This is a genomic window from Streptomyces sp. NPDC056169, assembly GCF_042268445.1.
GTDB lineage: Bacteria > Actinomycetota > Actinomycetes > Streptomycetales > Streptomycetaceae > Streptomyces.
The window spans coordinates 1-57,671 of sequence record NZ_JBHJUO010000002.1; the positions used below are offsets into that span (position 1 = coordinate 1).

The window sequence follows — 57,671 nt, forward strand, 5'->3', positions numbered from 1 at the left end:
CCCGCACACTCCGCGAACCACACCGGCACCACACCCACCGGCACCACAGCACCCGTCGCATTCCACCCGCTCACCAACCGATCACGCTCGGCGGCTTCCAGCACGTCTACCGCGCCCACGGGCCGGTCCGCGTCCATGACCGCGGCACGCAGCACGCGCTCCAGTCGTCGCAGGATCCGTTCGGCCGCCGCACGGTCGAAGAGGTCGGGCCGGTAGTCGACGCGCACCTGCACGCCGGCGGCCGTCCGGGAGACGACGAGGGTCAGCGGGTAGTGGGTGGCGTCGCGGCCCTTCGCGCCGACGAGGCGCAGCCCGGACTCCAGCCGGGCGCCCTCGGCGGCGGGGTCCACGGGGTAGTTCTCCACGAGGACGGTGGTGTCGAAGAGTTCGCCGATGCCGGCCAGTGCCTGGATCTCGGCGAGGCCGAGGTGCTGGTGCGGGCCGAGGTCGGCCTGTTCGTTCTGCACGCGGGCGAGGGCCTTGGACCACGGTTCGTCATGGTCGAGGGCGACGCGGACCGGGACGGTGTTGATGAAGAGGCCGACCATGGACTCGACGCCGGGCACCTCGGCCGGGCGGCCCGCCACAGTGGTGCCGAACACGATGTCGTCGCGGCCGGTGAGGCGGCCCAGGACGACGGCCCAGGCGAGCTGGACGACGGTGTTGAGGGTGACCGCGCCGGAGGCGGCGAGGTCCGCGATGCCGTCGCCGAGGTCGGCGGGGAGCAGGGTCTCGACGCGCTCCGGCATGCGGGCCTCGCGGCCGACGGCGGCCGGGGCGAGGCGGGTGGCCTCCTCGACGCCGGCGAGGGTGCGCCGCCAGACCTGCTCGGTCTCCGTGCGGTCCTGGGCGGCCAGCCACTGGAGGTAATTCTTGTACGGGGTGACCGGCGGCAGGGCCTGCTCGCCCTGCTCGTACACGGTGAAGAGTTCGCGCAGCACGACCGGCATCGACCAGCCGTCGAGCAGGATGTGGTGGTTGGTCACGACCAGCCGGTGCAGCGCGTCCTCGCGGCGGATCAGGAGGCAGCGGATCAGCGGCGGCGCGGCCAGGTCGAAGCGCTCGGCGCGGTCCTCGTCGGCGAGCCGGGCGAGTTCGGCCTCCTGCTCCTCCGCGGGCAGGTGGGTGAGGTCGGCCTCGCGCCAGGGCAGTTCGACCTCGCGGAGGATGAACTGCACCGGCTTTCCGGAGCGTACGGAGCGGAATCCGGCCCGCAGGTTGGCGTGGCGCCGCAGCAGGGCGGCCATCGCGTCCTTGAGCCGGGCCGCGTCGAGCGGTCCCTCCAGGTCGACGGCGAGCTGGACGGCGTAGACGTCGGGGCCCTCGCCGTCGTCGAGCAGGGAGTGGAACAGGAGGCCTTCCTGCAGGGGGGACAGGGGCAGGACGCCCTCGAGTCCGGACGGCTTGCGGGCCGGTCGGCTGGTGTGCGTCACGTCAGATCCTCCAGGTCGGCCAGGTCGGCCTCGAGCTCGTCGATCTCGCCCTGGTCCAGGTCTGCCAGGGAGAGGTCGGATGTCGTCAGACTGCGGGGGGCGCCGCCGGCGGGGGCGGCGTGTGCGGTGCTGTACCGCGTGAGGGCGTCGAGGGCCTCGAACCAGAGGCCGGTGAGGGCGTCGACGTCGGTCTCGTCGAAGAGGCCGCCGGGCCAGGTCCAGGTCACGGTCAGTTCGGGTCCGGAGGACCGGTCGTGGGTGACCGCGTTGACCTCCAGGCTGTGGGCGAACGGCAGGTCCGGGTCGGTCGGGGCGATGCGTACGTCCTCGGGCGCGGCGCCCCAGTCGGCGGGGCCGGCGGAGTGGTCGGTGCGGACGCGGCCCAGGTAGTTGAAGCCGATCTGCGGTGTGGCGCCGCCCGCGAGGAGGTCCGCGGTGCGCGGGTTGAGGTGGCGGAGCAGGCCGTATCCGGCACCCTTGGCGGGGATCGCGCGGATCTGGCCGCTCACCCGGCGCAGGGCCTCGCCGGCGGCCGGGGCTCCGCCGCGGACCTCGTGCCACTTGACGCCGGGGTCGAGGCGCAGCGGGTGCATGGCCGTGAACCAGCCGACGGTGCGGGAGAGTTCGGCGCCGTCGTCGTCGTTGCGGCCGTGGCCCTCCACGTCGAGGAGCACGGGCCCGGCGCCCGGCGCGCCGCGCCTGCGACCTCGTCGCCATTCGGCGAGGGCGAGGGCGAGGGCGGTGAGCAGGATCTCGTCGGGGCCGGCGCCGGTCGCCGCGGGTACCGCGGTGAGCAGGGGCTCGGTGCGGTCGGCGGGGAGGGTGCGGGCGCGACGGCGGGTGGTGGCGTGGGTGTCGGCGGAGGGTTCGAGGGGGCGGTCGGAGAGGAGCGGGTCGGCTTCCGCGGTCATCCTTTCCCACAGCGGGAGTTCGGCCTCGACGTCGCCGCTGAGGGCACGGTCGGCGAGGCGGCGGGCCCAGGTGCGGAAGGAGGTGCGGGCGGGTGCGATCCCGGTCTCGCGACCTGCTTCGGTGTCGGTCCAGCAGGTCATGAGCTCGGGGACGAGGATGCGCCAGGAGACGCCGTCGACGACGAGGTGGTGGGCGATGAGCAGGAGTCGTCCGGCGCGGTCGGGTCCGGCGTCGAACCAGACGGCGCGGAGCATGTCGCCCCGGTCGGGGTCGAGGGACCGGCGGGCGGTCTCTGCGTGGTCGGTGAGGAGCGGGGCGAGGGCGTCGTCGGGGACGGCGGTGATCTCGACCCGGGTGACGCGGTCGGCGGCGTCGGTCTTGCCGGCGGGCGGAACGTCCAGGGTCCAGGGGCCGTCCCCGGTCCGGTCGAGGCGGGCGCGGAGCAGGTCGTGTCCGTCGAGGACGGCTTGGACGGCGGCGACCAGGGCCGGTTCGCCGAGGCCCGCGGGGGTGCGGAGCAGGACGGACTGGTTGAAGCCCGCGACGGGGCCGCCGAGGCCGCGCAGCCATTCCATGATGGGGGTGGCGGGCACGGTCCCGGTGCCGTCGTCGGGGGCGCTCGCGGCGTCGGCGCCCGGAGCGGTGGCGGCGAGGGCGAGGGCCTCGACGGTCTGGTGCTGGAAGATGTCGCGCGGGGTGAGGACGAGTCCGGCCTCACGGGCCCGGCTGACGAGCTGGATGGAGACGATGCTGTCGCCGCCCATGGCGAAGAAGTTGTCGTCGACGGCGACCTCGGCGACGCCGAGCAGGTCGGCGAAGAGCGTGCACAGCAGTTGCTCGCGCTCGTTGCGCGGGGCGCGGCCGCCGCCGCCCTCGTACCGGGGTGCGGGCAGGGCCCTGCGGTCCAGCTTTCCGGTGCGGGTCAGGGGCAGTTCGGCGAGTTCGACGAACGCGGCGGGCGTCATGTAGTCGGGCAGCAGGGCCGCGACGTGGGCACGCAGCGCGTCGGCGTCGAGCGGCCGGCCGGCGGTCGGGACGGCGTAGGCGACCAGGCGCTTGTCGCCGGGCCGGTCCTCGCGGACCACGACGACGGTCTGGGCGACGGCCGGGTGGGCGGCGACGGCGGCCTCGACCTCTCCGAGCTCGATGCGGAAGCCGCGGACCTTGACCTGGGCGTCGGCGCGGCCGGCGAACTCCAGGGCGCCGTCGGCCCGCCAGCGGACCCGGTCGCCGGTGCGGTACATGCGCGATCCGGGCGGGCCGTACGGGTCGGCGACGAAGCGTTCGGCGGTGAGGCCGGGGCGGCCGGTGTAGCCGCGGGCCAGGCCCTCGCCTGCGACGTACAGTTCGCCGGTGACGCCGTCGGGGACGGGCCGCAGGGCCGTGTCGAGGACGTAGACCCGGGTGTTGTCGAGCGGGCGGCCGATGGGGAAGGCGTTGCGGGCGACGTCCTCGTCGGTGAGGGCGTGGTGGACGACGCACAGGGTGGTCTCGGTGGGGCCGTAGCTGTTGGTGAGGCGGGCTCCGGCGGTCTGCTCCAGAACCTTGCGGACGGCGGTCGCCGAGGCGGTGTCGCCGCCGACGTAGATGTCGCGCAGGTCGCGGAAGGCGTCGGCGTGGTTCTCGGCGAGGAGCCGGAACACGCCCTCGCTGAACAGGCCGACGGTGACGCGGTGCCGGGTCATGGTGGCGGCCAGGGAGGCGATGTCGGTGGCGTCTCCGTCGGAGGCGACGATCAGGGCGCCGCTGAGGAGGGGGCCCCACAGTTCGTACGTGGAGGCGTCGAAGGACGGCGGGGAGTGCATGAGCACCCGGTCGTCGGCGCCGTGGCCCCAGTAGCGGTCGCGGGCGAGCCCGGCGACGTTGCGGTGGGTGACGGCGACGCCCTTCGGCTCACCGGTGGAGCCGGAGGTGTACATGACGTAGGCGAGCCGGTCCGGGTGGATCGCGGGCAGTTCGGCGTCGGGCGCGCCGGCCGGCGGGAGCCCGTCGTCGAGCAGCAGGACGGGCGCGGAGCCGTCCGGGACGCGGGCGGCGGTGACCGTCTCGGCGAGGACGAGGACGGTCGCGGTGCCGTCGAGGATCCGCCGGGTGCGGGCCTCGGGGCTGCGCACGTCCAGCGGTACGTACACGCCGCCGGCCTTGGCGACGGCGAGGGTCGCCACGACGTGGGCGGCCCGGTCGGCGAGGAGCAGCGCGATCCGGTCCTCGGGGCGGACGCCCCGGCCGAGCAGGGTGCGGGCGAGCCGGTCGGAGCGCGCGTCGAGTTCGGCGTAGGTGAGGGTGAGGTCGCCGCGGACGAGGGCGGTCGCCTCGGGGGTGAGGGCGGCCTGGCGGCGGAACAGCTGGGGCAGCGACGCCTCGGGGCGCGGGTGGCCGGTGGCGTTGCGGACGACGAGGAGGTCGTGGAGTTCCGCGTCGTCGAGGACCGCGAGGCCGCTGATCGGCAGCTCGGGGGTGTGCGCGGCGGCGGTGAGGAGCCGCTGGAGCCGGGCGGCGACCGTTTCCGCGGTGGAGCGGTCGAACAGGTCGAGGGCGTACTCGATCCGGCCGAGGACGCCGTCGGCGGCGCCGTCGTCGGTGTGCCGCTCCCAGAGGCTGACGGACAGGTCGAACTTGGCGACCGGGGCGTCGGCGCCCTCGACCTCGATCCGCAGTCCGGGCAGGTCGATCTCGGGCCGGCCGGTGTTGTGCAGGATCAGCATGACCTGGAAGAGCGGGTGGCGAGCCAGGGACCGTACCGGGTTCAGCTCCTCCACCAGACGCTCGAACGGCAGGTCCTGATGGGTGTACGCGGCGAGGTCGGTCTCGCGGACCCGGGCGAGAAGTTCGCGGAAGGTCGGGTCGCCGGAGGTGTCGGTGCGCAGGACCAGGGTGTTGACGAAGAAGCCGACCAGCTCGTCGAGGGCGTCGTCGGTGCGTCCGGCGATGGGCGTGCCGATCGGGATGTCGCCGCCGGCGCCGAGCCGCGTCAGCAGGGCGGCCAGACCGGCCTGGAGGACCATGAAGAGGCTGACGCCGTGGGCGCGGGCGAGCGCGGCGAGCGCGGCGTGGGTCTCGGCGTCGAGCTCAAGCGGCACGTTGTCGCCGCGGTAGGTGGCGACCTCGGGCCGGGGCCGGTCGGCGGGCAGGTCGAGTTCCTCGGGGAGGCCGTCGAGGGCGGCCTTCCAGTGGTCGAGCTGCCGGGTGAGCTGGCTGTCCGGGTCGGTCTCGTCGCCCATGACCGTCCGCTGCCACAGGGTGTAGTCGGCGTACTGGACCGGCAGCGGCTCCCAGGCCGGTGCGGCGCCACGGGTACGGACGGCGTAGGCCCGGGACAGGTCGGCGAGCAGCGGGGTGAGGGACCAGCCGTCGCTGGCGATGTGGTGGGTGACGAGGACGAGCACGCAGGCGCCGGAGCCGTCGGCGGTGAGCAGGCGGGCCCGCAGCGGCGGCTGGACGGTCAGGTCGAAGCCGCCGAGGACGGTGTCGGTGATCGCCTGCTCCAGCTCGTCGGCCGGGACGGCGCGTTCGTCGAGGACGGCGGCGCCCTCGACCGGGCCGAGGACGTGCTGGCGGGGGACGCCGTCGGTCTCCGGGAAGACGGTGCGCAGGCTCTCGTGGCGGTCGGTGACGTCACGGAGCGCGGCGCGCAGGGCGGCGCGGTCGAGCGTGCCGGCGAGACGGAGCACGAGGGGCACGTTGTAGGTGGCGTTGGGGCCTTCGAGCCGGTTGAGGAACCACAGCCGGGTCTGGGCGAAGGACAGCGGGACGCGGTCGCCGCGGTCGGCGGGGACGAGCGCGGGGCGCGTCTCGCCGGGGGTGGTGAGCCGGGCGGCGACGCCGGCGACGGTCGGGGCGTCGAACAGCGCTTTGACGCCGACGCGGACCCCGAGGGTGGAGGCGATGCGGCTGAGCAGCCGCATGGCGAGCAGGGAGTGGCCGCCGAGGGCGAAGAAGTCGTCGTCGACGCCGACGCGTGCGACGCCGAGGACGTCGGCGAACAGGCCGGCGAGGATCTCCTCCGCCGGGGTGCGCGGGGTGCGGGTCACCGGCCCGCCGGCGGCCTCGGGGGCGGGCAGCGCGCCCCGGTCCACCTTGCCGTTGGCCGTGAGCGGGAGCGCGTCGAGGACGACGACGGCGGTGGGCGTCATGTACTCGGGGAGCACCCCGGCGACATGGGCGCGGACGCGGTCGGGCACGAGCCGCTCGCCGGGGGCGGGGACGACGTAGGCGGTGAGGCGCTTGTCGTCCCGCTGGTCCTCGCGGACCAGCGGGAGTGCCTGGCGGACGCCGGGGGCGGACAGCAGGGCGGCCTCGACCTCGCCGAGTTCGATCCGGAAGCCGCGGACCTTGACCTGGTGGTCGGCCCGGCCGACGTATTCGAGGACGCCGGCGGTGTTCCAGCGGACCCGGTCGCCGGTGCGGTACATGCGCGCGCCGGGCGGGCCGTAGGGGTCGGCGACGAACCGCTCGGCGGTGCCGGCGGGGCGGCCGAGGTAGCCGCGCGCCAGGCCGGTTCCGGCGATGTACAGCTCGCCGGTGACGCCGTCGGGCACGGGCAGCAGGGCCGTGTCGAGGACGTAGGCGCGGGTGTTCCGCATGGGGCGGCCGAGCGGGACCGGTCCGGCGGCGAGCGGGGCGCCGGCCGGGACGCGGTGGTCGAGGACGCCGACGGTGGTCTCGGTGGGGCCGTAGTGGTTGACGACGGCGACCTGCGGGTGCCGGGCGCGCCAGGCGGCGAGCTGTTCGGCGTGCAGGGCCTCGCCGCCGGTCATCAGCTCGGCGGTCGGGGAGAGTTCGTCGGGCAGGGTGTCGAGGATCGGCAGGTGGCTGGGGGTGGCCTTGAGGAAGGTGAGGCCGCCGGGGACGTCGAGGGTCTCGTCGAGGTCGGCGACGTGGAGGCAGCCGCCGGCGAGGAGGGTGCCGTAGAGGGTGGTGAGGCCGAGGTCGAAGGAGAGCGGCGAGTGGAGGAGGGTGCGTCCGCTCAGGCCGGGGTACTCGGCGGCGCAGCGCACCACGTAGTCCACCAGGGCCCGCTGCTCGACGACGACGCCCTTGGGCGCGCCGGTGGAGCCGGAGGTGTAGACGACGTACGCGGCGTCGAGGGGGGTGACGGGCGCGGTCCGGTCGCGTTCGGCCGGGGCGTCGGTGCGGGCGCGGGCGAGCGCGTCGGCGATGTCGGGGGCGTCCAGGACGAGGACGCGGGCGCCGGCGCCGGCGCCGGCCAGGTGCGGGGCGGCGTCCAGGGTGGCGGCGGTGGTGAGCACGAGGGCGGGGCGGGCGTCGGCGAGGAGCCGGGTGACGCGCTCGCCGGGATGCTCGGGGTCGAGCGGCAGGTAGGCGGCGCCGGCCTTGCCGACGGCGAGCATCGCCGCGACGGCGGTGGCCGAGCGGGGCAGGGCGAGGGCGACCAGGGTGTCCTGGCCGGCGCCGTGCTCCAGGAGCAGGTGGGCGAGGCGGTTGGCGCGGGCGTCGAGCCCGGCGTAGCTGAGCCGTTCGGCGCCGCAGACGACGGCGGGGGCGTCCGGGGTGCGGGCGGCCTGGGCCTCGAAGAGCTGCGGGAGGGTGGCGTCGGGGGTGTCGTGGTCGGTGGCGTTGCGGGTGACGAGCAGGTCGTGCCGTTCGCTGCCGTCCATGACGGCGAGCCGGGCGAGCGACCGGTGCGGGTCGCTCAGGGCGGATTCGAGGAGCCGGACGAAGCGGCCGGCGAGCGCCTCGACGGTGGGCCGGTCGAACAGGTCGGCGGAGTAGCCGGCGGCGGCCTCGACTCCCTGCGGTTCGCCGTGCTCGTCGTAGCGTTCGGCGACGGAGAGGAGCAGGTCGAACTTGGCCATGTCGGGGTCGATCTGGGCGACGTCGGCGCGCAGGCCGGGGAAGTCGACCTCGGGGCGGTCCAGGTTCTGCAGGACGAGCTTGATCTGGAACAGCGGGTGGCGGTTGAGCGAGCGGCGCGGGTTGAGCGCCTCCACGAGCCGTTCGAACGGCAGGTCCTGGTGGGCGAAGGCGGCGATGTCGGCGGTGCGGGTGCGCTCCAGGAGTTCGGCGAAGGTGGGGTCGCCGGAGGTGTCGGTGCGCAGCACAAGGGAGTTGACGAAGAAGCCGACCACGTCGTCGAGGGCCTCGTCGCCCCGGCCGACGACCGAGCCGCCGATCGGGATGTCGGTGCCGGCGCCGAGGCGCGTGAGGAGGGCGGCGAGCGCGGCGTGCAGCACCATGAACGGGGTGACGCCGTGGGTGCGGGCGAGGCGCAGCAGCGCGCGGTGGGTCTCGGGGCCGAGATGGAAGGGCACGAGGCCGCCGCGGTGGCTGGGCAGCGCGGGCCGGGGCCGGTCGGTCGGGAGCGCGAGCTCCTCGGGGAGGCCGGCGAGGGCGTCCTTCCAGTAGGCGATCTGGGCGGAGACGACGCTGTCCGGGTCGCTCTCCTCGCCGAGGCGGTCGCGCTGCCACAGGGTGTGGTCGGCGTACTGGACGGGCAGCGGGGTCCAGTCGGGGGCGCGGCCTTCGAGGGCGGCCGCGTAGGCGACGCTCAGGTCGCGGGCGAGCGGCGCGGTGGACCAGCCGTCACCGGCGATGTGGTGGACGACGACGACGAGGACGTGCGTCTCGGGTCCGACGGCGACGAGCCGGGCGCGCAGCGGGGCCTCGCGGGTGATGTCGAAGCCGCGGCCGACCGCTTCGGCGACGAGGGCGTCGGCGTCGCGTCCGGCGGCTTCGACGACGTCGAGGACGGGGCGGGCCTGCTCGGGGTCGAGGACGAGCTGGCGCGGGACGCCGTCGGTCTCGGGGAAGACGGTGCGCAGGCTCTCGTGCCGGCCGGCGACGTCGGCGAGGGCGCGGCGCAGGGCGCCGTGATCGAGCGGGCCGGAGAGCCGCAGCACCAGGGGGATGTTGTAGGTGCCGTCGGCCGGGTCCATCCGGTTGAGGAACCACAGGCCGCGCTGGGCGTACGACAGCGGCAGCCTGTCGGGGCGTTCGCGGCGGGCGACGGCGCCGCGGGCGGGTCCCGCGGCGGCGATCCGGGCGGCGAGGCCGGCGACGGTCGGCGTCTCGAAGAGCGCGGCGATCTCCAGGTCCGCGTCGAGGGCGGTGCGGATCCGGGCGACGAGGCGGGTGGCGAGGAGGGAGTGCCCGCCGAGGGCGAAGAAGTCGTCGTCGACGCCGACCCGGTCGAGGCCGAGCATGTCGGCGAAGACGCCGCACAGGATCTCCTCCTGCGGGGTGCGCGGGGTACGGCGTTCGACGGCGGTGAAGTCGGGGGCGGGCAGGGCCTTGCGGTCGACCTTGCCGTTCGGGGTGAGCGGCATCGCGGGCAGGGCGACGAGGACGGCGGGGACGAGGTGTTCGGGCAGCGTGGCGGCGAGGGCCTCGCGCAGGCCGCGGACGTCGTCGTCGCCGACGACGTAGCCGACGAGGTGGCGGTGTCCGCCGGCGCCGGGGACGACCGCGGCGGCGGCGTCGGTGACGCCGGGCAGGGCCCGCAGATGGGCCTCGACCTCGCCGAGTTCGATGCGCTGGCCGCGGATCTTGACCTGGGAGTCGCGCCGGCCGATGAACTCCAGCTGCCCGTCGGGGCGGTGGCGGACGAGGTCGCCGGTGCGGTACATGAGGCTGCCGTCGTCGGCGAACGGGTCGGGGACGAACGCGGCCGCGGTGCGTTCGGGATCGCCGAGGTAGCCGCGGCCGACGCCGACGCCGGCCACGTACAGGTCGCCGGGGGTACCGGGCGGGACGAGCTGCCTCTCGTCGCTGAGGACGTAGAGGGTGGTGTTGCGCACGGCGTGACCGATGGGGGCGGTGATCCGCCGCTCGTCGAGGGTGTCGGGGGTGAGAACTGCGTGGGTGACGTCGTCGGAGCACTCGGTGGGCCCGTACGCGTTCATCATCGGGATGCCGGGGAAGCGGGCGAACCAGCGGCGGCACAGGTCGGCGGGGAGTTCCTCGCCGGTGACGACGAGCCACCTGAGGGCGGTCAGGGCGGGGACCTCCGCGCCTTCGTCCCAGGTGTCGAGGGCGGCGCGCAGCAGGGAGGGGACGACCTCCAGGACGGTGACCTCGTCGTGGCCGACGAGCCGGAACAGGCCCAGCGGGTCGGCGGCGAGGAGCTGGTTCACGGCGAGGACGCGGCCGCCGGTGAGCAGCGGGGCGATCATCTGCCAGACGGAGACGTCGAAGGTGAGGGGCGCGTTCTGGACGATGGCGTCGGCGCCGGTCAGGCCGAGGTCGTCGACCTTGGCGAGCAGGTGGTTGTTCATGCCCCGGTGGTGCACCATCGCGCCCTTGGGGCGGCCGGTGGAGCCGGAGGTGAAGATGACGTACGCGAGCTGGTCACCGGCCGGTGCGGTGGCGTCGGCGGCCGGGGCGGGGTCGGCCGGGTCGTCGACCGGCAGGGCCTTCGCGCCGGTCCTCGCGACGACGGCGGCGGCGGTCTCCTCGTGGCCGGGCCCGGTGAGCAGCCAGGCGGCGGAGGCGTCGGCGAGCAGGGAAGCGGACCGCTCGTGCGGGGCGCGGGTGTCCAGCGGGAGGTAGGCGGCGGACGCGGCCTGGATGCCGAGGAAGGCGGTGATCGCGGCGGCGCCCCGGTCGGCGAGGACGGCGACGACGGTGTCCTCCCGGGCGCCGCGGGCGCGCAGCCGGGCGGCGAGCCGGTCGACGCGGTCCATGAGTGCGGCGTACGTGACGTCGCCGTGGTCGTCGGTGACGGCGACGGCCTCGGGGTGCTCGGCGGCGACGGCGCGGACGCGGGCGACGGCGTCGGTCATGGTCTCCGGCGCGGCGGTGTCGTTCCATGCGACGAGGAGCCGGTGGATCTCCTCGTCCGAGAGGAGCGGGGCGCTGCCGATGCGGGTGCCGGGGGCGGCCGTGGCGGCTTCGGCGAGCCGGGCGAAGCGGGCCAGGAACGCTTCGGCGGTGGTGCGGTCGAAGAGGTCGGTGCGGAACTCCAGCGCGACGAGCAGGCCGGCCTCTTCGCCGCCGGGTGCGCGGTGCTCGCGGACGTTGAACGACAGGTCGAACTTGGCGGCGCCGGTGGGCACGTCGACCAGGCCGAGCGTGAGCCCGTCGGTGGCGGGCAGTGACCGCTCCGAGCTGTCCATGGAGATCATGACCTGGAACAGCGGGTGGTGGGAGGTGGAGCGGGCCGGGTTGAGCACCTCGACCAGCCGCTCGAAGGGAAGCTCCTGGTGGGCGTAGGCGTCGAGGTTGCTCGTGCGGACGCGGGCGAGGAGTTCGGCGAAGGTGGGGTCGCCGGAGGTGTCGGTGCGCAGCACGAGGGTGTTGGTGAAGAAGCCGACGAGGGCGTCCAGGCAGTCCTCGGGGCGGCCGGTGACGGGCGTTCCGAGGGCGATGTCGGTCCCGGCGCCGTGTCGGGTCAGCAGGGTGGCGACGAGGGCCTGGACGACCATGAAGGTGCTGGCGCCGGTGGCACGGGCGAGCTCGGCGAGGCGGCGGTGGGCGGCCGCGTCGAGGTCGAGTGCGACCAGGTCCGCGGGGGCTGCCGAGCCGGCGCCGCGGGGGTGGTCGGCGGGCAGGTCGAGGTGGTCGGGCAGGCCGTCGAGCTGCCGCTTCCAGAAGGCGATCTGGCGGGCGGCGGCGCTGTCGGGGTCGCTCTCGTCGCCGAGGGCGCGCCGCTGCCAGGCCGCGTAGTCGGCGTACTGGACGGCGAGCGGGGCCTGTGCGGGGGCGTGTCCGGTGCGGCGGGCCGTGTAGGCGTCGGTGAGGTCACCGAGCAGCGGGGCGAGGGAGCCGGCGTCGGCGGCGATGTGGTGGAGCAGGAGCAGCAGGACGTGCCGGTCGGGGGCGAGGGCGAACAGGGTGGCCCGCAGCGGGGGTTCCCCAGCGAGCGCGAAGCGGTGGGTGACGGCGGCGGACAGCTCGGCGTCCAGGGTGTCGTCGCTCACCGCGCGGACGGTGAGCGCGGGTGCGTCGCCGGGGGGCAGGATGTGCTGGGCGGCGACGCCGCCGGTCTCGCGGTAGACGGTGCGCAGGATCTCGTGGCGGTCGGTGAGGTCGCCGAGCGCGGCGGCGAGGGCGGGCCGGTCGAGCGTGCCGTCGAGGGTGAGCACGAGCGGGATGTTGTACGCGGCGCTGGGCCCTTCGAGCTGGTCGAGGAACCACAGGCGCTGCTGGGCGTAGGAGAGGGAGAGGTCGCCGTCACGGGACACGGGGGTGAGCGCGGGGCGCTCGGCGGTCGTGCCTTCGAGGCGGCCGGCCAGCCGGCGGACGGTGGGCGCGGCGAAGAGGGCCGCGACACCGCAGTCTCGGCCGAGTTCGGCGGAGATCCGGCGGGCGAGCCGGGCGGCCATGAGGGAGTGGCCGCCCAGCGCGAAGAAGTCGTCGTCGGCGAGGACGGTGTCGCGGCCGAGGGCGTCGGCGAACAGGGCGGCGAGGGCGTGTTCGAGCGGGGTGCGCGGCTCCCGGCCCGCACCGGCGGTGGCCGGGCCCGGCTCAGGCAGGGCCTTGTGGTCGACCTTGCCGTTGGGGGTGACGGGGATGGCGTCGACGACGGTGACGGTCGCAGGGACGAGGTAGCCGGGCAGGACCTTGGCGAGGGCGTCGCGGACAGCGGCCGGGTCGAGTCCGGCGGCGGCCTGGGCCGTGGGGACGACGTACCCGGCGAGGGCCGGGGTTCCGTCGGCGGAGCGGCGTACGGTCACGGCGGCCTGGGCCACGGAGGGCAGGCGCAGCAGCGCGGCCTCGGTCTCGCCGGGCTCGACGCGGTAGCCGCGGATCTTGACCTGCTCGTCGGCGCGTCCGACGAACTCCAGTGAACCGTCCGGGAGCTGGCGTACGAGGTCGCCGGTGCGGTACATGCGCTCGCCGGGCAGCCCGAAGGGGTGGGCGACGAACCGCTCGGCGGTGAGCGCGGAGCGGCCGAGGTAGCCGCGTGCGAGGCCGGGGCCGGCGACGTACAGCTCGCCGGTGACGCCGGGCGGCACGGGCAGCAGGGCGCTGTCGAGGACGTACACCCGGTTCTCGGCGATGGGGTCGCCGATGGGGGGCGTGCGGGAGCCGTCGAGGGCCTGGCTCATGGTGGCGCAGACGGTGGTCTCGGTGGGGCCGTAGCCGTTGACGAAGAGCCGGCCGGGCGCCCAGCGGGAGACCAGTTCCCCAGCGGCGGCCTCGCCGGCGATGAGGATGGTCATGCCCGGGGGCAGGTCGGTGGCGGGGTCCATGACGGCAAGCGACGACGGAGGAAGGATCGCGTGGGTGATCCCGGCCTCGCGGGCGAACGCGGCCAGCGGGTCGCCGGGCAGCAGCCGCTCGGCGGGGGCGAGGACGAAGGTCGCGCCGGCGAGCAGGCCCATGCACAGCTCGGGCACCATCGCGTCGAAGCCCATGGAGGCGAACTGGAGGACCCTGCTGCCCGGGCGGACGTCCAGCCGCCGGACGAAGGTGTCGGCGAGGCCCGGCAGGCCGGCGTGGGTGACCACGACGCCCTTGGGGCGGCCGGTGGAGCCGGAGGTGTAGATGACGTACGCGGCGTGCGCGGCGGTCAGCGGGGCGGTGCGGTCGGCGTCCGCGAGGTCGGCACCGGAAAGCGACGCCAGTTCGGCGACGACGGCCGGGTCGTCGAGGGCGAGCGGGGTGCGCCCGGCGGCCTCGGCGACGGCAGCGGTGGAGGCGTCGACGAGGACGCGGACGGGGGCCGCGTCGCCGAGGATGTGCGCGATGCGGGCCTCGGGGTAGCCCGGGTCCACGGGGACGTACGCGGCTCCGGTCTTGACCACGGCGAGGATCGCGATGACGAACTCGGCGGAGCGCGGCAGCAGCAGGGCGACCCGCTCCTCGGGCCCCACGCCGCGGGCGGCGAGCAGCCGGGCGAGCCGGTTTGCGCGCCGGTTCAGCTCGGCGTAGTCGAGGACGGTGTCCCCGAACGCAAGGGCGGGCGCGTCGGGCGAGGCGAGGACCTGGCGCTCGAACAGGGCGGCGAGCGTGGGGCCTTCGGCGGCGGGCGCGAGCGCGGCGGAGGGGCGGACGACGGCCGCGTCCCGCTCTTCACCGCCGAGCAGCCCGATCCGGCCGAGCGGCGTCCCGGGCTCGTCGAGCGCGCGGGCGATCCGGCCGACGAACCGCAGGTACCGGTCCTGGTGGGCGGCGAGCTCGGCCGGGGCGTACAGCTCCGGGTGGGCGTCGAAGTCGACGCGGATGCCGCCGCCGTTGCCCCGGTCGTAGACGGAGACGGCGAGGTCCTCGATGAGCCGCAGCGACATGTTGTGCGCGTCGGCGCGCAGTCCGGCGAAGCTCAGGTCGTAGTCGAACGGGACGACGTTGAGCAGCGGGCCGAAGAAGCGGCGGTGGTCGTTGGGCAGGCCGAGGTCGCGGCGCAGCTCCTCGCCGCGGTAGCGCTGGTGGGTGACGAGGCCGCGCAGGGCGACCCTGGTGCGTTCCAGGAGTTCGCCGACGGTCGTGGCGTCGTCGACGGCGACCCGCAGCGGGACCACGTTGGCGGCCATGCCGGGCGCGGTGCGGGACTCGGGGCCCGGGCGGGCGGTGACCGGCAGGCCGAGCACGATGTCGGTGAGGCCGGTCATGCGGTGCATGTAGGCGACCGTGGCGGCGATGACGACGCGGGAGCGGGCGGTGCCGGCCCGCTCCGCCGCGCGGACCAGGTCCTGCCGGACGTCCTCGGGCAGGTGCGCGCTGCGCCGGACGAAGTCGGCGGACGGCTTCAGCGGGCGGGTGGAGAGGGCGACCGGCTCGGGCTGGTCGGCGTACCGGCCGTGCCAGAACTCCCGGTCGTCGGCGAGGTCCCCGGAGGCGCGGTACGCGGCGTCCTCGGCGAGGAGGGTGCGGACCGAGCCGAAGGGCGTAGGGCCGGGGTCGGCACCGGCGGTGAGCGCGGTGTAGACGTCGGCGACGCGGCGGACCAGGAGGGCGGCGCCGACGCCGTCGAGCAGGATGTGGTGGTAGGCGTGGTACCAGAACCAGCGGTCCTCGGCGGCCTTGAACAGCGCGTACGTGAACAGCGGCGAGCCGGTCAGGTCGATGCGGCGGCGCAGGTCGCGTCCCATCCACTCCTCGGCGGCGTGGCGGGGGTCGGCCTCGCCGGAGACGTCGACGGTCCGCAGGGTCCAGGGGGGCTCGGCCCCGATCACCTGGCGGGGGCCGTCCTCGGTGTCGGCGAACCGGATGTGCAGGGCGTCCGCCTCGGCGGTCATCCGCCGCAGCGCCCGCTCGAAGAGCGCGGTGTCCAGGGCGCCGTGGATCTCCAGATACTCCGCCGCGCGGAAGATGGGGCTGTCGGGTTCGACGGCCTGCGCGAACCACACCCCTGCCTGAGCCCCGGTCAGCGGAAGCTGCTGCTCGCCGTCGGCAAAAGACTGAGACTGGTCCATGATTCCTCGCCATCCACCTACAGGTGTGCGACAGGGAATTCCTGGCACACCGCAAGAACAAACAGGTCAGTGGTTTCTCCGCAGACGGCGTCTGCTCACTGCGCAGGACGGTAGCCCGCGGCACGCCGACCCCTCTGGACAGCACCTATACGCCAAGCTGCCTCTTTTCGGGGGCCCTTGGGTGTGCGAGAAAGAGCGTGTTGAGGTCTACCCGGTATCAGGAGATCCGCATGTCCACTACCTTCCCAGTGAGTCAAGAATTCACTGGTGTCGCCGCCCGCGAAACACGCGACCGCGTCTTGGCGCGGGTGGAGCGACGCATTCATGAATTCCTCGCCGAGGAGCGCCGCTCCTGGGCGGCGCTCAACGCGGATTCGGCCGAACTGATCGACTGTGTGAGCCGCATGGTGGGCAGCGGGGGCAAGCGCCTGCGTCCCGCGTTCTGCGTCGCCGGCTATCTCGCCGGCGGCGGCGACCCGGAGGCGCAGGTCGTCGTCGACGTGGCGGCCGCCCTGGAGCTGCTGCACACCTTCGCGCTGCTGCACGACGACGTCATGGACGACTCAGGGCTGCGCCGCAACGAGCCGACCGCGCACGTCGTGCACTCGACGCTGCACACGGAGCGGGACTGGCGCGGCGAGCCGCGCCGGTACGGCGAGAGCGTCGCCGTCCTCGCCGGCGATCTCGCGCTGGTGTACGCGGAGCGGCTGCTCGTCGACTGTCCGCCGCAAGCCCGGCGGATCTGGGGCGAGCTGTGCACGGAGCTGATGGTCGGTCAGTTCCTGGATGTACGGGCCGCCGCCCGGTTCGTGCCGGACCCCGAACTGTCGAGCTGGATCGCGCTGTTCAAGTCCGGCCGCTACACGGTCTACCGGCCGCTGGCCATGGGCGCGGAGCTGGCCGGCGCGCAGGAGCTGCGGCCCGCGTTCGAGCGGTACGGTCTCGCGCTCGGCGAGGCGTTCCAGCTCAGGGACGATCTGCTGGACGCGTTCGGCAGCTCCGACGTGATCGGCAAGCCCGCCCAGCTCGACTTCAAGCAGCACAAGATGACGCTGTTGATGTCGATCGCGCTGCGCCACGAGGCGGAGGTCCGGGAGCTGGTCGGCGACGATCTCGCCGGGGCCGACCCCGAGCGGCTGCACGAGGTGCTCATCAGGACCGGGGTACGCGACCGGGTGGAGGCGGTGATCGCGGAGCGCATCGAGACCGCGCGGGCCGCGGTACGCGGGGCGCTGGACCCGGACTGGGCCGCCGAGCTCCACACGATGGCGAGGCAGGCCGCCTACCGTGACAAGTGACCTGAGCGGCCCCGGCCCGGCGGCCCCGGGCCGGGCCGCCCCGGCTGCGTCCGCCGCGGGCCCGGCCGCCCCCGGCCGTCCGAGCCCGGCCGTCTCCGGGCGGTTGGTCTCCGAACGGGTCGTGGCGGACTGGGAGTTCGCCGTGCCACCGGGCGCGGCGGGGACCTTCTGGGACGGGGTCGATCCGGTCGAGGGGCTCGACGTCTTCACGGGGGCACTGGCCCGCGGCGCCGGACCGCTCCCCGGCCCGGGGGCGGTCCGGCTGCGGGTGCGGGCGGTGGACGCGTACCGCCCGCCGTCCGGCGAGCCGCCGCCGGCGCCGGGCGGGCCCTGGGCCTCGTACAGCGAGAGCGGGGACATCCGCCGGATCCACTGGCCGGCCCGGGAGGGCTCGGGCACGGCCGGACTGCTGACGGCGTCGCCCGCCCCCACCCCCGCCCACGGCGCAGCCGACGGCACGCCGCGCGCCGACGACGCATCCCTGTCCGGCGGCGCACCCGGCGCCCTCGTGGAGGTGTCCGCGAGCCACGAGGCGTTCCGACGCAAGCTGACGCGGACGGCGCTGATCGCCCCACTGATGCTGAGCGGCGGGATGGCGCTGATCCACGGCGTGGCCGTCACCCGTGACGACGGGTTCACCGTGCTGCTCGCCGGGGCGTCCGGGTCGGGCAAGTCCACCCTCGGTCTCGCGGCTTTCGCCCACGGCTGGCGGGTGGTCGCGGAGGATCTGGTGTTCGTGACCGCTGACCGGGCCGTCGTGCCGCTGTTCCTGAGCGGCGCGTGGGAGTGCCGGGCGCATCCGGACGACCGGGCTCTGATCGAGCGGGTCACCGGGACGCCGGTCGAGGGGCACGCCTCGGAGCTGCCCGCGGACCACCGGGGGCGGGAGTACCTGTTTCCGGTGCGCCCCGGGGCCGGGCCCGCCCCGGCCCGGCCGCTGCCGGTGGACCTGGTGGTCTTCGTGGACCGGGACGGCGACGTCCCGGTCTCCTCCGAGAACCGCGCCGGGCAGGTCCTGGGCGCGGGCCCGCGCAGCACGCTGGGCGCGATGGCGAACCTCCTGCGGCTCGACTTCGCGCCGGTCGTCCGGGAGACGGAGAAGACGCTGCGGCGCGTCGTCGAAGGGCTGCCGTCGCGGCGGTTCGCGGCGACCGGCCGGATCGCGGACGACGTGCCGGCGTTCCTGGCCGCCCTCGACCGGTGGGCGTCCTGACGGTTCCCGCCCCCCACCGTGAACGCCTCGAAGGGCCGGCCCGCCCGGGCCGGCCCTTCGAGGCGTGTACGGGAGCGGAGGCGCGGATCAGGCCATGGCGACCAGGATCCGGCGCTGCCCGGTGAACGCGCGGCGGCCGTGCGCGACCGCGACGTTGTCGACGAGCAGCAGGTCGCCGGCCTCCCAGGCGACGTCCACGGCGGTCTTCATGCCGATCTCCTGGACGTGGGTGATGTACTCGGCCGGGATGGGGCTGCCGTCGGCGAAGAACGCGTTCTGCGGGAGCTCGTCCTCGGGGATGAGTTCGGCGAGCGCGGCGGCGTCGTCGCCGAGTCCGGCGATGTGCCACTGGTCGGCCTGGTTGAACCAGACCTCCGTGCCGGTGACCGGGTGCTCCAGCGTCGCGCGGCGGAGCTGGGTGACGCGGAGGGTGCCGTCGGGCTGCCAGCTCCACTCGGCCTCGGCGCCGTCGAGGAACGCCTCGGCCTCGGCCCGGTCCTCGGTCTCGAAGGTGGCCTGCCAGCTCTTGCCGAAGCCCATGCCGTCGTGGAGGTTCTGGGTGTAGCGGACGCCGGGGGCGAAGGCCGCCCGGATCTCCGGGTCGATGGACTCCAGCCAGAGCCGGCCGTCGACGAGCGGGGTCGCACCGCCCGTGGCCGCCGCCACGTCGCAGAAGAACAGGATCCGCGAGGGCCAGGTGTGCGCGTACGACATCTCGTTGTGCATGGAGATCTCGAATTCGGCCGGGTACTCGGTGGAGGTGTAGAGGTTGCGGCCGACCTTGGTGCGCGGCGAGTTGCCGTGGACGTACGCGAGCCGGTTCGCCAGCAGCAGGTCGGCGGCGCCGTCGTAGCTGTCGGCGGTGATGCCGAAGCCGCGGAGGTAGACGGCGCGTTCCTCGGCCAGGAGCCGGCCGACGTCGGTGGCCCGCAGGTACTCCTCCAGGCCCTGCGGGGTGGCGTCGGCGCCCACGTCGGCGGGGCGCAGAATCCGGGGTCGCCAGGCGTTCTCGGTGGTCACGTGGGGTTCCTTTCAGGAGGGGGTCGCCGACGGGACGGCGTCCCCGGCGTGCTGGGGGTCGGTGGGCCGGGCCGGGCCGAAGTCGGGGGCGCGGCGGGCCCGGAAGGCGGCCACGGCCTCGCGGACGTCCGGCGAGTGGGCGGCGACGACCTGGACGGGCGCCTCCCGTTCGAGGGCGGCCGCCAGCGAAGGCGCGTCGGTGTTCGCCCGGAGCACCTGCTTGGTGAGGGCCAGCGAGACCGGGCTGTTCGCGGCGATCTCGGCGGCGAGGCCGAGCATGGCGCCGGCCAGTTCGCCGGGGGCGGTCACCCGGCTCACCAGGCCGCGGGCGAGGGCCTCGTCGGCGGCCACGAACCGGCCGGTGAGCATCATGTCGGAGGCGAAGCCGAGGCCGGTCAGCCGGGGCAGCAGCCAGGAGGCGCCCATGTCGCCGCCGGAGAGTCCCATCTTCACGAAGGAGGCCTGGAAGCGGGCGCCGGGCGCGGCGAGCCGGATGTCGGCGGCGAGCGCCAGGGAGAGCCCGGCGCCGACGGCGGAGCCGTCGACGGCGGCGATCACGGTCTGCGGCAGGGCCGTCAGTCCGGTGATCGCCTCGGCCTGCCGGTGCAGCAGGGCGAGCAGGTCGAGCGGGGGCAGCGCGGCGATCCGGCCGACCTCGTCGATGTCGTACCCGGCGCAGAAGGTGTCCCCGGCGCCGGTCAGGACGAGCACCCGTACGGAGGAGTCGGCACGCAGTCCGGCACAGAGGTCCGTGAGGCGGGCGAACAGGTCCTCGTTCAGGGCGTTCCTGCGGGCGGGCCGGTTCAGGGCGGCCGTGACGACGCCCGGGAGGGGGCGGGTGACCAGGAGGGAGGGTTCAGATGCGTTCATGCGTCCGCTCCTCGGTGTGGCGGGCGACGAATTCCAGCGAGGCGGGCAGGGCGCCGTCGACGAACCGCCAGTCGTGGCCGCCGGGCCGCTCGTGGTACGCGACCTCGTGGCCGCGCTCACGCAGCGCGTCGCGGACCCGGCGGTTCATGGCCCGCATCCGGTCGTGGTCCTCGGTGCCGATGTCCAGGTAGAGGGCGGGCGGCGGGGTCCGGCTGTCCTGTCCGATCAGGCGGTACGGGTCGTAGCGCCGCCGGGTCTCGCTGCCGGGCGGGCCCCAGACCCGCTCGTGGCTCTCCACGGTGGGCATGGCGAACGCGGGGTCCGAGCGGAACGTGGCGTACGGATCCCCGGTCCGCAGCGGCGCCTCGAAGGCCCCGGCGTGCGAGGCGACCGCGCCGAAGACGTCGCGGTGCCGCAGACCCAGGAAGAGCGCGGCGGCCCCGCCCATGGAGAAGCCGCCGACGGCGCGCCCGGAGCGGTCGGCGCGGGTGTGGAACCGCGCGTCGACCGCCGGCACGAGTTCGTGGACGAGGTGGTCCTCGTACCGCAGTCCGGCGTGGTCGTTGACGAACCAGCGGCGTCCGCTCTGCGGCAGGACGACGATGGTCCGGCTGTCCCTGACCAGGTCGACGAGACGGGTGTTGACGAGCCAGGTGTCCTTGCTGCCGCCGTAGCCGTGCAGCAGGTACAGGACGGGGTGGGCGGGGCCGTCCTCGCTGTAGCCGCCGGGCAGGACGATGTTGACGCCCTTGTCGCGGCCGAGCAGCCGGCTCGGCCGGCGCAGGGTGAGCACGCGGGCGGTCACGCCGCCTCCCGGAGGGGAAGGGCTGCCAGGGCCCGGCGGTCGGTCTTGCCGGTCGAGGTGCGGGGGAAGGAGTCGGCGAGGTGGAAGGCGGCGGGGACCATATAGCGCGGGAGGGTCGCCATACAGTGGGCGCGCAGGTCGGCAGGGTCGGGAGCCGCGCCGTCGGCGGGCACCACATGGGCCTGGAGTTCCTGGTCGCCGTGGGCGTCCGGGACGGCGACGCAGACCGCCTCGTGGACGTCGGGCAGCCGCATCAGGACGGCCTCGATCTCCTCCGGTTCGACCCGGTGCCCCCGGATCTTGATCATGTGGTCGCGGCGGCCGAGGTAGAGGTAGCCGCCACCTTCCAGCGACCGGACGAGGTCGCCGGTGCGGTGGGTCCGGGCCGCTCCCCCGACGGCCTCGGCGGGCGGGGTGCGGCCCCAGTAGCCGAGCATCACCGAGTCGCCTGTGACGCAGAGTTCGCCCTCGGCGCCGGGGACGTCGGGGACCGGCCCGCCGTCCGGGCCGAGGAGCCGGGCGTCGGCGTACGGGCAGGGACGGCCGATGGGCGGGGGTGCGGTGCGGTCGGGGGCGAGGTCGGCGTCGGTGACCCGGTGGTGGGTGCAGACGTTGGTCTCGGTCGGGCCGTACAGGTTGTGCAGGGCCGCTCCTGGCAGCGCCGCGCGCAGCCGCCGCAGGTGCTTGAGCGCGAAGGGCTCGCCCGCGAAGAGCACGGTCCGCAGTCGTGAACCCTCCATCAGGGCGCGGTTCTTGGCATCGAGCATCCGGATGAGGGCGCCGGGCACCGAGTACCAGACGGTGACGCCCTCCTCGGCGACCAGCCGGTTGAGCGCCGGGCCGAGGGCCCGCTGGTGCTCGGGCACGAGGACGAGGCAGGCACCGGCGCTCACGGCGGCGAAGACGTCGAAGACGGACAGGTCGAAGTGGACGGGGGCATGGGAGGACAGCCGGTCCTCGGCGGTGAGCCCGAACTCGGTCACGGTCCAGTCGACGAACGCCAGCGCGTTGCGGTGGGACAGCATGACGCCCTTGGGCGTGCCGGTGGATCCGGAGGTGTAGAGGATGTAGGCGAGGTCGTCGGGGCCGACGGCGGCGGGCGCGAACCCGTCGGGCGCCGGCCGGTCCACCGCCTGCGCCCAGCTCGTCGACCGGAGCGCCGGGTCGCCGGGCGGGGCGGGCTCGTCGCCGACGAGGACGGCTGTGCGCAGCGGGGCGGGGACGCCGTGCTCCTGGAGCAGGGCGAGCCGGGGCGCGTCGGTGACCAGGCAGCGGACGGCGCAGTCGCCGAGGATGTACGCGGCACGGGCGACGGGCGTGGCCGGGTCGACCGGGACGTACGCGGCCCCGCACTTGAGGATCGCATGGAGGGTCACGAGGGTCTCGGTCGACTTGCCGAACCACAGGCCCACCCGGTCACCGGCGCGGACGCCCTGCTCGCGCAGGGTCGCGGCGAGCGCGGTGGCCGCCCGGTCCAGGCCGGCGTAGTCGGTGGAGCGGCCCCGGTGGCGGACCGCCTCGGCCGTGGGCCGGGCGGCCACGGCGCGGGTCAGCAGCTCATTCAGCGTGCGCATGGCGGGCTCCTGCGGGGCGGGGGGACGCGGCGCGGGCGCGGGTGGTGAGGCCGAGCTTCTCGGAGATCACCAGCCGTTGCATGTCGGAGGTGCCGGAGGAGATCCGGGTGCCGAGCGCGTCGCGCAGATTCCGTTCGACGTCGGTGTCGGTGGTGTAGCCGAGGCCGCCGTACACCTGGAGGGCGTCGAGGAAGGTCTCGACGGCGGACTCGCTGGTGCGGAGCTGGGCCGCCTCGGCGTAGTGCGAGGCGACGCTCCGCTCCAGGTCCCAGGCGGCCCGGTGGGTGAGCAGCCGGGCCTCGTCCAGCCGGATCCGCATCTCGACGATGCGGTGGGACACGGACTGGAACTTGCCGATGTTCCGGCCGAACTGCTCACGGGTGCGCGCGTACTGGACGCAGTCGTCGATCTGGCGTCCCATGACGCCGAGCAGCGGGGCCAGGATCATCGAGCGTTCCCAGGCCATGGTGGCGGCGAGGATGCGGGAGCCCTGCTTCTCCGCGCCGAGCCGCGCGGAGAGCGGGACGCGGCAGCCGCTGAGGGTGATCTCGCCCCAGGGCGCGGTGCGCAGTCCGGCCTTCTCGTAGCGGGTCTCGACGGTCAGCCCCGCCTGGCCGCGTTCGACGAGGAAGGCGGTGACGCCGGTGAACCCGAGGGCCGGGTTGACGGTGGCGTACACGAGGAAGACGTCGGCGAGGGGCGCGTTGGTGACGAAGCGCTTGGCGCCGTCGAGGACGTAGTGGTCGCCGTCGCGGCGGGCGGTGGCGGTGAGGGACAGGGCGTCGGAGCCGGATCCGGCCTCGGTGATGGCGTGGGCGCCGATCAGTCGGCCGTCGCAGAGTCCGGGCAGATAGCGGTTCTTCTGCTCCTCGCTGCCGAAGAGCAGCAGCGGGACCTCGGCGGCCCAGATGTGCGCGCCGAGCGCGATCATGAGGCCGTTGTCGCGGCAGCCCTCGCCCAAGCCCTCCAAGGCGAGGGCACAGGTCAGCGGGGTCAGGCCGAGGCCGCCGTACGCGCGGGGCACGGGGAGGCCGAGGACTCCGGCGTCGGCGCAGCGCTGCCAGTCGCCGGGCTGGAGCGTCCCGGTGCGTTCGCGGGCCGGGAGGTCGGCGCCGAGGTCCCGGCCGAGCCGGCGGAACCGGTCGGCGAGGGCGGTCTGTTCCTCGGTGGGGTCGAGGTTCACGGGCGGCCGCCGACCGGGTCGAGGGCGGGCAGCCCGGCCAGCGAGGCGGCGATGTGACTGTCGGAGACCACGTGGTCCTCCAGGGTGCCCGCCAGGTACTGGTCGTACGCGGACAGGTCGAGCAGGCCGTGGCCGCTGACGTTGAAGAGGATGACGCGCGGCTGATTCTCCTCGCGGGCGCGTACGGCCTCGTCGACGGCGCACTTGACGGCGTGCGCGGATTCGGGGGCGGGGATGAGGTTCTCGGTACGGGCGAAGAACGCCCCCGCCTCGAACACGTCCTTCTGCCCGTAGGCCACGGCCTCCATCAGGCCGCGGTCGTAGAGGGCGCTCACCAGCGGCGCGGCACCGTGGTAGCGCAGTCCGCCGGCGTGCACGCCGGGCGCGACGAAGGTGTGGCCGAGGGTGTACATCTTCGTCATGGGGGTGGTGCCGGAGAAGTCGTTGTAGTCCCACGCGTAGCGGCCCCGGGTCATCTTGGGGCACGCCTCGGGCTCCACGGCCACCAGCCGGGTCGTGGCTCCGGTGCGCAGCTTCTCGCGGTGGAAGGGGAAGGCGAGACCGGCGAAGTTGCTGCCCGCGCCCATCGCGCCGATGACCACGTCGGGGAACTCCCCGGCCAGCTCCATCTGGAGCAGGGCCTCTTCGCCGATGACCGTCTGATGCAGCAGGACGTGGTTCTCGCCGCTGCCGACGGAGAAGGCGCCGCGGGTCACGGTCCGGGCGTGTTCGAGGGCCTCGGCGTTGGCGATGGCGACGCTGCCGTCGCCGTCGGGCGAGGCGGCGAGCAGGGCGCGGCCCGCCTCGGTGGTGCCGCTCGGACTGGGGATGACGCGGGCGCCGTTGAGCTCCATCAGGACCCGGCGGTAGGGCTTCTGCCGGTAGCTGCAGTTGACCATGAAGACGGTGCAGGCGAGGTCGAGGGCGTGGCAGGCCATCGACAGCGCGGTGCCCCACTGGCCGGCGCCGGTGCCGGTGGTGATCTCCTGGACGCCGGCCTTCTTGTAGTAATAGGCCTGCGCAAGCGCCGAGTTGAGCTTGTGGCTGCCGGAGGCGTTGGCACCCTCGTACTTGTAGTAGATGTGCGCGGGGGTGTCGAGGGCCTGCTCGAGGCGGTGGGCGCGGATCAGCGGGGTGGGGCGCCAGCGCTGGTACTGCGCGCGCACCGGGTCGGGGATCTTCACATGGCGCTCGGTGCCGACGCTGCCGCGGTACATGGAGAGCGGGATGTTGGCCCCGGTGGACCCGCGGTCGGTGGTCTGCGCGTCGCCGGTCGCGTCGCCGTCCGGCCGTGCGGCGGGCCGGGCCCGGCGGACGTCGGAGGTCGGCACGTCGAGGTCGGCGAGGATGTTGTACCAGTGGGTCGGGACGTCGTCCTCGTCGAGCAGGTACTGGTTGCGCACGGCTTTCATGCCGGGGTCTCCGTCCGCAGGCCGGCGACATGCCGGCGGACGAGCTCGATCAGGTCGCCGACGGTCTCCAGGTCGGCCTCCATGACGTCCTCGTCCTCGATGTGGCCGCCGAACTCGGTCTCCACGGCGAGCAGGAGCTGGAGCAGGTTGAGCGAGTCGAGCTGGATCATCGGCGAGTAGAGCGAGACCTGCGGACCGATGTCCTGGGGGTCGAGCCGGAGATCGAGGGCGTCGACCATGAGTGCGCGGACCTTCGTGGCCACGTCGTCGTCGGGCAGCATGTCGAAAGGCTCCTTGGAACAGGAAATACTTCGGGTCGGGATGACTTCGTGCGGGCGGCGCCGATACGGCGCCGGAGAGAATTCCCGCGGCGGCCGGCGGTCGGGTGCGCGGGGAAGCCGAGGAAAGGAGCGGGAAGCAGGGGGGCTGCAACGAGGGACATACGGGGGTCAGTGCGGGGCCGCGAGAACGCGGGCGACGTCCGTGACGATCTCGCTCCCCTGCACGAGGGAGAAATGGTCGCCGGAAAAGACCTGCAGGGAGAATTCCCCGGACGTCGCGTCCGACCAGGCGGCGGCGTGCGCGACGGGCACACCCGGGTCGGCGTCACCCACGTACGCCGTCACCGGCACGGTCACCGGCCGCGCCGCGGCGGGCCGGTAGGTCTCGATCAGGGTCAGGTCGGCGCGGAACGACGGCAGCAGCAGGGCCAGCAGCTCCGGCTCGGCGACCACCGCCGGGTCCATGCCGCCGAGCGCGAGCAGGCCCTCGACCATGGCGTCGTCGTCCCGCAGATGGAGGTCCCGGCCGCCCCGGGGGCTCAGCGGCGAGCCGTGTCCCGAGACGAACAGGTGCCGCGGCCGGGCCCGGTACAGCGCCTCCAGACGCAGGGTGACCTCGTACGCGAGGGCCGCGCCCATGCTGTGGCCGAGCAGCGCGACCGGCCGGTCGAACAGCGGCAGCAGCTCCCGCGCCACGCTGTCGGCGAGCGGCCCCATGGCGCTGACGCACGCCTCGCCGAAGCGGTCCTGCCGTCCGGGGTACTGCACCGCGACGAGTTCCACGTCGTCCGGCAGGGCGTCGGCCCAGCCGTAGAACGCGCCGGCGGTGCCGCCCGCGTGCGGCAGGCACACCAGACGGCTCCTCGGCGCGGGCACCGGGCGGGGCCGGCGCAGCCAGCGCCCGTCCGGGCTCGCGGCATTCCGGGTACGTACCGGGCTGGGTATCACTGACGGCCTGCTTCCCTGGGCTTCTCGAACGGCCGGGAACTCACCCGTCCCGGCATTTCAAGCACCGCACCTTAACTCCTTTTCGCGGGTCGTCACCACCCGATTCGGGCGGCAGTTCGACATACAGAATTTATCCAGTCCGCGGGCGGCCGAGCTCCGTACATTGGTCCGCCGTCACGTCGTCAATTCCTTCCCTCCTGCCTGTTCGCCGGAGGAATTCAGCTCATTCGAACCTGCCGAAAGAGACCCGTCACGCCATGAATTCCCTCCCTCTGCACCAGGTCTACGTCGGCGGCCGGTGGACCGCCCCGCGCGCCACCGGCACGATCGCCGTGGAGAACCCGGCGACCCTGCGGATCGTCGGCGAGGTCCCGGACTGCGGCAGCGAGGACGTCTGGCGCGCGGTGGACGCGGCCCGCCGGGCGCTGCCCGGCTGGGCGGCGACCGGCGTCGAGGAGCGCACGGCGGCCCTGACGGCGCTGCGCGAGGCCCTGGTGAAGCACCAGGACGAGCTGGCGGAGACCGTCACGCGGGAGATGGGGTCGCCGATCACGTTCTCCCGGCGCGTCCAGGCGGGGCTGCCGGTGCGGGTGCTCGACGGCTTCACGGCGGAGCTCGCCGCGGCCACCGCCGAGGAGCGGATCGGGCACTCCCTCGTGGTGCGCGAGCCGGTCGGCGTGGTCGGCGCCATCACCCCGTGGAACTACCCGCTGCACCAGGCGGTCGCCAAGATCGGCGCGGCCATCGCGGCGGGCTGCACTCTGGTGCTCAAGCCGAGTGAACTCGCCCCGCTCTCCTCGTACTTCCTCGCGCAGCTCATCGACGGGATCGGGCTGCCGCCGGGCGTCTTCAACCTGGTGCCCGGCCGGGGCGCGACGGCGGGCGCCGCGCTCACCGTCGACGACGGCGTCGACCTGGTGTCCTTCACGGGGTCGCTGGAGGCCGGCCGGGAGGTCGGCGCGGCGGCGGCCCGTACGGTCAAGAAGACCTGCCTGGAGCTGGGTGGCAAGTCCGCCACGCTGGTCCTGCCGGACGCCGACCTGGCCGCCGCGGTCGAGGACGGGGTCCGCAGCGCCCTGCACAACGCGGGACAGACCTGCACCGCCCGCACCCGGCTGCTGGTGCCGCGGGCGCGGCTGGACGAGGCGCTGGACATCGTCCGCGAGGTCGTCGCCGGCTACGTGCCGGGCGACCCCGAGGACCCGGCGACCCTGCTGGGCCCCCTCGCCTCCGCCGGGCAGCGGGAGCGGGTCCTCGGCCATCTGGCGCAGGCCGCCCGCTCGGGCGCCCGACAGGTCACGGGCCAGGACACCGCGGCCGCGCTGCCCCCGACCGGCCACTACGTGGCGCCGAGCGTCTGGACGGACGTCAGCCCGTCCTCGCCCCTGGCCCGCGAGGAGGTCTTCGGCCCCGTCCTCGCGGTCATGGCGTTCGAGGACGACGAGGAGGCGGTGTCCCTCGCGAACCGCTCCGAGTACGGCCTCGCCGCCACCGTGTGGTCCGGCGACCAGGACCGCGCCGTCGCCGTGGCCCGCCGGCTGCGGGTGGGCCAGGTCGACGTCAACGGCGCGAAGTTCAACGCCGCGGCTCCGTTCGGGGGTTACAAGCAGTCCGGCATCGGCCGGGAGCTCGGCCGCCACGGCATCCAGGAGTTCCAGGAGGTCAAGTCCCTCCAACTGCCCGGCTGAGCGCGCCCGGTGAATGCCGCCGAGCCGAGGCCCCCGCTTCTCCCCCACCCCCACCCCCACGCCCCACGCCCCCGCACCCCTGATCCCTGCACCGCGACTCGAAACGACGGGTGACACCGTGCCCCTGCGCATGCCGCACATCCATGTGGAGTTCCCTCCGGAGCTCAGTCCGTTCGCCGACCGGGCGGAGGCCGGAGCCCGGGCCTTCGTGGCCCGCTTCGGCCTCGCCCCCGACGAGGCCGCCCGCCGCCACCACGAGCGCTCCCTGCTCGGCACCCTGATGGGCAGGGCGTACCCGCACGCTGGCGCCGAGGAGCTCCAGCTCGTGACCGACTGGATCAGCTGCATGCTCGTCCTGGACGACCAGTTCGACGAGACCTCGCTCGGCACGGAGCCGGAGCGGTTGCGCGAGGTCTGCGACGAGGTGCTCGGCTGGTTCACCGAGGACGGCTCCGTCGACGACGACCCCGGCCCGGCGGCGCACTCCCTCACCCAGGTGTTCCGCCCCGCCTACGCGGACCTGTGGCGCCGCACCGCCCCGCTGACCTCACCGGCCTGGCGCCGACGGCTCGCCGCGCACATCGGGGCCTTCTTCGACACCTGCGTGTGGGAGTCGGAGAACCGGCTCACGGGCCGCGTCCCCGGCCTGGACGAGTACATCGCCCACCGCGGCCGCGCGCTCATGCCGTACCTCGACCTCATCGAGGTCACCACGCACTTCGAGGTGCCGGAGGAGATCTACACGCTGCCGGCGTTCGCCGAGATGAACGCGGCGCTGTCCGACGCGGACCTGTGGACCAACGACCTGTTCAGCTGCGAGAAGGAGGCGCTGCTCGGCGACCCGCACAACCTGGTCCTGGTCCACCGGCACGCGCACGGCACGGACCTGCAGACCGCCGCGGACGCCGTCGGGGAGATGGTCCAGGGCCGCTTCGACCGTTTCACCGAGCTCAGTTCCTCCTTCGCGGAGCTCCTGACGCCCGCGCAGCGCGCGCTCTTCCCGGCGGACAGCCTGGAGCGCCACGTCGCGGGGCTGCGGAGCTGGCTCACCGGCCAGCTCCAGTGGCGCTTCGAGACGCTGCGGTTCGACCCCACACGGCCCGAGGTCACCAGCGCCGCGGGCTCCACTCCGCTGTAGGCGCGCGCCCTCGACCGACTTCCCCCACCGTGACCCACCGTGAACGGGGTACCCATGCGAGACCGTTACGCGACACTCAGACATCTGGAGACCCTCGACCCGAAGGCGGACCACCAGGAGATCCACCGCATATCCTCCGACCGCGAGTTCCCCTGGGACTACGGCCGGGGGCTGGAGGTGGCGATCTGGCGCACCTGTTGCGTGCCCGCCATCTCCGACGTCCTGGACGGCAGCGGCGAGTTCGCCCTGCGCGCGCAGAAACGTTATGACGACACCCGGATCCTGCTCGGCGAACTGGTGCGCGGGGGTTACGACTCCACGCGCGGACGCCAGGCGATCCGGCAGATCAACCAGGCGCACCGCAGGTTCGACATCGCCAACGAGGACATGCTGTACGTCCTGTCGACCTTCGTCTTCGAGCCGGTCCGCTGGATCGACCGCTGGGCCTGGCGGCGGACCTCCGAGACGGAGCGGCTGGCCGCCTTCTACTTCTTCACCGGGGTCGGCAAGCGGATGAACATCCGTGAACTCCCCACCGACTACCAGTCGTTCGAGCGGTTCAACCGCGAGTACGAACGGGCCCGCTTCCAGCGGGCCGCGAGCAACCACCGCGTCGGCACCAACATCCTGAACCTGTACGCGTCCTGGTACCGCCGCCCGGTCAGCGACCTGGTCGTGGCCACGCTGCCGTGCCGGCTGGACGCGCCGGCGCTGGACGCCCTCGGCCTGCCCGTCCCGCCCCGCTGGGTGCGGACCGTCCACCGCGCCGGGCTGCTCGGCCACGCAGGGGCCGAGCGCGTCGCGCCGCGGCTGATGGCGCGGCTGATGACCCGGCCGACCGCGCGGACGTACCCGGGCTACCCGCACGGTTACGACCTCGCCGACATCGGTCCCCAGCGGACCGTCCCGCCCGTGCGGCAGCAGCCGACGGCCCGTGTCGACAGCCTCAAGGACTGAGCGCCATGACCGAAACCACAGCTCTCGTCGCGCCCTTGGCGGCCATCGGCGACACACCCCTGCGACCGGTCGTCGTCCCGGTCGGCGACCGGACCGTGCGGATCTGGCTGAAACTGGAGGCCGAGAACCCCTTCGGGTCGATCAAGGCCCGTACGGCGGAGGCCCTGCTGAACGCCCTGGAGTCGAGCGGGGCGCTGCGTCCAGGGACGCGGGTGGTCGAGTCGACCTCCGGAAACCTGGGCGTGGCGCTCGCCGGGCTCTGCGCGCAGCGCGGCTACCGCTGCACGCTGGTGGTCGAGCCGAGCACGCCGCCCGCCAGCGTCGCGCGGATGCGCGGGTACGGCGCCGATGTCGTGACCGTGCCCGAGGTGCCTGGCGGCCGGACCCTCGGGGCCCGGCTCCAGGCCGTGCGGGAGATCGTGGCGGCCGGCTCCGATGCCGTGTGGACCAACCAGTACGAGAGCCCCGCCAACCCCGGGGTGCACGAGTGGCAGACCGCCGCGGAGCTGATGAAGGCCGCGCCGGACGGCCGGTTCGACGCGGTCGCCGTGGCCGTGTCGACCGGGGGCACGCTGGCGGGGATCGCGCGGTTCTTCCGCGACCACGCCCCGGACACCCAGGTCGTCGCGGTCGACGCGGTGGGGTCCTCGGCGCTCGGCGGCACCCCCGCCGACCGGCCGTTCAAGCTGATGGGCTTCGGCTCCGGACAGGTGTCGGGTTTCGTCCAGCCGCATCACGTGGATCATATGGTGCGACTGACGGACCAGGCGGCCGCCGCGGCCTGCGCGCTGATCGCCCGGAGGACCGGGATCTCGCTCGGGGGCAGCGGCGGCGCCGCGGTGCTGGCCGCCGTCTCCCGGGCGCTCCTCGACCCGTCGCTCCGGGAGATCGCCTGCGTCTGCCCGGACAGCGGGGAGAAGTACCCGCAGCTCCGCGACACCCCGGCCGACGGCGGTCCCGGCTGCACCGGGGAGATCCGCGCGGCCCTGGACCTGCTGGACCGGGTGCGTGCCGGGTGACCGCCCGTGCCCACCCCGCCGAACCCGCGAATGCGGCCGAACCCCCGGAAGGGGACGCACCCATGCCCCCGCACGACGACACGACGCTCACCTATCTGGACAGCGCCGACGTGGCCCGGCTCTGCGACGGGCTGCCCGTCGCCGACCTGGCACACGACACGCTGCTCGCCTACCGGCGCAAGGAGGCGGGGCTCACCCCCGAGGCCGCGCTGCGCTGGACCACGCCGTCGGGGGCGTCGGCGCGCAGCCTCATCCTGCCCGGCTGGGCGGGCGGCGCCTACGGCTGCAAGATCATCAACGCCTCGCTGGGCAACCGGCGCCTCGGCCGGCCGCGCGCCGCCGGGCTGGTCGTGCTCGACGACCCGGAGACCGCGCGGCCGGTCTGCATCATGGAGGGCGGCCGGATCAGCGCCCTGCGCACGGCCGGCGTCTCGATCGCCGCGCTGCGCGCCGTACGAGACCTGGCGGCCGTCCGGCGGGTGGCCTTCCTCGGCTGCGGCCGGCAGGCCGAGGTCCACCGGGAGCTGTTGGCGAGCGCCTGCACCGGCGTCGAGGAGCTGTTCGTACACGACCAGGACGCCGGCCGGGCCGAGGAGCTCGCCGCCCGCTGGCGCGCGGTGGACCCGGCGGTCGCCGTCACGGTGACCGCGGACGCCCGCACCGCCGTCGAGCGGGCCCAGGTGACGGTCGCGGTGACGACGACCACCGAGCCGTACGTGGAGCTGGACTGGGTGCCGACGGGTGGGACCTTCGTCAACGTGTCCCTCGACGACGCGGCGGAGAGCCTGCTGCTGGGCTGCGACCACCTGTTCGTCGACGACTGGGAACTGGTCGTCGACGACGACCACCGGCTGCTGGGCAAGCTGGCCCGGGCCGGCCGCGTCGCCGGCCCGGGGACCGCCGCCCCGGCGGGCGGCCGCTCGGTGGACGCCTCCCTGCCCGAGCTGTTCGCCGGTGACTACGCGCGGACGGTCGCCGGGGACGACCGGGTGGTGATCAACCCGTTCGGCATGGGCGTCCAGGACATCGCGCTGGCCGCCGCCGTGTACGCGCGGGCCGTCGAGCAGGGCGTCGGCCTCTCCCTGGCCCACTGATCAGGGGGCCGTACGGCATCCCCGCCCTACGGCCCCCCGCCGCGTCCGGACCCTCATGACCGTGGCCCCGCCGGTTGCCCGGCGGGGCCACGGTCGTACGCAGGGGCGAGGTCAGTAGGACTTCGGCAGCCCCAGGGTGTGGTGCGAGACGAAGTTGAGGATCATCTCCCGGCTCACCGGGGCGATCCGCGCCACCCGGGAGAGCGTCAGCAGCGAGGCGAGCCCGTACTCGGTCGTCAGGCCGTTGCCGCCCAGGGTGTGGATCGCCTGGTCGACGGCGTGGGCGCAGGCCTCGGCGGCGGCGTACTTGGCCATGTTGGCCGCCTCGCCCGCAGCCATGTCGTCGCCCGCGTCGTAGAGTTCGGCGGCCTTGCGGGTCATCAGCCGGGCGAGTTCCAGCTCGACGTGGATCCGGGCGAGCGGGTGGGCGACGGCCTGGTGGGCGCCGATCGGGGTCGACCACACCTGCCGGGTACGGGCGTAGTCCACGGCCTTGTCCAGGGCGTGCCGGCCCAGGCCGACGGCGAACGCGGCGATCATGACGCGTTCGGGGTTCAGCCCGGCGAAGAGCTGCTGGAGTCCCGCGTCCTCCTCGCCGACCAGCGCGTCGGCGGGCAGCCGCACGTCGTCCAGGACGAGTTCGAACTGCCTCTCCGGGGCGCTGAGCTCCATCGGAATCTCGTGGTGGGCGAAGCCGGGGGTGTCGCGCGGGACGACGAAGAGGCACGGCTTGAGGCGGCCGGTGCGGGCGTCCGCCGTCCGGCCCACGATCAGGGTGGCGTCGGCCTCGTCGACCCCGGAGACGAAGACCTTCCGGCCGGTGAGCAGCCAGTCCGTGCCGTCGCGGCGGGCGGTGGTGGTCAGCCGGTGGGAGTTGGACCCGGCGTCCGGCTCCGTGATGCCGAAGGCCATCCGGGAGGAGCCGTCGGCCAGTCCGGGCAGCAGCCGGCGCTTCTGCTCCGGGGTGCCGAAGCGGCTGATGACCGTGCCGCAGATGGCGGGCGACACGACCAGCATGAGCAACGGGTTGCCGGCCGCGCCGAGTTCCTCCATGACGAGCGAGAGTTCGGTGATCCCGCAGCCCCCGCCGCCGTACTCCTCCGGCAGGTTGACCCCGAGGTAGCCGAGCCGTCCCGCCTCCGCCCACAGCTCCTTCGGGGAGCGCGGGTCGGGACCGGCGCCGCCCCGGCCGCGCGCGAACGCGGCGACGGCCTCCCGCAGCGCCCGGTGCTCGGCGCTCTCCGCGAACGCGCCGCGCCCGCTCATCGGTCCAGCTCCGCGAGGATCTCGGCGGTGTGCTCGCCGTGCCCGGGGGCGGCACCGCGCAGCGAGTCGAGTCCGGCGCCGAACAGGACGGGAAAGCGGACCTGCCGGCGCGGCTCCTCGGTCGGCGACCCCGGCAGGGACCCGACCAGGTCGCGGGCGGCGACGTGTACGTCGGCCAGGAACGCGTCGGCGGTCTCGTACACCGGCGCCCAGGGCAGATCCAGGCCGGCGAGCGCGGCGCACCACCAGGCCAGGTCGCGGCGGGCGAAGACGCCGGTGAGCAGCTCCCGGATCCGCCCACGGGCCCGGGTGCGCGCCGCGCGGCGGTCGTACGCGTCGTCGTCGAGCTCGGGGAACTCCCCGGCGAAGGCCGTGCGGAAGGTCAGCCAGAACTTGTCCTCGAAGGTCGCGAGCGCGATCCGGCCGCCGTCGGCGGCGGTGAACACGTCGTTGTCGCCGGTGACCAGGGGGTTGTCGGCGGGGTCGGGCAGCGTGCGCAGAGGCAGCGCGAGCGGTCCGGCCCAGGCGGCGGCCGCCTCGTGCAGCGACACGTCGAGGTGCTGGCCGTGGCCGGTGGCGCGGGCGGAGGCGACCGCGACCGCGGTGGACAGCGCCGCGTACATCGCTCCGGCGAGGTCGGCGATCCTCAGGCCCACCCGGTCGACGCGCTCGCCGGGGCGGTGCGGCACGGCGAAGAAGCCCGCCAGTGCGAGGAAATTGAGGTCGTGGCCGGGCCGGGAGGCGTAGGGGCCGTGCTGTCCGAAGCCGGTGATCGAGCACAGCACCACCCGCGGGTTGGCCTCGCGCAGCCGCGCGTACCCGAGGCCCATGGCGTCGAGGACGCCGGGCCGGTGGCTCTCCACCACGGCGTCGCTGCGCTCCACCAGACGCAGCAGGGTGTCCCGCCCGGCCGGGTCACGCAGGTCCAGGACGAGGGAGCGCTTGTTGCGGTTGAGCGCCGCGAACGTCTCCGGCTCGACCAGCCTGCCGTAGTCGCCGCCGTCCGGGCTCTCCACCTTGACCACGTCGGCGCCGAGGTCGGCCATCAGCACCGTGGTGAATCCGCCGGGCAGCAACCGCGAGAGATCGAGGACCCGTATGCCGTCCAGGGCCGGCCAGCCCGCCGTCATTTCCACCTGCGACTCCTTTCGCCCCCGCGGCCTCCGGTCGAGGGCGGGCACAAGCGGGCGCACGTTACCGGCGTCCGGACGGCCGGCCCTGGACGGGATCTGCACGGTTCCTGCCTCCCCCGTCCGGTTCCCTCCCGGGAGGGAACGGCTTCCAGCCGCCGGGGGATCCGGCGTCAGGGGCCCGCGCGGTGGGATGGGACCAGCGCCGGACGGACCGGCAGCCCACCGCCGAGGAGTCACCATGCAGGTCAGCACCGCACCGGCCGCCCCGCGCACCGGCACCCCGCACGCCGGCGTTCCGCACATCGAGACCCCTCTCGTCGAGTCGCTCCGCCCCGCGGACACCGAGGCGCCGCTCTCGGACCACACCGTCGGCTCCCTGCTGCGCGAGGTCGCCGCGGGCCGGCCGGACGCTCCGGCCCTGGAGTCGGTCCCGGACGACGGCGGCGCCCCGCGCCGCTGGACGTACGCCGAGCTGCTGGCCGAGGCCGAGAGCGTGGCGGGCGGGCTGCGGGAGCGCGTCGGACTCGGCGCGCGGGTCGCCCTGTGGGCGCCGAACGTCCCGGAGTGGCCGATCGTCGCGTACGCGGCGGCGCTGGCCGGGGTGACGCTGGTGACGCTCAACCCGGCGCTGCGGGCCGGCGAGCTGACGCACGCCCTGCGCACCTCCGAGGCCGAGATGCTGATCCACGCCGACGCCGTCCGGGGTTACGACATGGCCGGGACGGTACGGGCGGTGACTCCGGACCTGCCGGGTCTGCGGCACGTCGTGCCGCTCGCCGCGTGGGAGTCGCTGCGGGGTGCCGCGCCGCTGCCCTCTCAGGAGGAGATCGCCGCCGTCCCGGCGCAGATACAGTTCACCTCCGGCACCACCGGCGACCCGAAGGCGGTACTGCTCTCGCACCGGTCCGTGGTCAACGTGGCCCGGCTGACCTTCGAGGGGCTCGGCGTCCACGACGGCGCGACCGTGGTCTCCCCGCTGCCGATGTTCCACACCGCCGGCTGTGTCATCTCCTGCCTGGGGCCGCTGTGGAGCGGCGGCGTCTTCACGCTCCTGGAGCGTTTCGACCCCAAGGTCCTCTTCGAGGTGCTGCGCCGCTCGCCCGGCGCGGTGCTCACCAGTGTGCCGACGGTGCTGACCGCCCTGAACGACGTGGCACGCTCCGCCGACGGCGCGCCGGCCCGGCTCTCCTCCGTCCTCACCGGCGCGGCGCCGGTGCGCCCGCAGCTCATCACCGAGACCGAGGAACTGTTCTCGACCACGGTGTTCAACCTGTACGGACAGACCGAGCTGGCCTCCGTGGTCACCCTGACCCGGCCGGACGACACCGCCGAGGACAAGACCAGCACCGTCGGCCGGCCGCTGCCGCACGTCGCGTGCAAGATCGTGGACCCGGACACCGGCCGGGTGCAGCCGCTCGGCGTCCCCGGCGAGATCTGCGCCCGCGGCTACCAGCAGCTCCTCGCGTACTACGGCGACGCGGAGGCCACCGCGCGGAAGGTGGACGCGGACGGCTGGCTGCACACCGGGGACCTCGGTTCGATGGACGCGACCGGTGCGGTCCGGATCGAGGGCCGGCTGAGCGACCTGATCATCCGGGGCGGCGAGAACATCGCGCCCGGGCCTGTCGAGTCCTTCCTCAGCACGCTGCCCGGCGTCCGCGACGCCCTGGTGGTGGGGGTGCCGGACGACCGGTGGGGCGAGATCGTCGCCGCGGTGCTGCTGCCCGCCGCCGACCGCCCGGAGGGCCCGGACGTCGAGGAGTGCGTCGCCCTCTGCCGCGAGCAGCTGTCCCCGCACAAGATCCCGGCCCGGTGGTACCTCGCGGACGGGCTGCCGCTGACCGCCTCCGGGAAGATCCAGAAGTTCCGGGTCCGGGAGCTGATCGCCGAGGGCGCCCTCCCCCGCCTCGACGCACCGCGCGCCTGACGCGTGCTGTCGAATCCCGCCTCTGACGTCCCGTCACCCCGCCGACGCACCCCCGGAGCCCCCGCCATGAAGATCTCCATGCAGCTGAAGTACGACACCGACATCGTCGCCGCGGCCGGCCAGGTGGCCGAACTTGAGCGGGCCGGCCTCGACCTGGTCTGGGTGCCGGAGGCGTACGGCTACGACGCACCCAGTTTCATGGGCTTCCTCGCCGCCCGCACCGAGCGGATCGAGATCGGTTCCGGCATCCTCTCGGTGTTCAGCCGGACGCCCGCCCTGCTGGCGATGACCGCGGCCGGCGTCGACGCCCTGTCCGGCGGACGCTGCCACCTCGGCCTCGGCTCCTCGGGCCCGCAGGTCGTCGAGGGTCTGCACGGGGTGCCGTACGCCGCGCCGGTGGCCCGGACCCGCGAGACCATCGAGGTCATGCGCGCCTTCTGGCGGCGGGACGAGCCGGTGCGTCACCAGGGGTCCACGATCACGCTGCCGCTGCCCGAGGGGCAGGGCACCGGCCTCGGCAAGCCGATGCGGCTGCTGACGCCGCCGGTCCGCCCGTCCGTCCCGGTGTGGGTGGCCGCGCTCGGCCCGAAGAACGTCCGGATGGTCGCCGAGACCGCCGACGGCTGGCTGCCGCTGTTCTTCGTCCCCGAGTGGTGCGACCGGGTGTGGGGGCCTGCGCTCAAGGAGGGCGCCGCGACCCGCGCGCCCGAGCTGGGCCCGCTCCAGATCTCGGCGGGCGGTCTGCTCGCGATCGGCCCGGACGCCGAGCGGGCCCGGGAGCTGGCCCGCGGCCAGCTCGCGCTGTTCGTCGGGGGCATGGGCGCGCCCGGCCACAACTACTACCACGACCTGGTCAGCCGGTACGGCTATGCCCGTGAGGCGGAGACGATCCAGCGGCTGTTCCGGGCCGGCGACAAGGCCGGGGCCGCGGCCGCCGTGCCCGCCGCACTGCTCGAAGCCACCACGATCTGCGGCACGGAGAGCTATGTGAGGGATCGCCTGGACGCCTACCGCGAGGCCGGGGTCACCCATCTCCAGGTCGTGCCGGTGCCGCAGGAGGGCGAGTCCGAGGCGACGGTGGTCTCCCGCCTGAAGGACCTCGTCGGCTGACGGATGCCGTCGGCCCCGGGAGCCCCGGAGCCTTCTCAGCCCACGCCGACGAACCCCGACTCGTACGCCAGGACCACCGCCTGCGTCCGGTCGCGCGCCCCCAGCTTCGCCAGGGTGCCGCTGACATGGGTCTTGACCGTCTGCACCCCCAGGAACAGCTGCGCGGCGATCTCCGCGTTGGACATCCCCCGCGCCATCAGCCGCAGCACGTCCGCCTCCCGCTCCGTGAGCTGGGCGCGGGCCAGCGCGTCGCCCGGCTCTCGGGCCTGACGCCCCTCCACCAGCGAGCGGATCGCGGCGGGGAAGAGCACCGAGTCCCCGGTCGCCACGGTTCGGACGGCCTGGACGATCTCGGCGGGCCGGGACCGCTTGAGCAGGAACCCCGACGCCCCTTCCCTGAGCGCCTCGTAGACGTAGTCGTCCCGCTCGAACGTGGTGATCACCAGGACTCTCGGCGGGTCGGCGACGGCGGCCATGAGATCGCGGGTCGCGGTGATGCCGTCGACGGTGGGCATCCGTACGTCCATGACGACGACGTCCGGGCGCAGCCTCCGGACGAGCGGCACCACCTCGCAGCCGTCGGAGGCCTCGCCGGCCACGGTGATGCCCTCGGCGTTGCCGAGGATGGCCGACATGCCGGCCCGGACGAGCTCCTCGTCGTCGACGAGGAGTACGGAGATGTCCATGATCACGATCCCAACCGTAGGGGAAGACGGGCGCTGACGGTCCAGCGCCCCGATGCGGCTCCGGCGGTGGCCCGGCCGCCCAGCAGTGCGGCGCGCTCCCGCAGACTTCGCAGCCCCTTGCCGGTGCCGGGAGCCCGCGGGGCCTCCTCCACCAGCGGGTTCGCGACGGTGAGCCGGACCTGTTCGCCGGTGACGTCCAGGTCGACGTCCACGGGTGAACCGGGCGCGTGCTTCATGGCGTTGGTGAGCGCCTCCTGAAGGATGCGGTACGCCTCGCGGGAGACGACGCCCGGCACGGCGTCGACCTCGGCGGCGGTGCGCGAGCGCACCGTGACGCCCGCCGCGCGGCTGGCCTCCAGGAGCTGTCCGATGTCCGCGAGCGTGGGCCGGACGGTGCGGGCGGCCAGCTCGTCTTCCTTCAGATAGCCGAGGGTGCGCTCCAGGTCGTCCATGGCGCGGCGGCCGGTGTCCTCGATGGCGGTCAGCGCCCGGATCGCGAAGTCTCGGTCGGTGTGGATGAGTTCGCGGGCCGCGCTCGCCTGCAGCACGGTGACCGTGAGGGCGTGGCCGATGGAGTCGTGGAGTTCGCCCGCGAGCCGGTTGCGGGCCAGCAGTTCGTCCGCCCGGCGCTCCGCCTCCGCGAGCCGCTCGGCCGTCGAGGGGCCCAGCAGCCGTCGCGCGAGGGCGAGTTGGACGTGCCCGGCCCATACGACCAGCACGAACGCGGCGAGCAGCAGCGGCGGCACCAGGCCCAGGTACCAGATGTGCCGGTGGCCGCCGGGGATGGTGACGCCGAGGATCGTCCGGGCCCCCTCGACGGCGGGCGCGGACGCCAGCGTTCCCGTGACGGACAGCAGCTGGGCGACGACCGTGGCGACGAGCAGTCCCCACCAGCAGCGCAGCACCAGCCAGACGCTGGTGCGCCGGCGGTCGGAGAGACTCCGGGCCGGGGCACGGCCGATGTCGTTCTCGTCGTCCGGAACGAGCAGCAGCCGCGCCTGGATGCCCTCCGCGCGCCGCGTCCCCGGCACCAGGCCGAGCAGCAGCAGGGGGACCACCGGCACGAGGGCGCAGGCCGCGAGGGTACGGCCCAGGTTGTCGGTGATGCCGGGCCACACCAGCACGCAGACCGGTCCCACGGCCCCGCCGAGCAGCAGATGGAGCCCGCGGGCGTACGTACGGCCCTGGCGCAGGGCGTCGTGGAGCGTCGACGGCAGACGTCTCATGTGGATCAGCTCCCTCCCCGGGGGGAGGTGACTCCCGCCGTCGGGGGATCCGTCCGGGGCCGCCGGACGATTGGCTTGGGGACATGAACAGGGACAACGGAACGGCGCACGGTGCGGGCGACGCACCCGCCGTGGAAGTACGGGGTCTGGTGAAGGCCTACGGCGACAGGACGGTGGTGCAGGGTCTCACCTTCCAGGTGCGGGCCGGTTCGGTCACCGGCTTCCTCGGCCCGAACGGTGCGGGGAAGTCGACCACCCTGCGGATGATCCTGGGGCTTGACCGGCCCACGGCGGGCGAGGTGCTGATCGCGGGACGGCCGTACGGCCGGCTGGTCGAGCCGCTGCGCCACGTCGGCGCGCTGCTGGACGCCGGCGCGGCGCATCCGGGACGAACCGCGCGCGACCATCTGCTCTGCATCGCCCACGCCGGGCGCATGCCGCGGGCGCGGGTCGACGAGGTGCTGGAGCAGGTCGGCCTGGAGTCCGCGGCCCGTCGGCGGGTCGGCGGGTTCTCGCTGGGGATGCGTCAGCGCCTGGGCATCGCCGCGGCTCTGCTCGGCGACCCCGAGGTGCTGATCCTCGACGAGCCGGTCAACGGCCTGGACCCGGAGGGCATCCGCTGGCTGCGGCACTTCCTCAAGGGGTTGGCGGCGCGGGGGCGGGCGGTGCTGATCTCCAGTCATCTGATGACGGAGACGGCGCTGCTTGCGGACCGGCTGGTCGTGATCGGCCGGGGCCGGCTGCTGGCGGACGTGTCCATGGCCGAGTTCGCCGCGGAGCACGGCCGCTCCCGGGTGCGGGTGCGGGCCGACGAGCCGGAGCGGTTGCGCGAGGCCTTGGTGCGCAAGGGGCTGCGGGTGGTGCCGGGCGACGGCGGCGCGCTGGAGGTGCACGCGGCGGAGGCCGCCGATGTCGGCCGGATCGCGGCTCACGAGAGGGCCGCCGTCCTGGAACTGGTCCAGGTCGAGGACTCGTTGGAAGAGGCTTTCATGCGGATGACCGCCGATTCGGTGGAGTACGGGGGGCGACCCCTCGGAGAGGTGGTCTGACGATGTCTGTCAACGCGGTGCTCCGCTCGGAGTGGACGAAGATCCGCTCGGTGCGTCCGGTCCTGTGGTCGCTGCCGCTGGCCGCGGCCCTGCTCGTCGCCATCGGCGCCGGCGTGTCGGGGTCGGTCGGCCCCGAGGAGGCGGACGGCCCGGGCTTCGACCCGGTGCAGCTCGGCTACTACGGCATCCTCTTCGCCCATGTCGTCGTGATCGCCTTCGCCGTTCTGGTCGTCGGCAACGAGTACCAGAACGGCGCGATCCGGGTCTCGCTGGCGGTGGTGCCCAAGCGCGGCCTGATGTACGCGGCCAAGCTGACCGTCGGGGCGGTGCTGGCCCTGGTGGCCGGCGTGGTCGCCTCGCTGTGCACGTTCTTCCTCTCCCAACGCCTGCTCGGCGAGCACGGCACGGCGTTCGGCGATGCGGGGACGGTGCGGGCGATCGTGGTGGGGGCCCTGTACTTCCCGCTGCTCGCGGTCATGTGCATGGGGTTCACGGCGATGCTGCGCAGTCTGATGCTCTCCATGGGCGTCCTGGTCCCGGTGCTGTTCCTGGTCTCCCCCGTGCTGGCCGAGATCCCCGGCCTGAAGGAGCTGGCCTGGTACCTGCCCGACCGGGCCGGCCAGTACGGGCTGCGGCTCGACCCCGCCGTCGCGGCGCCCTACAGCCCCATGACCGGGGTGCTGGTCATGGCGGTGTGGGCGGCCGCGGCGGCGGTCGGCGGCTGGCTGACGCTCCGCACCCGCGACGCGTGAGCGCTCCGCCGCCGTGAAGGACGCGTGAGGGGACGGGGACGGTGGGCATCGACGACCGTCCCCTCACGCCGTTCATCGCTCCCAGGCGTGGAGGCGTACGAGGGGCGGAATCGCGTACTCCTCGCCGGCGCCCGCCGGGGGGTCGAGCAGATGGTGGTCGACAAGCCGCTCCAGGAGGTCCTCCGCCTGGCGTCCGCCGCAGCGCAGCACGGCGGCCGCTCCTGCGGGGGTGAACGCCCGGTCCGCGGACCGGGCGAGGGCGCGCACGGCGTCGGGGAGCACGGGGTCCAGGCCCTCGTACGCGGAGGTCAGCCGTTCCCGTACGGACAGGTCTCCGGCGACCAGCTCCGACAGCCGCCGCTCCTCGTCGGCCAGCCGGTCCGCCAGCCGGGCGAGGGTCCAGTGCGGGCGGGCGGCTAGCCGCATGCCCGCGATCCGCACGGCCAGCGGGATCCCGTCGCACAGCTCGGCAACGGTCTCGGCCGCCGTCCGTTCGGCCAGCACCCGCCGCTCACCGGCGATCCGGGCGAGCAGGGAAACGGACTGGTCGGCGGTGAAGCGCTCGACGCGGAAGGGCTGGGCGCCCTCCAGACCGGACAGCGGGATCTGGCCGGCCAGCAGCGCGGCGCCGCCGGGGCCGGACGGCAGCAACGGGCGGACGGCGCGTTCACCGGGTGCGTCGTCGATGACCACCAGGACCCGGCGGCCGGCGACGGACTCCTGGTAGAGCGCCGCGAGTTCGGCCTGCCCGGCGGGCAGCCCGGCCGTCGGCACGCCCAGCGCCCGGGCGAAGTCGCGCAGCACGGTGCGGACCTCGTCGGGCGTGCCGGTGCGCAGCCGGGCATGCAGGACGCCGTCGGGGAAGTGGCGGGAGACGGCCGCGGCGATCTGGACGGTCAGGGCGGACTTGCCGACGCCGACGGGTCCGTGGAGCACGGCGACCGGGGCCGCGCCGAACGCGGCCAGCGGCCCCTGCCCGGTCAGGTACTGCCGGACCTGGAAGTGCTCGGCCCGGCCCACGAAGTCCCCGACGCTCCGCGGCAGCTGGACGGAGCTCGGCGCGTCGGACCGGCCGGCGGGCTGCGCCGTCCTCGCCGTCGCGGCCGGGGCGTCCTCCCCCAGCACGGCCATCTGGGCCTCGCGGAGTTGGGCACCGGGCTCGATGCCGCTCTCGACGCGGAGCCTGCGGTCGACCGCGGCGAACAGCTCCAGCGCCTCCGCCCGGCGGCCGGAACCGGCGAGCGCGGCGAGCAGCCGAGCGTGCAGGCCCTCGTGCAGCATCTCGTGCCGGGCGATCGGCCCGAGCTGGGCGAGCACCTCCTCGTACTGGCCGCGGGCGAGGGCGAGATCGGCGAGGCGCAGCGCGGAGGCGACGCGCAGGCGGGCGTGCTCGACGGCGGCGGCGTGGCGGGCCAGCCGTGGCGGGGCGCCCTCCAGGAGCGGCCCGCGCCAGAGCCGCAGCGCCTCGGCGAGCAGGGCCTGTTCGTGCACCGGGTCGTCGCCGGCACGGGCCCGCGCGGCCTCGTGCGTCAGCCGGCCGAACTCCAGGACGTCGAGTCGGCTGTCCCCCTCGATCCGGAGCTCATAGCCGCCGCCGCGCCGCAGAACCGCGGTCCGGCCGGCGCCGGGCAGGGTGTGCGCCTCCAGCATCAGCCGGATGCGTGAGATGTAGGTGTGGATCAACTGGCCGAACGTGTCGGGCAGTTCGCCGTCCCAGAGGACCTCGATGATCTCGTCGCGTTCGACCACCTGATGGGCCTGGAGCGCGAGCAGTCCGAGCAGGGTCCGCTGCTTCGGCGTTCCGGTGAGCAGTTCGGCCGCGCCGCGCGTGGCGGAGAGCCGGCCGAGGATCTTCAGGACCAGCGGGGCGTCCTCGGGGACCTCCCCTTCGGCACCGGCCGTGGCACCGACCTGCGCGAGCAGCGCGGGTTCGTCCAGGGCTTCGGCGATTCTGCGCAGCGATCCGGATCTCGGGGCGCGTACCCGGCCCCGTTCGATCTCACGGAGCGTCCGCAGACCGATCCCGGACTTCTCGGCGAGGTCCCGCTGGCTGACCCCGTTGCGGGTCCGCGCGGCACGGACCAGGGTGGCGACGTCTCGTTCCGCCAACGCCGCCGGACTACCACCCGTCATGACTCCCCCATGCATGCTCGTTCGTTTCGCCGTCCGTCCCCGTCGTCCGCGACGGACCGCGCCGACGTGGTCAGCCGCGGCTGTTCCACTCCTCCTGGGGGTCGGTGACGATCGGGCCGTCGGCCACGACGGTGCTCGGCGCGGGGGCCGAGAGCTGCTGTTCGGCGACGGCCAGAACCGAGAGGCCGAGCATCAGCGCGGTGGCCGCGACGCAGGCGGTGCGCAGGGTGTGGGCGGTGCGGGTGGTGGAGGTGATCGCTCGCATGTCTCGGTCTTCCGTTCGCTCGTCGTTCGTGCTGCCGAGTGAGACTCTGCCAACTGTCGATCTACGCTGGATAAATCCTGGATATGCGCTCTGAGCTGCGGATATATCGTTCCTGCCGGAGGGCCGGGGGCAGCTTCACAGGGGTTCGCCGAGGGCTGTGAGGAGGGCCGCCGCGTGGTCGGCGTCGGGCAGCCCGAGCCGGGTGAACAGCGTGTGGGCCTGCCGGGCCCTGGCCGCCGCGACCCCGGAGTCGCCGAGGTCGGCGAGGGTACGGCCGAGCACCAGGAGGGCGAGCCCCTGGTCGCGCTCCGCGCAGCGCTGCTCGCACAGCACCAGCGCACGGCTCGCCTCCCTGACGGCCTCCTCCCGGCGGCCCGTGGTCCGCAGGGTCTCGGCCAGCCGGAAGCGGGCCTGCGCCTCCTGTCCGCGGATCTGCCAGGCCGCGCACAGGTCCAGGCACCGGGTGTGGCTCGCGATCGCCTCGTCGTACCGCCCCAGTTCGTGCAGGGCCATGCCCTGCACGTAGAGCGCGTAGGCGGCGCCGTGATGGTCCTCGACCTCCCGCAGCGCGGCCAGCGCCTCGGCGCACGCGACGAGCGCCTCCTCGGCGCGGCCGCCGCTCAGCCGGGCCTGCGCCGCGTTGAGCCGCGTCACCAGTTCGCCCGAGCGGTGCCCGAGCTTCTCCGCCAGCTCGATCGCCTGGTCGTAGCAGTGCACCGCGTCCTCGTAGCGGTGCTGGAACTGCGCTATCAGACCCCGGTCGTTGAGCGTCTGCCGGAGAATCACCCGGTCGCCGACCCGCTCGCAGGCCTCCGCTGCGAGCCGGGTGAACAGCTCGGCCTCGGCGAGCCGGACGCTCTGCAGGGCGGCGTTCCCGCAGACGAAGCGGGCCCGCCCTGCGACATGGTCGTCGCCGCGCAGCGCGGCGGTCTCGGCCAGCGCCTGCGCGGCGGCGGCGAGCTGCCCGTACGGGATGTCCTTGCCGAACGGCGTGAGGGCGATGAGCAGGTCGGCGGCTACGCGCAGGATCCGCGGGGCCGCCCCGGCGGGGCTGCGGGCGGCCAGCATCACCGCGTTGGTGAGGCATTCGAACTCGGCGGTCACCCAGGCGCGGGCCGCCGCTAACCCGGCGAAGTGAGGCGCGGGCACGGAGCCGGGGGTGAGGAAGATTCCGTCCGGGTCGCCGGGCACCATGCACTGGAAGGCGGCGCGCCCGGCGGCCAGCAGGTGGTCGAGGAGCGGCGGCAGCACGGGGATGCCGGCCTCGGCGCCGCCGTCGCCCGGCGACACGCCGAGCTGGAGCGCGAAGGACCAGACGAGGTCGTGGTAGCGATACCGGCCGGGCTGCGGGGCCTCCAGCATGGCCGCGTCGACCAGGGACTCGAGGATCTCCTCGGTGTCGTACGGGTCGAGACCGAGGGCCGCGGCGGCCACCCCCAGTCCGATGCTGGGCCGGGCGACCGGGGCGAGGAGCTGGAAGGCGCGCGCCTGTTCCTGCGGGAGCTGGCGGTAACCGAGTTCGAAGGTGGCCGCGACGGCCAGGTCACCGGCGCGGAGCTCGCCGATGCGGCGGCGCTCGTCGGCGAGCCGACGGGTCATGGTCTCGATCTGCCAGCGCGGCCGGGCGGCGAGGCGGGCGGCCACGATCCGGACGGCGAGCGGGAGATGTCCGCACGCGGTCACCAGTTCGGTCGCTGCGGCGGGCTCCGCCTCCACGCGTGCGGCGCCGACGATCGCGGTGAGCAGCTCGATCGCCTCGTCGGCCGCGAAAACGTCCAGGGCCACGGCGGTGACCGCGCTGGGGATGCCGACGAGCCGGGTCCGGCTGGTGACGATCACGGCGCAGCCGGCCGAGCCGGGCAGCAGCGGGCCCACCTGGGCGGGGTCCCGGGCGTTGTCGAGGAGCAGCAGCATGCGCCGGCCGTCGAGCAGGGTGCGCAGGAGCCGGGCGCGGTCGTCGGTCATGACCGGGAGCGCGTGCGGCGGCACGCCCATCGCGGCGAGCATGCTGCCGAGGACGGCCGACGGGTCGGCGGGCTCGAGACCACTGCCGCGCAGATCGACGTAGAGCTGCCCGTCGGGGAATTCGTGCTTGATCCGGTGGGCGACCCGCAGGGCGAGGGTGGTCTTGCCGAGGCCGCCCATGCCGCTGATGGACGCGACCGGGAGCGAGGTCCGATCCGGGGCGGTGAGGACCCGGCTCAACTCCTCGACCTGTTCGGCGCGGCCGGCGAAGTCGAATGCGTCGGCGGGGAGTTGGGCGGGGCGGGCCAGAACCGGTGCGGCGGACTCGGGGTCGGGTGCGGAAGTGGTGCCGGTGTCGGGTTCGACGGTCCGAAGCGCCGGGGAGGGCTGCGGATCCTCGGGACTCCGCGGGTCGCGGGGGGCCTCGGGGGCGGCTGCGACCGGCGCGGTGCCGCGGACCGAGACGTCGAGGAGCGGGTCGCCCGCGAGGACCCGTTCGTGCAGCGCGGTCAGTTCGGGACCGGGGTCGACGCCGAGTTCCTCGGCGAGGACACGGCGTGCTCGCGCGTAGACCGCCAGCGCGTCCGCCTGCCGCCCGGAGGCGTACAGGGCGCGCATGAGAAAGCCGTACGGCCGCTCCTGGAGCGGGTGTTCCTGTGTGAACACGGTGAGGTCGGGAATGACCGCGCCGTACCGGCCCGCCTGCAGCTCATGAGCGAAACGTTCCTCCTCCAGCCCCATCCGCAGCTCGGTGAAACGAGCCCGCTGCTGCTCGGCGTACGGGCCGGGCACTCCCGCCAGCGGCGCGCCCTGCCAGAGGCCGAGCGCCTCGGCCAGCAGCCGCCCGCAGGCCTCGTCGTCGCCCCCGGCCCGGGCCCGGCCGGCCTCGGCGGCGAGCTGCTCGGCACGGTGCAGGTCCACCGAGAGCGGCGGCGCCACCATGCGGTAGCCGTCGGGCTGGGAGAGCAGCAGCCGAGGTGCGGCGGAGTCCTCCTCCAGGAGCTGCCGCAGCCGCCACACGTAGGTGCGCAGGCTCGCCAGCGCGGAGCCCGGGGGCTCCTCGCCCCAGACCGAAGCGATCAGTTCGTGCGTGGAGGCGACCCGGCCGGAGCGCAGCAGCAGCGCCACTAGCAGGGCCTGCTGCTGGGGAGAACCGATGGTGATCGGCGTCTCGCCCCGGTGCACGGACACGGCTCCGAGCACGCTGAACCGAATCGACCCCCCCATGGATCCTGCCTTCTGCACTCGCGTCTTCGCGACCCCCCGTCGCACAGTCGCCGGACGCCAGGCGTCCGGTCACGAGATCATTACACGGCCCGCAAGGAAGCGGCACCTGCCCCCGGGAATGTTTCCCGCGAACCCGTGCCCGGCATCGGGCCCGAACCGGGCATGAGGGGGCGTCAGCCATCAAGCAGCGCCACATGGACAAGATACGGGAGGAGGCGGACGGCCTCCGGATCGTGGTCGAGCAACACCGCGACGGGAGTGCGCCCTTGGGCCCGGAGCACCTCGACGAGCCCCGCTCGCGCGGACACCCCGTCCTCCACCGGGAGCGGCCGGGCGGCCGCCTCCCGGTCCGGTGTGACGGAGGGGACGGTCGGGACGGCGGGGCCGGTGGGAGGGGCGCCCTTCTCCCGGGCGATCAGGGCGCGTTCCGCGGCAGCCGCAAGGGCCTCGCTCCATGTGGCGGCGACGGCGACGACGGTGTCGTCCCCGAGCCGGATCGCGCAGGCCGGAACGGAGAGCAGCGCGGACAGGTCGTGGGCGACGGGTTCACCCGCCGCACGCAACGCGTGGAGGGCGGCGGGGCCCCCGTGACCCGGGAGCGCGAGCCGGGGGACGCGTACGCCCGGCTGGGCGAGTCGGTGGGTCACCAGCACCTCGCAGTGCCCGGTCAGCGCGGCCTCCACCGCGGCCGCCCAGGTGAGCCCGGCCGCCGCGCCCGTCGGCAGCCGGTAGGGCGTGCCCGGCGCCGGGGCCGGGTACGCCTCGGCCGCGGGGACCAGGCGCAGCCGGTCGGTGACGAGGTCCAGGCCCCAGACCTCACGACCGCTCCGGGCGTTCGGGGCGGCGGCGAGGGTCCCGTACGTGGCGAGCGCGTCGAGCAGGGCCGCGAGGCGGGCGCTCCGGGCGTCCCGCCCGTGACCCCACACGGTGACACCCGGCGCCTCGGCGGGCAGCGGCCCGAACGGGTCGGGCACCGCGACCGCGCACCCCCACAGGCCGGTCGGCCCCGGCGTAGCCTCCGGGACCGGACCGAGAAGCCCGGTCCGGGCGTCCGCCACGGCGTCGATCAGCTCCAACAGCCGTGCGGGCTCGACGGCCGCACCCCCGATCCGCCCGAGGAACGCGACCCGCGCCCCCGTCTCGGTACCCGCCCGGGTGGCCGATCGACCGGGCCGGGGCAGGGGCACGACGGGGTGCCGGCTGCTGGACGACGTCCGCACGTCGGTACGCACGAGGTACGGCTCTCCGGCGTGCCCGCGACCGCCTGCGCCGCCTCCGTCGCCTCCGACCCGTGCGGCTCCCGCGGCTCCGGCCTCTCCCGCTCCCGCTGCGGCGCCGCTTCCCGCTCCACCCGCTCCCGCGTCTCCGGTCCCTTCCCCGGCGCCCGCCGCCCCCGCGCCGCCGCGGCCCAGCCAGGCGCCCAGGAGCCGGTCGGCGATCCACTCCGCCCGCCCGGCGGCGGGCACGGCGCCGGCGGGGCCGTCCACCGCACCGCCCACCGGCGCGGCGCCCACCGGCCCGTCCAGCCGGCCCTGCGGCGGAAAACCGCGCAGTCGCCGCCAGGCCGAGGCCGCGGCGGTGCGGTCCGCGGGACCGAGCGGACCGGTCCACAGTTCGTCTTCGTGCACCAGCACCTGCCCCAGCCAGGCCCCGACGTCGGCGCACCGGTCGGCCGTGGCCGCCAACTCGGCTGTCGAACGCGCGACGTGAAGCACGGTGTCGGCGGCCGTGAGCCTCTCCCTCTCCGCCCACTCCGCGAGGCCGCCGAGAGCCTCGGCACCGCCCTCGTCCGTCCGGCGGACCCGGACGTCAGGGCACCCGGCCCGCTCCGCGGCCGCCGTGAGCGCCCGGAGCGCGTGGCCCTCGCCGGCGAGCAGCAGCCGCCCGTCCGGAGCCCGTCCGGGCCCGGTCCCCCGGACGGGCGGGCAGACGTAGGCGTCGCCGTCCGCGCTGCCCTGTGGCGCGACCTCGTCACGAGGCCGGTCGTCGTCACTCCATCGCGGACGCATGCGTCGGCTCCTGTCCCCTGGATCACTGACGGTCGGTCGAGGGGCTCCGCGCCCCCGGCCTTGATGAAAGAGGAAGGAGATAGGCAAACGATCAACGCGGGATATAGCGGGCCGGTTTCCACTCCCCTCCAGCGCGTCCAGCCGGTCGCCGTCGTAGCCCGTCGCCTCGCCGAAGCAGGAGCCGGTCATCCAGTCCTCCCTCGCCTTCCGCATCTCCTCGTCCGTGCGGCCGACGAAGTTCCACCACGACACAGAAATCCGTCCCGCCGACACACACCAGGCCGCTGGTGATGGCGTCCCGCCCGGCGGGAAGGACCCCGGATCGCGCTTTTGTGCCGGTCAGCGCCAAGGTTCCAGGGCCGATGATCAGCATGTCCCCAGTTCGCCCGGGGAGCGGGTGGCGCTACCTGTTCCGTGGCGTGATGGTCGGCGACGGCCACCGCCCCGCGGACACGCCGCTGCGCTCCGCCCAGGACGAAGCCCGTGTCCCGCCCGGAGTGTGGAAGAGCCGGGGCCTGGCCGAGCTCGGCCTGACGGACGGGGACGTGGTGACCGAGCGGCAGGCCGAACTCCTCCTGGAGGAGGGCCGGCACCCGGACGCCGACCGGATCGAGCACGGGCTCCTGGCGCAGGGCAAGAGCCCGGAGCAGGGCCGACGGGCGACCGTGCTGGACGGGCGAGGCCCTGGGGAGCCGGACAAGTCCTGAGCAGGCACACATGAGGACCCATCCTGATCCTGAGCGGAATAGTGCCGACCGCTGCCATGACGACCGTGCCCGGTCTGCCCCATGTACGCAGGTTCCACTCACTGTAGTCAGCACGAAGTCAGCACGGGAGGGATGAACACGGGTGCTGGCATGGGACTTCAGTCAGCACCGAACCAGCACGGGAGTCAGCACCGCACCACCAAAACGTGCCCGATCGGTGCAACCCGGACAGCCCCTCTCCAGACCCCTCGAAGGCCTTCGGCAGGGTCGCAGCAGCAGGCCATGGAGGCTGGGCGCACACGGCACACCCGAACTATGGTGTCCCACCACATACGCCGCTGACCTGCGTCTTCCTACGGTGTGGCGACACGAACACGTCCCCGCCCTTGCCTGGAAGTGGTGCACATGGCCGCCGCAACTCCCTCCCCGACCCCGCCCGGTTCCCTGAAGCGCATCGTCGCCGCCAGTCTCATCGGCACGACCATCGAGTGGTACGACAACTCATCAGACTGAAGCTCCGACCTGCGCTTTCCTCGTCGCCATGCCCCCGAAGTCAGCACCAAACCAGCACGGGAAAGTGCTGTGCTGATCGAGGAGACGAAGGCGAGCTAAGGGTTGTCCCGTAAGTGATCTTGCTCTGCGATGATCTCAACCGTGTCAGGCGTGATCACGGCATCCGAGCCGTCATGGATAGCTCCGTTCACCGGTCTGAGTCCCCGCGTCTTCGGCAGGTTGGTGACCGCGCTGCGTCGCGAAGGGGCCGAATCTCAGGGTCGGGGCCGACCGTGGAAGCTGTCGTTGGAGGACCGGGTGCTGCTGGTCGCCGCGTATTGGCGGACGAACTTGACGATGCGGCAGTTGGCCCTGCTGTTCGGAGTGTCGAAGTCGGCGGTGGACCGGGTGGTCGACGACCTCGGCCCGAGGTTTGCGCTGCTCCCTCGTCGGCGGTTCGCCAAGGACGCGGTGCTGATCGTGGACGGCACCTTGGTACCCACCCGGGACCACACCGTGGCCGAGCGGTCAAAGAACTATCGCTATTCCACCAACCATCAGGTGGTCATCGACGCCGACACCCGCCTGGTCGTGGTGGTCGGTCGGCCGTTGCCTGGCAACCGCAACGACTGCAAGGCGTGGGCACTGTCCGGAGCCGAGGAAGCCGTCGGCCGCACCACCGCGATCGCCGACGGAGGCTACCGGGGCACCGGCCTGGTCATCCCGCACCGCCGCGAGCGCGGGCAGCACGAACTGCCAGCCTGGAAGGAAGAGCACAACGCTTCCCACCGCCAGGTCCGTGCCCGTGTCGAGCACGCCTTCGCCCGCATAAAGACCTGGAAGATCCTCCGCGACTGCCGTTTGAAGGGCGACGGCGTCCATTACGCGATGAGTGGCATCGCCCGCCTGCACAACCTCGCACTCAGCTGACAGGCGAGCAGCAGATGAGGACCTACCCTGCCCAGATTTCCGGCCCCTGCTTGACGATGACGAGTCCGTACGTCCGGTCGGAGGGCCAGAGATCCACCTGATACAGAAAGTGGTCACCAGGACCGCCACCAGTGCCGTCCGGTGGTGGTCCGGCCGGGACGTAAGAGACCCGAGCACGGAGCAATCCAGCGGGAACGGCCAGGCTCGGCCCGTCGGCAGGATCGGTCCCGGGACTGGACATGGTGAGCTGACCCGTGGGGGCGTCAAGGTCGGTCTCCACGATGTGTTCGGCCGCCGGGTCCGTCGTGGGCGCGGAAGCGTGAACAGTGATGAGCGACTCGACCATGTCGTCCCGAGCCGTGCCGACGGAGATCGAGTGCGGTTCCACACCGATGCGGTGGACGTAGACTGCTTCGTCCGTCCAGCCGGCGGGTGCCAGGTCCGGGTCCATCGCGTGCTCGGCGATCCACGCGTCATAGGGATCAAGGTCTTGGACGTAGAACTGCCCGTGATCGGCGTCGATCATGAATCTCAGCGAAGCATCAGCCACTAGCGCAGACTATCGAAGCCGATGTGAGCTGCTGAGACAGGTGTAACCCAACTGGTCGGCCCAGGGCAGACCAGACCGGGCGGCCACCGAACCCCGCCTCGATCGCTCAGTCGACCACGTAGTCCAGAGCGGCACCAGACCCGTTTGCGGGACAGCCCTTAGTCGACGCCGCCGTAGGCCCAACCATTGACCCATCAGATGGTCACTCACAGCCACCAAATCGCCCGATGTTGACCGCTAACCGCTGGCCACCGATCTCACCACACCCAACGCGCACTGCATGCCCACAACAGGCGGAACGCGTGGTGCCGCAAGCCGGCCGGCCGAGTGGCCAGGGACTCGCGATGTCAGGTGGACTCGAGCACCGACTCGAACTCCAGCGGCAGGTGCAACTCAGAGGACGTCTCACGTGGAGAGTTGATGGTGCGGCATGATGCTGTCTCGTGAGGGTTGATCTGTCGCGCCGGCTGGTTCCGGATGAACTGTGGGAGCTGACAGCTCCGTTGTTGCCGAAGTTCGCCACCCGTCCGCAGGGCGGGGGTACTGCTCCGGTGGACGAGCGGGCGGTGTTCGCGGCCGTGGTGTACGTACTGACGAGCGGGTGTGCCTGGCGGGATCTGCCGGAGTCCTTCGGTGTCTCCCCGGCCACCGCGCACCGCCGGTTCACTGTGTGGACCGAAGCGGGGTTGTGGCGGCGGCTGCACCGGGCGGTGCTGGACGGGCTGGGTGCCAGGGGCGAGTTGGACTGGACGTCCGCGATCGTCGATGCCGCGTCGGTGCGGGCGAAAAGGGGGGCTCGTTGACCGGTCCGAATCCGGTCGATCGGGGCAAGAAGGGCAGCAAACTGCATGCGCTGTCCGAGGCCCAGGGCCTGCCGCTGGCCGTCGCGGTGTCCGGTGCGAACGTGCACGACAGCCAGGCGTTCAAGCCGCTGATCATGGGCATACCCGCCGTCCGTTCCCGGCGCGGACCACGCCGCAGACGGCCGGTGAAAATCCGCGCGGACAAGGCGTATTACTCCGCCGAACACCTCCGCTGGCTCCGCGGCCGGAATCTCGTCCCACGGATCGCCCGGCCCGGCATCGAGTCCGGCGAGCGACTCGGCCGGCACCGCTGGAAGATCGAGCGGTCGATCTCCTGGCTCTTCGACTACCGCCGCCTCACCGTCCGGTACGAGCGAAAAGGCAGCCACTTCCTCGCCTTCCTCGCCCTCGCCGCAGCCCTCGCCTGCTACAAGAAACTCGCCAAACTCACCACGTGAGACATCCTCTTATTGATCCGGAAGAATTGGGGTTCTGAGTCGTTGCTCCCTGCGTGAGTGAACTGGTGGGGACGCGGCAGTTCTCGCCTTTGGCGCAGGAGGCCCTTGGAAACCTGTTACGACTCACGGGAGTTCCTGGCATCCCCGTGGCCCGGCAGTTCATGGCCACGCCGGTCCGACAGGGCTGCTGGGCCGTTGGCGGTGACCGGCTGATTACCTCGGAGGTCATTGATGCCCTTCCGTGGGCCGCCCTGATGTACGAGAGGAAGACGACAGTGGCTTCGACGCAGTACGACCGGGTTGCCTCATCCGCAAGGGCGACAGGATCCGACGGTTTCGCGAGGCTGGCGCTCAGGCTGGACGCCGTGGTCACCGGTCTCAACGGCATCGCCTACCTGGCGCTCGCCACGGTCCTCGAATCCTTCTTCGGCGTCCCGACGGCGGTCCAATACCCGGTCGGGGTGTTCCTGCTCCTCTACTCGCTCGGAGTGCTGGCCCTCGGGACGCGGAAGGAGATCAACCGCACGGGACTGGCGGCGGTCATCGTGGCGAACCTGTTGTGGGTCGTGCTCAGCCTGGTGGCGGTGGGCTCCGGCCTGCTGTCCCCGACCGGCGTCGGCGCGGTCTGGACCGTGCTGCAGAGCCTGGTGGTCGGTGGCTTCGCCGCCCTCCAGTACGTCGGACTCAAGCGGCTGTGACCTCGTCCGGGCCCGGCCCGGGAGGGCCGCGGCGAGCAGCACGGCGCTCGGCGCCGGGAACACCCGCGAAGCAGCGCCACGTCATCGAGACGTCAGGGGTGCCCGGCAGGCGTTCGAGCAGGCGGACCCGTGCGTGGACGGGTGGACGGTAGGAGGCCCGGCCGCCGGGCGGCCGGGCCTCCTACTGGTTCTCTGCTCAGACCGCTGTGGCGCTCATCGCTGCGACGAGGCTCTTGGGGCGCATGTCCGTCCAGTGCTCGTTGATGTGGCCGAGGCAGACGTCCCTGTCCGCAGGGCCGCGGACGACTGTCCAGCCTGCGGGCACCTCGGCGAATGCGGGCCACAGGGAGAACTGGCCTTCGTCGTTGACCAGTGCCAGGTAGGAGTAGTTCTCGTTCTCGAACGGGTTCGTCATGACGTCCTCAATTCCTTTGGTGTGTGGAGTGGGGTGGGGGGGGTGTGGAGTGTGGGGTGGGGTTCGGCTCTTGGGTGGCGGAGCGGGCGTCTCACTCGTCCCAGGGCGCCTCGAACTCCTCCAGCTCCTCGGCGCTGAGTGAGATCAGCGGAGCGGTTGCCGGTACCGGCGTCGGCGTTCCCGCCGCCGGAATCTCGATCACGGTGGCGATGCGGGCGATGCCAGCCACCGTCTTCGCTTCGAAGACGTCGCGCGGGGCCAGCCCGAGGCCGACCTTGCGTGCCCGTGCCACCAGTTGGATCGAAGCGATGGAGTCCCCGCCCAGCGTGAAGAAGTCGTCGTCGATGCCGGCCCTCGCGATGCCGAGCACGTCGGCGAACAGGTCGCACAGCAGTTCCTCGTGCGGGGTGCGGGGCGCCCTGCTGTCCGGTGCACCGGCGAACTCCGGCTCCGGCAGGGCCCGGTGGTCGAGCTTTCCGGTCACGGTCACCGGCAGCGTGTCCAGGGCGACGAAGGCGGACGGCACCATGTAGGCGGGCAGGCTCGACTCGACCCGTCGGCGCAGTGCGTCGAGGTCCAGCCGGTCCGCCGGGCCCGCTGCCGGGACCACGTACGCGATCAGGCGCTTGGTACCGGGCTGGTCCTCGCGGGCGACCACTGCCGCCCCTGCGACCTCGGGGTGGGACCGCAGGGCCGACTCGACCTCGCCGAGCTCGATCCGGAAGCCGCGGATCTTGACCTGGTCGTCGGCGCGTCCGACGAACTCCAGTTCACCGTCCGCCGTCCAGCGCACGACGTCACCCGTGCGGTACATCCGGGCACCCGGTGCGCCGAACGGGCAGGCCACGAACCGCTCGGCGGTCAGAGCGGATTGGCCGACGTACCCCCGGGCCAGTCCGGCGCCCGCCACGTACAGCTCACCCGCGGTGCCGGGAGCAACCGGCCGCAGCATCGCGTCGAGGACGTACACCTCGGTGTTGACGAGCGGGCGGCCGATCGGCGGCGTTTTTTCCGCGAGCAGCGGCCGGGAGATCGTCGCGCAGATGGTCGACTCGGTCGGACCGTAGGCGTTGTGCATCTGCCGCCCCGGGGCCCATCGGTCCACCATTTCCTGCGGCAGTGCCTCACCGGCGACGACCAGGGAGGAGATCGACGGTACGGACTCCGCGTCGATCGCCGCCAGCACCGAGGGGACGACGACGGCGTGCGTGACGCCCTGGGCGCCGATCAGGTCGACCAGCTGGTCGCCTGGCAGACGTGACTCGCCGGGGGCGAGCACCAGCCGGGCCCCTGTGAGGAGCGACATGCACAGCTCGAACACGATGGCGTCGAAGCCGGGCGAGGAGAACTGGAGCACCACGCTCCGGGGGGTCAGCCCGGTGGCGGCCACCTGGGCCCGTACCAGGCTCGCGATGCCCTGATGGGTGACCTCGACGCCCTTCGGCACGCCGGTCGAGCCGGAGGTGTAGATCACGTACGCCGCGTTCTGCGGACGGGCGGCGGCCGGTCGTTCGGCCGGGCCGAGTCCGGCAGCCGACCGCCTGGCCACGGAGTCGCGGAAGGCCGCGTCGTCGGCGAGGATCCGGTGTCCGGCGAAGGGTTCCCCGGCCCAGACCGACCCTGCCGAGGTGATCAGGCAGAACGGTGCGGCGTCGGCCAGGACGTGCCGTACCCGCTCCGGCGGGTACGCCAGGTCCACCGGCGCGAACACACCGCCGGCCTTGAGCACCGCCAGTACCGCGGTCACCCAGTCCATGCCGCGGGGCAGGGCGACGACCACCCGGGTCTCGGGGCCGACCCCGGCGGCGAGCAGCTCGCGGGCCCACTGGTTGGCGCGGCCGTCGAGCTCGGCGTACGACCACCGGGTGCCCTCGCACACCACGGCCACCGCGCCACCGTCGCGTGCCACGTGCCCCTCGAACAGTTCCGCCATCGTCGCGGCCTCGACCGGGCTGTGGGTGTCGTTCCACTCCTTCACCACCAGCGACCGTTCCCGCTCGGACAGCGCGTCCAGCCGTCCGACGAGCCGCCCGGGGGCCTTCGCCGCCGTCACGAGGAAGCTCTTCAGCCGCTCCAGCAGCTGCCGCCCCTGCGCCGCGCCGTAGAGGTCGGGCCGGTAGTTCACCTCCAGCCGGAGCCGCGCGCCCGGGTAGACCGTCAGGCTCAACGGGTAGTGGATGACCGGGGTGTCCTCCTCGGTGAGGGGGCCGACCTCCAGGCCAGGGGCGCGCAGGGTGTCGGCGTCCCACGGGACGTTCTGGAACGCCGTGGAGGTGTCGAAGAGTTCGCCGAGTCCCAGGTGGCGCTGGATGTCGGTCAGTCCGAGGTGGTGGTACGGGGTGAGGTCGGCCTGCTGCCGCTGGATCTCGGACAGGAGCCCTTCCAGGGGCTGGGCGGGGTCGATGCGGACGCGCACCGGGACGGTGTTGATGAGCAGGCCGACGATGTCGTCCATGCCGGGGATCTCGGGCGGGCGGCCGGAGACGGTGGCGCCGAAGACCACGTCCTGCTGCCCGGTGAGGCCCGCCAGCAGGAGCGCCCAGACGCCCTGCACGACCGTGTTCATGGTCAGTCCGCGGCTACGGGCGACGGCGGTCAGCCGCCGGGTGGTCTCCTCGTCGAGGTGGTCGAGGGTACGCACGGGGAGCACGGTCAGCGACGTCTCGGCCCCGGGGGCGACGAGCGTGGGTTCCTCCAGCCCGTCGAGGGCCTGGCTCCACGCGCCGCGGGCCTTCTCACCGTCCTGGGCCGAGAGCCAGGCCAGGTAGTCCCGGAAGGAGACCGCCGCGGGCAGTGCGCCGTCGTCGCCCCGGGTCTCGTAGAGGTCGAAGACGTCGGCCAGCGCCCGGGTCATCGACCAGCCGTCCCAGATGAGGTGGTGGCTGGTGAGGACCAGCGCGTGCCGCTCGGCGCCGAGACGGACGAGCAGGACCCGCAGCAGTGGCGGTACGGCCGGGTCGAACCGGTCGAGCCGGTCCTCGCGCAGCAGTTGCTCGATATGCGTCCGCTGCTCGGCCTCCGGCAGGTCGCTGAGGTCGAGTTCCCGCCAGGGCACCGTCAGTGCTTCCGGTACGACCTGGACGGCGTCACCGGAGCGGCGCACCAGGAAACCGGCGCGCAGGCTCGCGTGGCGTCGTACCAGTCCCTGGAAGGCCGCCTGGAGCGCGGTGACGTCCAGCGCACCGGTCAGGACCATCGGCGCCTGCATCACATAAGGGTCGGCCTTCTGGTCGTCGTAGTGGGCGTGGAAGAGGAGGCCTTCCTGGAGGGGGGTGAGCGGCCAGATGTCGTGGAGCGGACCCGAGGGCGCGAACGCTGTCTCGATCTCGGCGCGTTCGTCGGTGCTCAGCGTCACCAGCGGCCCGTCCACGGGGGCGAATCCGGTGGTGGGCGCCGCCTTGTCGGAGATCTCCGCCAGGGCTGCGACGGTCCTCGCGGTGAACAGGTCGCGAGGGGTGAGGTGGAGTCCGGTGTTGCGGGCGCGGGCGGCGAACTGGATGGAGGCGATGGAGTCGCCGCCGAGTTCGAAGAAGCTGTCGTCGATGCCGACGCCGCTCACGCCGAGGATTTCGGCGAACAGCTCGCACAGGATCGCTTCGCGCGGGGTGCGCGGGGCGCGGCTGTCGGCTGCTCCGGTGAACTCCGGCTCGGGCAGGGCCCGGCGGTCCAGCTTGCCGATGGGCGTCAGCGGCAGCGCGTCCAGGGCCAT

35 protein-coding genes and 1 pseudogene (1 of these 36 running past the window's edge) are annotated in these 57,671 nt (G+C 73.7%); 15 read left to right on the plus strand and 21 right to left on the minus strand.

The annotated features are described in order from the left end of the window. Together ACFC0G_RS02860 and ACFC0G_RS02865 are read right to left on the minus strand one after the other, a co-directional pair. The coding region (locus ACFC0G_RS02860; protein ID WP_376396189.1) for a condensation domain-containing protein at nucleotides 1-1,433 on the minus strand (1,433 nt) is incomplete at its 3' end. Next, complete coding sequence (locus tag ACFC0G_RS02865) at nucleotides 1,430-15,661, minus strand: amino acid adenylation domain-containing protein (protein WP_376396192.1); 14,232 nt, start codon at nucleotides 15,659-15,661, stop codon at nucleotides 1,430-1,432. The genes ACFC0G_RS02865 and ACFC0G_RS02860, both read right to left, overlap by 4 nt. 308 nt (nucleotides 15,662-15,969) lie before the next feature. Here ACFC0G_RS02865 and ACFC0G_RS02870 point away from each other — a divergent pair, with 308 nt between their 5' ends. Both ACFC0G_RS02870 and ACFC0G_RS02875 read left to right on the plus strand, forming a co-directional pair. After that, the gene (locus tag ACFC0G_RS02870) at nucleotides 15,970-16,959 is read left to right on the plus strand and encodes a polyprenyl synthetase family protein (protein WP_376396195.1); all 990 of its coding nucleotides are present in this window, start codon (nucleotides 15,970-15,972) and stop codon (nucleotides 16,957-16,959) included. Continuing rightward, nucleotides 16,949-18,172 carry a hypothetical protein gene (locus tag ACFC0G_RS02875; protein WP_376396198.1) on the plus strand — a complete coding sequence of 408 codons (1,224 nt, stop codon included), beginning with the start codon at nucleotides 16,949-16,951 and terminating at the stop codon, nucleotides 18,170-18,172. Before ACFC0G_RS02870 ends, ACFC0G_RS02875 begins: the two co-directional genes overlap by 11 nt. Before the next feature lie 87 nt (nucleotides 18,173-18,259). Here the strand turns inward: ACFC0G_RS02875 and ACFC0G_RS02880 are convergent, their stop codons facing one another. From ACFC0G_RS02880 to ACFC0G_RS02915, 8 genes are all read right to left on the minus strand, one after another. Beyond that, the gene (locus ACFC0G_RS02880) at nucleotides 18,260-19,192 is read right to left on the minus strand and encodes a TauD/TfdA family dioxygenase (protein WP_376396201.1); all 933 of its coding nucleotides are present in this window, start codon (nucleotides 19,190-19,192) and stop codon (nucleotides 18,260-18,262) included. A 12-nt stretch (nucleotides 19,193-19,204) separates the two neighbouring features. Beyond that, complete coding sequence (locus ACFC0G_RS02885; RefSeq protein WP_376396205.1) at nucleotides 19,205-20,062, minus strand: enoyl-CoA hydratase/isomerase family protein; 858 nt, start codon at nucleotides 20,060-20,062, stop codon at nucleotides 19,205-19,207. Further along, entirely contained in the window at nucleotides 20,049-20,867 is an 819-nt protein-coding gene (locus ACFC0G_RS02890) for an alpha/beta hydrolase (RefSeq protein ID WP_376396208.1), read from the minus strand. The genes ACFC0G_RS02885 and ACFC0G_RS02890 overlap by 14 nt, the downstream gene beginning before the upstream one ends. Beyond that, nucleotides 20,864-22,441 (minus strand): amino acid adenylation domain-containing protein, encoded by a 1,578-nt coding sequence (locus tag ACFC0G_RS02895; protein ID WP_376396211.1) that lies wholly within the window; start codon nucleotides 22,439-22,441, stop codon nucleotides 20,864-20,866. Before ACFC0G_RS02895 ends, ACFC0G_RS02890 begins: the two co-directional genes overlap by 4 nt. Further along, entirely contained in the window at nucleotides 22,425-23,624 is a 1,200-nt protein-coding gene (locus tag ACFC0G_RS02900; protein WP_376396214.1) for an acyl-CoA dehydrogenase family protein, read from the minus strand. The genes ACFC0G_RS02895 and ACFC0G_RS02900 overlap by 17 nt, the downstream gene beginning before the upstream one ends. Then, entirely contained in the window at nucleotides 23,621-25,036 is a 1,416-nt protein-coding gene (locus ACFC0G_RS02905) for a TrpB-like pyridoxal phosphate-dependent enzyme (protein ID WP_376396217.1), read from the minus strand. The genes ACFC0G_RS02900 and ACFC0G_RS02905 overlap by 4 nt, the downstream gene beginning before the upstream one ends. Further along, on the minus strand, nucleotides 25,033-25,317 hold the full coding sequence (locus ACFC0G_RS02910; RefSeq protein ID WP_376396220.1) for a phosphopantetheine-binding protein: 285 nt from the start codon (nucleotides 25,315-25,317) through the stop codon (nucleotides 25,033-25,035). The genes ACFC0G_RS02905 and ACFC0G_RS02910 overlap by 4 nt, the downstream gene beginning before the upstream one ends. Before the next feature lie 168 nt (nucleotides 25,318-25,485). Next, nucleotides 25,486-26,169 carry a thioesterase II family protein gene (locus ACFC0G_RS02915; protein WP_376396223.1) on the minus strand — a complete coding sequence of 228 codons (684 nt, stop codon included), beginning with the start codon at nucleotides 26,167-26,169 and terminating at the stop codon, nucleotides 25,486-25,488. Between the two features lie 353 nt (nucleotides 26,170-26,522). On the opposite strand from ACFC0G_RS02915, the gene ACFC0G_RS02920 reads away from it, so the two are divergent. The 5 genes from ACFC0G_RS02920 (at nucleotide 26,523) to ACFC0G_RS02940 (ending at nucleotide 32,161) form a co-directional block, all read left to right on the plus strand. Next, nucleotides 26,523-27,953: an aldehyde dehydrogenase family protein gene (locus tag ACFC0G_RS02920; protein WP_376396225.1), complete on the plus strand. Its 1,431-nt coding sequence runs from the start codon at nucleotides 26,523-26,525 to the stop codon at nucleotides 27,951-27,953. 118 nt (nucleotides 27,954-28,071) lie between these two features. Continuing rightward, entirely contained in the window at nucleotides 28,072-29,091 is a 1,020-nt protein-coding gene (locus ACFC0G_RS02925) for a hypothetical protein (protein ID WP_376396228.1), read from the plus strand. Between the two features lie 54 nt (nucleotides 29,092-29,145). Continuing rightward, complete coding sequence (locus ACFC0G_RS02930) at nucleotides 29,146-30,048, plus strand: oxygenase MpaB family protein (RefSeq protein ID WP_376396231.1); 903 nt, start codon at nucleotides 29,146-29,148, stop codon at nucleotides 30,046-30,048. Between the two features lie 5 nt (nucleotides 30,049-30,053). Continuing rightward, nucleotides 30,054-31,067: a PLP-dependent cysteine synthase family protein gene (locus tag ACFC0G_RS02935; protein ID WP_376396232.1), complete on the plus strand. Its 1,014-nt coding sequence runs from the start codon at nucleotides 30,054-30,056 to the stop codon at nucleotides 31,065-31,067. A gap of 62 nt (nucleotides 31,068-31,129) precedes the next feature. Further along, a complete protein-coding gene (locus tag ACFC0G_RS02940) occupies nucleotides 31,130-32,161 on the plus strand; it encodes an ornithine cyclodeaminase (protein ID WP_376396235.1) in 1,032 nt (343 codons plus the stop codon). Between the two features lie 111 nt (nucleotides 32,162-32,272). On the opposite strand, the gene ACFC0G_RS02945 is transcribed toward ACFC0G_RS02940, so the two are convergent. Then, complete coding sequence (locus ACFC0G_RS02945) at nucleotides 32,273-33,427, minus strand: acyl-CoA dehydrogenase family protein (protein WP_376396238.1); 1,155 nt, start codon at nucleotides 33,425-33,427, stop codon at nucleotides 32,273-32,275. Next, on the minus strand, nucleotides 33,424-34,557 hold the full coding sequence (locus ACFC0G_RS02950; RefSeq protein ID WP_376397253.1) for a CaiB/BaiF CoA transferase family protein: 1,134 nt from the start codon (nucleotides 34,555-34,557) through the stop codon (nucleotides 33,424-33,426). The genes ACFC0G_RS02945 and ACFC0G_RS02950 overlap by 4 nt, the downstream gene beginning before the upstream one ends. Before the next feature lie 241 nt (nucleotides 34,558-34,798). Between ACFC0G_RS02950 and ACFC0G_RS02955 the strand changes: the two genes are divergently transcribed. Both ACFC0G_RS02955 and ACFC0G_RS02960 read left to right on the plus strand, forming a co-directional pair. Further along, entirely contained in the window at nucleotides 34,799-36,487 is a 1,689-nt protein-coding gene (locus ACFC0G_RS02955) for a class I adenylate-forming enzyme family protein (protein ID WP_376396241.1), read from the plus strand. 66 nt (nucleotides 36,488-36,553) lie between these two features. Then, nucleotides 36,554-37,597: an LLM class F420-dependent oxidoreductase gene (locus tag ACFC0G_RS02960; protein ID WP_376396244.1), complete on the plus strand. Its 1,044-nt coding sequence runs from the start codon at nucleotides 36,554-36,556 to the stop codon at nucleotides 37,595-37,597. A 35-nt stretch (nucleotides 37,598-37,632) separates the two neighbouring features. Here the strand turns inward: ACFC0G_RS02960 and ACFC0G_RS02965 are convergent, their stop codons facing one another. Both ACFC0G_RS02965 and ACFC0G_RS02970 read right to left on the minus strand, forming a co-directional pair. Further along, nucleotides 37,633-38,283: a response regulator gene (locus ACFC0G_RS02965; RefSeq protein ID WP_376397256.1), complete on the minus strand. Its 651-nt coding sequence runs from the start codon at nucleotides 38,281-38,283 to the stop codon at nucleotides 37,633-37,635. A gap of 2 nt (nucleotides 38,284-38,285) precedes the next feature. Further along, nucleotides 38,286-39,509: a sensor histidine kinase gene (locus ACFC0G_RS02970; RefSeq protein WP_376396247.1), complete on the minus strand. Its 1,224-nt coding sequence runs from the start codon at nucleotides 39,507-39,509 to the stop codon at nucleotides 38,286-38,288. 83 nt (nucleotides 39,510-39,592) lie between these two features. Here ACFC0G_RS02970 and ACFC0G_RS02975 point away from each other — a divergent pair, with 83 nt between their 5' ends. Together ACFC0G_RS02975 and ACFC0G_RS02980 are read left to right on the plus strand one after the other, a co-directional pair. Continuing rightward, entirely contained in the window at nucleotides 39,593-40,558 is a 966-nt protein-coding gene (locus ACFC0G_RS02975) for an ATP-binding cassette domain-containing protein (protein WP_376396250.1), read from the plus strand. A 2-nt stretch (nucleotides 40,559-40,560) separates the two neighbouring features. Continuing rightward, nucleotides 40,561-41,310: an ABC transporter permease gene (locus ACFC0G_RS02980; RefSeq protein WP_376396253.1), complete on the plus strand. Its 750-nt coding sequence runs from the start codon at nucleotides 40,561-40,563 to the stop codon at nucleotides 41,308-41,310. A 72-nt stretch (nucleotides 41,311-41,382) separates the two neighbouring features. Here ACFC0G_RS02980 and ACFC0G_RS02985 read toward each other — a convergent pair whose 3' ends face one another. From ACFC0G_RS02985 to ACFC0G_RS03000, 4 genes are all read right to left on the minus strand, one after another. Then, nucleotides 41,383-43,419 carry a BTAD domain-containing putative transcriptional regulator gene (locus tag ACFC0G_RS02985; RefSeq protein ID WP_376396256.1) on the minus strand — a complete coding sequence of 679 codons (2,037 nt, stop codon included), beginning with the start codon at nucleotides 43,417-43,419 and terminating at the stop codon, nucleotides 41,383-41,385. A 94-nt stretch (nucleotides 43,420-43,513) separates the two neighbouring features. Next, entirely contained in the window at nucleotides 43,514-43,708 is a 195-nt protein-coding gene (locus ACFC0G_RS02990) for a hypothetical protein (protein ID WP_376396259.1), read from the minus strand. 135 nt (nucleotides 43,709-43,843) lie between these two features. Next, the gene (locus ACFC0G_RS02995; RefSeq protein ID WP_376396262.1) at nucleotides 43,844-46,900 is read right to left on the minus strand and encodes a BTAD domain-containing putative transcriptional regulator; all 3,057 of its coding nucleotides are present in this window, start codon (nucleotides 46,898-46,900) and stop codon (nucleotides 43,844-43,846) included. A gap of 173 nt (nucleotides 46,901-47,073) precedes the next feature. Then, nucleotides 47,074-48,909 (minus strand): hypothetical protein, encoded by a 1,836-nt coding sequence (locus ACFC0G_RS03000; protein ID WP_376396265.1) that lies wholly within the window; start codon nucleotides 48,907-48,909, stop codon nucleotides 47,074-47,076. A gap of 422 nt (nucleotides 48,910-49,331) precedes the next feature. On the opposite strand from ACFC0G_RS03000, the pseudogene ACFC0G_RS03005 reads away from it, so the two are divergent. Next, nucleotides 49,332-49,580 (plus strand): annotated as a pseudogene (locus ACFC0G_RS03005) (conjugal transfer protein TraA); the annotation flags it as partial. 690 nt (nucleotides 49,581-50,270) lie between these two features. After that, on the plus strand, nucleotides 50,271-51,038 hold the full coding sequence (locus ACFC0G_RS03010) for a transposase (RefSeq protein WP_376396268.1): 768 nt from the start codon (nucleotides 50,271-50,273) through the stop codon (nucleotides 51,036-51,038). A gap of 22 nt (nucleotides 51,039-51,060) precedes the next feature. On the opposite strand, the gene ACFC0G_RS03015 is transcribed toward ACFC0G_RS03010, so the two are convergent. Continuing rightward, a complete protein-coding gene (locus ACFC0G_RS03015) occupies nucleotides 51,061-51,564 on the minus strand; it encodes a hypothetical protein (RefSeq protein ID WP_376396271.1) in 504 nt (167 codons plus the stop codon). A gap of 467 nt (nucleotides 51,565-52,031) precedes the next feature. Here ACFC0G_RS03015 and ACFC0G_RS03020 point away from each other — a divergent pair. Together ACFC0G_RS03020 and ACFC0G_RS03025 are read left to right on the plus strand one after the other, a co-directional pair. Next, nucleotides 52,032-52,849 (plus strand): IS5 family transposase gene (locus ACFC0G_RS03020; RefSeq protein WP_376396274.1). Its coding sequence is split into 2 segments (ribosomal slippage): nucleotides 52,032-52,379 and nucleotides 52,382-52,849, totalling 816 coding nucleotides; the frame shifts between segments, so codons are not numbered across the junction. Nucleotides 52,850-53,214: 365 nt separating this feature from the next. Further along, complete coding sequence (locus tag ACFC0G_RS03025) at nucleotides 53,215-53,547, plus strand: hypothetical protein (protein WP_376396277.1); 333 nt, start codon at nucleotides 53,215-53,217, stop codon at nucleotides 53,545-53,547. A 196-nt stretch (nucleotides 53,548-53,743) separates the two neighbouring features. Here the strand turns inward: ACFC0G_RS03025 and ACFC0G_RS03030 are convergent, their stop codons facing one another. Both ACFC0G_RS03030 and ACFC0G_RS03035 read right to left on the minus strand, forming a co-directional pair. Continuing rightward, nucleotides 53,744-53,962, minus strand: coding sequence for an MbtH family protein (locus ACFC0G_RS03030; protein WP_365781151.1), 219 nt, complete (start codon nucleotides 53,960-53,962; stop codon nucleotides 53,744-53,746). 91 nt (nucleotides 53,963-54,053) lie between these two features. Then, nucleotides 54,054-57,671: the end of an amino acid adenylation domain-containing protein gene (locus tag ACFC0G_RS03035; protein WP_376396281.1), read on the minus strand. The gene runs 6,483 nt beyond the window's last position; only the last 3,618 of its 10,101 coding nucleotides appear in the window; its start codon lies beyond the right edge, outside the window; its stop codon occupies nucleotides 54,054-54,056.

What these genes read in the sequence shown, in the direction of transcription:
- ACFC0G_RS02945 (WP_376396238.1), bottom strand. Translation starts at nt 33,427, where the DNA reads ATGAGCGGGCGCGGCGCGTTCGCGGAGAGCGCCGAGCACCGGGCGCTG.
- ACFC0G_RS03030 (WP_365781151.1), bottom strand. Translation starts at nt 53,962, where the DNA reads ATGACGAACCCGTTCGAGAACGAGAACTACTCCTACCTGGCACTGGTC.
- ACFC0G_RS02950 (WP_376397253.1), bottom strand. Translation starts at nt 34,557, where the DNA reads ATGACGGCGGGCTGGCCGGCCCTGGACGGCATACGGGTCCTCGATCTC.
- ACFC0G_RS02920 (WP_376396225.1), top strand. Translation starts at nt 26,523, where the DNA reads ATGAATTCCCTCCCTCTGCACCAGGTCTACGTCGGCGGCCGGTGGACC.
- ACFC0G_RS02970 (WP_376396247.1), bottom strand. Translation starts at nt 39,509, where the DNA reads ATGAGACGTCTGCCGTCGACGCTCCACGACGCCCTGCGCCAGGGCCGT.
- ACFC0G_RS02965 (WP_376397256.1), bottom strand. Translation starts at nt 38,283, where the DNA reads ATGGACATCTCCGTACTCCTCGTCGACGACGAGGAGCTCGTCCGGGCC.
- ACFC0G_RS03015 (WP_376396271.1), bottom strand. Translation starts at nt 51,564, where the DNA reads ATGATCGACGCCGATCACGGGCAGTTCTACGTCCAAGACCTTGATCCC.
- ACFC0G_RS02955 (WP_376396241.1), top strand. Translation starts at nt 34,799, where the DNA reads ATGCAGGTCAGCACCGCACCGGCCGCCCCGCGCACCGGCACCCCGCAC.
- ACFC0G_RS02990 (WP_376396259.1), bottom strand. Translation starts at nt 43,708, where the DNA reads ATGCGAGCGATCACCTCCACCACCCGCACCGCCCACACCCTGCGCACC.
- ACFC0G_RS03000 (WP_376396265.1), bottom strand. Translation starts at nt 48,909, where the DNA reads ATGCGTCCGCGATGGAGTGACGACGACCGGCCTCGTGACGAGGTCGCG.
- ACFC0G_RS02975 (WP_376396250.1), top strand. Translation starts at nt 39,593, where the DNA reads ATGAACAGGGACAACGGAACGGCGCACGGTGCGGGCGACGCACCCGCC.
- ACFC0G_RS02930 (WP_376396231.1), top strand. Translation starts at nt 29,146, where the DNA reads ATGCGAGACCGTTACGCGACACTCAGACATCTGGAGACCCTCGACCCG.
- ACFC0G_RS02940 (WP_376396235.1), top strand. Translation starts at nt 31,130, where the DNA reads ATGCCCCCGCACGACGACACGACGCTCACCTATCTGGACAGCGCCGAC.
- ACFC0G_RS02865 (WP_376396192.1), bottom strand. Translation starts at nt 15,661, where the DNA reads ATGGACCAGTCTCAGTCTTTTGCCGACGGCGAGCAGCAGCTTCCGCTG.
- ACFC0G_RS02995 (WP_376396262.1), bottom strand. Translation starts at nt 46,900, where the DNA reads ATGGGGGGGTCGATTCGGTTCAGCGTGCTCGGAGCCGTGTCCGTGCAC.
- ACFC0G_RS02905 (WP_376396217.1), bottom strand. Translation starts at nt 25,036, where the DNA reads ATGAAAGCCGTGCGCAACCAGTACCTGCTCGACGAGGACGACGTCCCG.
- ACFC0G_RS02960 (WP_376396244.1), top strand. Translation starts at nt 36,554, where the DNA reads ATGAAGATCTCCATGCAGCTGAAGTACGACACCGACATCGTCGCCGCG.
- ACFC0G_RS02980 (WP_376396253.1), top strand. Translation starts at nt 40,561, where the DNA reads ATGTCTGTCAACGCGGTGCTCCGCTCGGAGTGGACGAAGATCCGCTCG.
- ACFC0G_RS02910 (WP_376396220.1), bottom strand. Translation starts at nt 25,317, where the DNA reads ATGCTGCCCGACGACGACGTGGCCACGAAGGTCCGCGCACTCATGGTC.
- ACFC0G_RS02885 (WP_376396205.1), bottom strand. Translation starts at nt 20,062, where the DNA reads ATGAACGCATCTGAACCCTCCCTCCTGGTCACCCGCCCCCTCCCGGGC.
- ACFC0G_RS02895 (WP_376396211.1), bottom strand. Translation starts at nt 22,441, where the DNA reads ATGCGCACGCTGAATGAGCTGCTGACCCGCGCCGTGGCCGCCCGGCCC.
- ACFC0G_RS02935 (WP_376396232.1), top strand. Translation starts at nt 30,054, where the DNA reads ATGACCGAAACCACAGCTCTCGTCGCGCCCTTGGCGGCCATCGGCGAC.